General features: G+C 66.7%; 38 protein-coding genes and 1 pseudogene. 21 read left to right on the plus strand and 18 right to left on the minus strand.

Annotated elements, in window-relative coordinates; genetic code table 11:
* Positions 1-56: 56 nt before the first annotated feature.
* Positions 57-845, plus strand: a complete 789-nt coding sequence (gene panC, locus IT540_RS12120; protein WP_291178025.1) for a pantoate--beta-alanine ligase — start codon at positions 57-59, stop codon at positions 843-845.
* 4 nt (positions 846-849) lie between these two features.
* Here the strand turns inward: panC and IT540_RS12125 are convergent, their stop codons facing one another.
* Both IT540_RS12125 and IT540_RS12130 read right to left on the minus strand, forming a co-directional pair.
* Entirely contained in the window at positions 850-1,788 is a 939-nt protein-coding gene (locus IT540_RS12125) for a DMT family transporter (RefSeq protein WP_291177908.1), read from the minus strand.
* A gap of 224 nt (positions 1,789-2,012) precedes the next feature.
* On the minus strand, positions 2,013-3,167 hold the full coding sequence (locus IT540_RS12130; protein WP_291177911.1) for a DUF6569 family protein: 1,155 nt from the start codon (positions 3,165-3,167) through the stop codon (positions 2,013-2,015).
* A gap of 446 nt (positions 3,168-3,613) precedes the next feature.
* Between IT540_RS12130 and parE the strand changes: the two genes are divergently transcribed.
* On the plus strand, positions 3,614-5,584 hold the full coding sequence (gene parE, locus IT540_RS12135; protein WP_291178028.1) for a DNA topoisomerase IV subunit B: 1,971 nt from the start codon (positions 3,614-3,616) through the stop codon (positions 5,582-5,584).
* A 4-nt stretch (positions 5,585-5,588) separates the two neighbouring features.
* Here parE and IT540_RS12140 read toward each other — a convergent pair whose 3' ends face one another.
* Positions 5,589-6,050 carry a cupin domain-containing protein gene (locus IT540_RS12140; RefSeq protein WP_291177913.1) on the minus strand — a complete coding sequence of 154 codons (462 nt, stop codon included), beginning with the start codon at positions 6,048-6,050 and terminating at the stop codon, positions 5,589-5,591.
* Between the two features lie 134 nt (positions 6,051-6,184).
* Between IT540_RS12140 and IT540_RS12145 the strand changes: the two genes are divergently transcribed.
* Entirely contained in the window at positions 6,185-6,667 is a 483-nt protein-coding gene (locus tag IT540_RS12145) for a hypothetical protein (RefSeq protein WP_291177916.1), read from the plus strand.
* Positions 6,668-6,678: 11 nt separating this feature from the next.
* On the opposite strand, the gene IT540_RS12150 is transcribed toward IT540_RS12145, so the two are convergent.
* Both IT540_RS12150 and IT540_RS12155 read right to left on the minus strand, forming a co-directional pair.
* The gene (locus IT540_RS12150; protein WP_291177919.1) at positions 6,679-7,194 is read right to left on the minus strand and encodes a hypothetical protein; all 516 of its coding nucleotides are present in this window, start codon (positions 7,192-7,194) and stop codon (positions 6,679-6,681) included.
* Positions 7,195-7,322: 128 nt separating this feature from the next.
* On the minus strand, positions 7,323-7,556 hold the full coding sequence (locus IT540_RS12155; RefSeq protein WP_291177922.1) for a hypothetical protein: 234 nt from the start codon (positions 7,554-7,556) through the stop codon (positions 7,323-7,325).
* A 378-nt stretch (positions 7,557-7,934) separates the two neighbouring features.
* Here IT540_RS12155 and IT540_RS12160 point away from each other — a divergent pair, with 378 nt between their 5' ends.
* Positions 7,935-9,728, plus strand: a complete 1,794-nt coding sequence (locus tag IT540_RS12160) for a hypothetical protein (RefSeq protein ID WP_291177925.1) — start codon at positions 7,935-7,937, stop codon at positions 9,726-9,728.
* Position 9,729: 1 nt separating this feature from the next.
* On the opposite strand, the gene IT540_RS12165 is transcribed toward IT540_RS12160, so the two are convergent.
* Together IT540_RS12165 and IT540_RS12170 are read right to left on the minus strand one after the other, a co-directional pair.
* The gene (locus IT540_RS12165) at positions 9,730-10,569 is read right to left on the minus strand and encodes an alpha/beta fold hydrolase (RefSeq protein ID WP_291177929.1); all 840 of its coding nucleotides are present in this window, start codon (positions 10,567-10,569) and stop codon (positions 9,730-9,732) included.
* A 119-nt stretch (positions 10,570-10,688) separates the two neighbouring features.
* Positions 10,689-10,904 carry a hypothetical protein gene (locus tag IT540_RS12170; protein ID WP_291177932.1) on the minus strand — a complete coding sequence of 72 codons (216 nt, stop codon included), beginning with the start codon at positions 10,902-10,904 and terminating at the stop codon, positions 10,689-10,691.
* A 253-nt stretch (positions 10,905-11,157) separates the two neighbouring features.
* Here IT540_RS12170 and creD point away from each other — a divergent pair, with 253 nt between their 5' ends.
* The 10 genes from creD to IT540_RS12220 all read left to right on the plus strand — a co-directional run bounded on the left by creD (position 11,158) and on the right by IT540_RS12220 (position 21,403).
* Entirely contained in the window at positions 11,158-12,570 is a 1,413-nt protein-coding gene (gene creD / locus IT540_RS12175; protein WP_291177935.1) for a cell envelope integrity protein CreD, read from the plus strand.
* A gap of 115 nt (positions 12,571-12,685) precedes the next feature.
* Positions 12,686-13,354, plus strand: a complete 669-nt coding sequence (locus tag IT540_RS12180) for an aquaporin (protein ID WP_291177939.1) — start codon at positions 12,686-12,688, stop codon at positions 13,352-13,354.
* Between the two features lie 368 nt (positions 13,355-13,722).
* Positions 13,723-15,285: a DEAD/DEAH box helicase gene (locus IT540_RS12185; RefSeq protein ID WP_291177942.1), complete on the plus strand. Its 1,563-nt coding sequence runs from the start codon at positions 13,723-13,725 to the stop codon at positions 15,283-15,285.
* Between the two features lie 278 nt (positions 15,286-15,563).
* The gene (locus tag IT540_RS12190; protein ID WP_291177946.1) at positions 15,564-15,866 is read left to right on the plus strand and encodes a hypothetical protein; all 303 of its coding nucleotides are present in this window, start codon (positions 15,564-15,566) and stop codon (positions 15,864-15,866) included.
* A 41-nt stretch (positions 15,867-15,907) separates the two neighbouring features.
* Positions 15,908-16,456, plus strand: coding sequence for a GNAT family N-acetyltransferase (locus IT540_RS12195; protein WP_291177950.1), 549 nt, complete (start codon positions 15,908-15,910; stop codon positions 16,454-16,456).
* A gap of 102 nt (positions 16,457-16,558) precedes the next feature.
* A complete protein-coding gene (locus tag IT540_RS12200; RefSeq protein WP_291177954.1) occupies positions 16,559-17,341 on the plus strand; it encodes an amino acid ABC transporter ATP-binding protein in 783 nt (260 codons plus the stop codon).
* 166 nt (positions 17,342-17,507) lie between these two features.
* Positions 17,508-18,530 carry an amino acid ABC transporter substrate-binding protein gene (locus tag IT540_RS12205; RefSeq protein ID WP_291177958.1) on the plus strand — a complete coding sequence of 341 codons (1,023 nt, stop codon included), beginning with the start codon at positions 17,508-17,510 and terminating at the stop codon, positions 18,528-18,530.
* Between the two features lie 8 nt (positions 18,531-18,538).
* Positions 18,539-19,729: an ABC transporter permease subunit gene (locus tag IT540_RS12210; protein ID WP_291177962.1), complete on the plus strand. Its 1,191-nt coding sequence runs from the start codon at positions 18,539-18,541 to the stop codon at positions 19,727-19,729.
* Between the two features lie 13 nt (positions 19,730-19,742).
* On the plus strand, positions 19,743-20,813 hold the full coding sequence (locus IT540_RS12215) for an amino acid ABC transporter permease (protein WP_291177966.1): 1,071 nt from the start codon (positions 19,743-19,745) through the stop codon (positions 20,811-20,813).
* Positions 20,814-20,956: 143 nt separating this feature from the next.
* A complete protein-coding gene (locus tag IT540_RS12220) occupies positions 20,957-21,403 on the plus strand; it encodes a hypothetical protein (RefSeq protein ID WP_291177969.1) in 447 nt (148 codons plus the stop codon).
* 67 nt (positions 21,404-21,470) lie between these two features.
* Here IT540_RS12220 and IT540_RS12225 read toward each other — a convergent pair whose 3' ends face one another.
* On the minus strand, positions 21,471-22,619 hold the full coding sequence (locus IT540_RS12225; protein WP_291177972.1) for an NAD(P)/FAD-dependent oxidoreductase: 1,149 nt from the start codon (positions 22,617-22,619) through the stop codon (positions 21,471-21,473).
* Positions 22,620-22,804: 185 nt separating this feature from the next.
* On the opposite strand from IT540_RS12225, the gene IT540_RS12230 reads away from it, so the two are divergent.
* A complete protein-coding gene (locus tag IT540_RS12230) occupies positions 22,805-23,968 on the plus strand; it encodes a DUF2130 domain-containing protein (RefSeq protein ID WP_291177976.1) in 1,164 nt (387 codons plus the stop codon).
* A gap of 129 nt (positions 23,969-24,097) precedes the next feature.
* Here IT540_RS12230 and IT540_RS12235 read toward each other — a convergent pair whose 3' ends face one another.
* Positions 24,098-24,499: a polymer-forming cytoskeletal protein gene (locus IT540_RS12235; protein ID WP_291177980.1), complete on the minus strand. Its 402-nt coding sequence runs from the start codon at positions 24,497-24,499 to the stop codon at positions 24,098-24,100.
* A gap of 452 nt (positions 24,500-24,951) precedes the next feature.
* Positions 24,952-25,425 carry a peroxiredoxin gene (locus IT540_RS12240; RefSeq protein WP_291177983.1) on the minus strand — a complete coding sequence of 158 codons (474 nt, stop codon included), beginning with the start codon at positions 25,423-25,425 and terminating at the stop codon, positions 24,952-24,954.
* 335 nt (positions 25,426-25,760) lie between these two features.
* Here IT540_RS12240 and IT540_RS12245 point away from each other — a divergent pair, with 335 nt between their 5' ends.
* On the plus strand, positions 25,761-29,477 hold the full coding sequence (locus IT540_RS12245) for an AsmA-like C-terminal region-containing protein (RefSeq protein ID WP_291177987.1): 3,717 nt from the start codon (positions 25,761-25,763) through the stop codon (positions 29,475-29,477).
* A gap of 38 nt (positions 29,478-29,515) precedes the next feature.
* Here IT540_RS12245 and tyrS read toward each other — a convergent pair whose 3' ends face one another.
* Positions 29,516-30,775: a tyrosine--tRNA ligase gene (gene tyrS / locus IT540_RS12250; RefSeq protein ID WP_291177990.1), complete on the minus strand. Its 1,260-nt coding sequence runs from the start codon at positions 30,773-30,775 to the stop codon at positions 29,516-29,518.
* Positions 30,776-30,858: 83 nt separating this feature from the next.
* Here tyrS and IT540_RS12255 point away from each other — a divergent pair, with 83 nt between their 5' ends.
* Together IT540_RS12255 and IT540_RS12260 are read left to right on the plus strand one after the other, a co-directional pair.
* Positions 30,859-31,980, plus strand: coding sequence for an anhydro-N-acetylmuramic acid kinase (locus IT540_RS12255; RefSeq protein WP_366029794.1), 1,122 nt, complete (start codon positions 30,859-30,861; stop codon positions 31,978-31,980).
* A 410-nt stretch (positions 31,981-32,390) separates the two neighbouring features.
* Positions 32,391-33,344 carry a DUF808 domain-containing protein gene (locus IT540_RS12260; RefSeq protein WP_291177995.1) on the plus strand — a complete coding sequence of 318 codons (954 nt, stop codon included), beginning with the start codon at positions 32,391-32,393 and terminating at the stop codon, positions 33,342-33,344.
* A 15-nt stretch (positions 33,345-33,359) separates the two neighbouring features.
* Here IT540_RS12260 and IT540_RS12265 read toward each other — a convergent pair whose 3' ends face one another.
* From IT540_RS12265 to IT540_RS12295, 7 genes are all read right to left on the minus strand, one after another.
* A complete protein-coding gene (locus IT540_RS12265) occupies positions 33,360-33,968 on the minus strand; it encodes a hypothetical protein (protein ID WP_291177998.1) in 609 nt (202 codons plus the stop codon).
* A gap of 110 nt (positions 33,969-34,078) precedes the next feature.
* Positions 34,079-34,846: a rhomboid family intramembrane serine protease gene (locus IT540_RS12270; RefSeq protein ID WP_291178001.1), complete on the minus strand. Its 768-nt coding sequence runs from the start codon at positions 34,844-34,846 to the stop codon at positions 34,079-34,081.
* 85 nt (positions 34,847-34,931) lie between these two features.
* Positions 34,932-35,699 carry an SDR family oxidoreductase gene (locus tag IT540_RS12275; protein WP_291178004.1) on the minus strand — a complete coding sequence of 256 codons (768 nt, stop codon included), beginning with the start codon at positions 35,697-35,699 and terminating at the stop codon, positions 34,932-34,934.
* Positions 35,700-35,861: 162 nt separating this feature from the next.
* On the minus strand, positions 35,862-36,956 hold the full coding sequence (locus tag IT540_RS12280) for a TRAP transporter substrate-binding protein (protein WP_291178007.1): 1,095 nt from the start codon (positions 36,954-36,956) through the stop codon (positions 35,862-35,864).
* Between the two features lie 20 nt (positions 36,957-36,976).
* Entirely contained in the window at positions 36,977-38,302 is a 1,326-nt protein-coding gene (locus tag IT540_RS12285) for a TRAP transporter large permease subunit (RefSeq protein WP_291178011.1), read from the minus strand.
* Positions 38,299-38,808: a TRAP transporter small permease subunit gene (locus IT540_RS12290; RefSeq protein WP_291178013.1), complete on the minus strand. Its 510-nt coding sequence runs from the start codon at positions 38,806-38,808 to the stop codon at positions 38,299-38,301. The genes IT540_RS12285 and IT540_RS12290 overlap by 4 nt, the downstream gene beginning before the upstream one ends.
* A 432-nt stretch (positions 38,809-39,240) precedes the next feature.
* Complete coding sequence (locus IT540_RS12295; protein WP_291178016.1) at positions 39,241-40,011, minus strand: alpha/beta hydrolase; 771 nt, start codon at positions 40,009-40,011, stop codon at positions 39,241-39,243.
* Between the two features lie 303 nt (positions 40,012-40,314).
* Here IT540_RS12295 and IT540_RS12300 point away from each other — a divergent pair, with 303 nt between their 5' ends.
* The 3 genes and pseudogenes from IT540_RS12300 to IT540_RS12310 all read left to right on the plus strand — a co-directional run.
* Complete coding sequence (locus tag IT540_RS12300; protein WP_291178019.1) at positions 40,315-40,806, plus strand: Rrf2 family transcriptional regulator; 492 nt, start codon at positions 40,315-40,317, stop codon at positions 40,804-40,806.
* Entirely contained in the window at positions 40,803-41,918 is a 1,116-nt protein-coding gene (locus IT540_RS12305; protein ID WP_291178022.1) for a cysteine desulfurase family protein, read from the plus strand. Before IT540_RS12300 ends, IT540_RS12305 begins: the two co-directional genes overlap by 4 nt.
* Before the next feature lie 53 nt (positions 41,919-41,971).
* A pseudogene (locus IT540_RS12310) lies at positions 41,972-42,492 on the plus strand (Fe-S cluster assembly protein SufB); the annotation flags it as partial.

Raw genomic sequence — 42,492 nt, forward strand, 5'->3', positions numbered from 1 at the left:
CGGGCACGAAACGGAAAGAAGGCAAACACGTGGAGTTAGTCCGCACAATCAATCACTTGCGGGCCGAGGTCGCGCAGTGGCGCGGGGCCGGGCAATCGATCGCGCTGGTGCCCACCATGGGGGCCCTGCACGCGGGACATATCTCGCTCGTCGGCGCGGGGCTCGCGTCTGCGGACCGGGTGGTGGTGTCGATCTTCGTCAACCCGACGCAGTTCGCGCCGCACGAGGACCTCGCACGCTATCCGCGCGACGAGGCGGGCGACGTGGCCAAGCTCGCGGGGGCGGGCGCGCATCTCGTCTGGGCGCCGGCAGTATCTGAGATCTATCCGGATGGCTTTGCGACGCGGATCGTGCCCGAGGGCGCGGCGCTGCCCCTCGAGGGCGCCTTCCGGCCGCACCATTTCGGCGGCGTGGCGACGGTGGTGTGCAAGCTGCTGCTCTCGGCCATGCCGGACATCGCCCTCTTCGGCGAGAAGGACTACCAGCAGCTCGCGGTGATCCGACAGATGGTGCGCGATCTGGCACTGCCGGTCGCCATCCACGGCGTGCCGACGGTACGTGAGGATGACGGGCTCGCGCTCTCCTCGCGCAACGCGTACCTCTCCGAGAATGACCGCTACATCGCGCCGATGCTACACAAGGCGCTGTCGGAGGTGGCGCGCGGGCGCGATCCGCGGGAGGCGGCGGACGCCCTTCTGGTCGCGGGCTTCACGAAGGTCGATTACCTCGAGGTCCGCGACGCCGAGACGCTGGCGCCGTTCGATCCCGCCGCGGGGCGGCCGGGACGCGTGCTCGGCGCCGCCTGGCTCGGCTCCACGCGGCTGATCGACAACGTGGGGTTCTGAACCCTTAGCCCGACGCCGGCCTGCGGGTGGCGAGCCAGATACCGAGGGCGATCAAGGCGATGCCGGCGAGGTTGTAGGCGTGCAGGCGCTCGCCGAGCAACAGAACGGCGAGGATGGTGCCGAACACCGGCACGAGATGCACGATCAGCCCCGCCGTATTGGCGCCGAGAAGCGCGACGACGCGGTTGAAGGCCAGGTAGGACAGGATCGAGGCGAAGATGGCGACGTAGCCGATGGCGAGGATCGAGACCGTCGAGATGGGCAGCGGGCGCACGAGCAGAGTCTCGCCGATGTAGAACGGCAGCAGCAGGGTGGCGCCGATCGCGAAGGTGGCAAAGGCGAAGCTCAGGCCGTGCACGGCCGGGCGCAGGCGCAAGAGCGCCGTATAGACTGCGTAGGTCACGATGGCCGCCAGCATCCAGAGATCGCCGCGGTTGAAATCGAGGCCGAGCAGGATCGCCGGATCGCCGTGCGAGATGAGCGTTAGCGCACCGGCGAGCGAGAGGGCGATGCCCGCGGCCTGACGGCCCGTCAGCGTCTCGCGGAAGATCAGGAAGGTGGCGATCACGACCACGATCGGCATCGTGGTCTGCAGCATCACGAGGTTGATGGCCGTCGTCGAGTGGGCGCCGATGTAGAGCAGCGTGTTGAAGATGCTGATGCCGAGCGCGCTCAACAGCAGCATGGTCGGCCACTGCCGCACCATGACGGCGGCGTCGCGGCGCAGATGCGGCCAGGCGAGCGGCGCGATCAGGACGGCCGCGACCGTCCAGCGCCAGAAGGCGAGCGCGATCGGCGGAATCTCGTCGGCGATGGAGCGCGCGACGATGGCATTGCCGGCCCAGAACAGGCCGGGCAGCAGCATCAGGAACCGCGGCTCGTCGGCAAGCGCGGCGAACCATGTGGCGCGAGGCGTCGGCGCGCCTTCTTGTTGTTTTTGCATCGCTTGGAAGCGTCCATTCTCGGCGGGAGGTTCCCGGTTTCAGTCAGGCTGATACCAGAGCCGAGCCTCGTGCGGATCACAAAAAAGCAGCTTTGGCGACGTTTCGGCGCACGGAGCTGTGTCGACACAGGGAAAACGGGACTGCGCCGCCCGGCACAATCCCGCATTTGCCTTAGTTTCCATGGATGAGCGGCTCGGGACCGGGGCTTTCCTGGTCCTCGCACTCACTTCTTCAACAGGTTCATGTGCAGCAGCGCGCCGCCCTTCATGCGCGACGCGAACGCCTCGGTCTTCTCGCCGTCGGTGACCTCGAGGCTCAAGGCGTCGTTGAGCGCCTGCTCGTGCTTCTTGCCGGTCTCGGCATCCTTCAGGAAGGCCTCCACATCCGCCTTGGCGGGCTCGGCGGCCTTCGTGTCGTCGCGCCGTGCGATCGCTTCCGTCGCCGCGGCGTTCAGGTGCTTGGTCCAGAACTTCCTGAACAGAGCGTTCGAGGGGTAGATGTCGGCACTCTTCAGCTCGCCGTTGACCGCGATCACGAGGCCAATGACCTCGCCCTCGCTCTCGCCGCGCGGCTTCAGGGCGTCGACGTAGGCCGCCTGCGCCTTGGCGAGCTTCTCGTTCTCGAGCGCAAGCTGCAGGCTTGTCGGCGATGCGGCCGCGGCTACTTCCGAGTCGAGATTGGCGCCGAGTGCGCTCTGCATGCGCGCGACATTGCGCCAGACCTCGCCCTGGGCGTCGGGGGCGACGGGCTGTCCGGCGTGCGGCAGGGTGTTTCCCCTATTGTTCAACCTGTCCGCGTCGAGCGTCTGCACCGGCAGGCTTGCGCTCTGCTCGTCCACGGATCCCGTTACGACCGGCGCACTCGCGGCCGCGACCTCGGTCTTCTGCGCGATGCGCATGGCGCGCTTGCCTTCGAGGGACGGCATGAAGGTTTTCGAGCTGGCAAAGGTCGCCACCTCCTCGTTGCCGCGCGCCGACCAGCGCCCGCGCTCCACGCAGTAGGAGGAGATCGGCACGCGGCCGGACTTCGGCGGCACGAGGATCGTCACCGTCAGGACGCGATCCTGCTGGCCGCCCTTGACGATGTCGCCGGCGTGCACGAGCACCGCCTCCTCGCCGGTGTTCTCGATCTCGAGCTCGCTCACCTGCTGCGTCTCGTGCACCTTGACGCCACCCTTCTCCAGCGCCTCGTCCAGCGTCAGGGGAACGGGGCCGGTCTCCGACCGGCCTTTGATGAAGTAGATCGCGAGATTCTCGTGGGTGATCGGGTCGGCGACCCGGCGTGCCTCGCTTGCCGGGGGAGCGCCGAGCGCAGGGAGGGCGACCAGCAGTGCAAAGATCGAGGCGAGAAAGGGGGCAATCAGAGATCGATCGGTCATGCGTCAAATCTCCTGGATAAAACTTTTGAAACAACGTCGTCTGATAGTCCTTGTCTGCGGCGCCTCTGCGGGCGCGCGGTGACCGAACTCCGGCATTGTGGTGACGGGCCTGCAGCGGGACGGCGGCTCCCCAGTGTCGCACCAAGTCACCGGGCGCCGGGGGGCGGAAATCGTCCTTGCCTGTGGCGGCTTGGCACCCGGGACCATATTTTCGGGGATGAACCGATGCGCTCGGGGCACGCGCATGGCTCCGCCATGACGTGGAAAAATGCTCCGGTCTTGCCAACCCACGGCCGGCCGTGCCACCTCTCGGCCGACACGACAACCCAGAGATTCGGGCCCCGAGTCCGTCTTGCGTTGCGCCGCGGGGCCACGCCTTCCAAGGCACGAGGTGACGACGCATGGCCCACTCGTTCCGTGATCTCTTCTCGAGCCTGACACAGAGCATGAGCGACAAGACCAACCGCGCCCGCAAGATCAGCGATGCGTCCGAAGCCTATACGGCTGCCGACATCGAGGTCCTCGAAGGCCTCGAGCCCGTGCGCCGGCGCCCCGGCATGTATATCGGCGGCACGGACGAGAAGGCGCTGCACCACCTCTTCGCCGAGGTCATCGACAACTCCATGGACGAGGCGGTGGCGGGACACGCCGACTGGATCGACGTGCGCCTCGACGCCGACGGCTACCTGTCGGTGACCGACAACGGACGCGGCATCCCGGTCGATCCGCACCCCAAGTTCAAGAACAAGAGCGCGCTCGAAGTCATCATGTGCACGCTGCACGCCGGCGGCAAGTTCGAGGGCAAGGCGTACAACACCTCCGGCGGCCTGCACGGCGTCGGCGTGTCGGTGGTCAATGCACTCTCCGACGTGTGCGAGGTCGAGGTGGCGCGCGGCCAGCAGCTCTCCCGCATGACGTTCTCGCGCGGCGTGCCGCAGGGGAAGCTCGAGAAGCTCGGGCCGGTCATGAACCGGCGCGGCACGAAAGTTCGCTTCCACCCCGACGAGGCCATCTTCGGCAAGGGGGCGCACTTCAAGCCGGCGCGGCTGTTCAAGATGGCGCGCTCCAAGGCGTATCTGTTCGGCGGCGTCGAGATCCGCTGGAGCTGCGATGCCTCGCTGATCAAGGACGACACGCCGGCCGAGGCCGTGTTTCACTTCCCCGGCGGGCTCAAGGACTACCTGGCCTCGGAGATCACCGGGCAGACGCTGGTCTCGAAGGACATCTTCGCCGGCAACGTCGAGCGCGAGGGCAAGCACGGCTCGGTCGAGTGGGCGGTGGCGTGGGTCGCGGATGCGGACGGCTTCTGCCGCTCCTACTGCAACACGATCCCCACTGCCGAGGGCGGCACGCACGAGAACGGCTTCCGCTCCGCGCTCTCCAAGAGCCTGCGCGAGTTCGGCGAGCGCGTCGGCAACCGCAAGGCGGCGCAGATCACCGCCGAGGACGTGATGGGCACGGCGGCGGCGATGCTGTCCGTCTTCATCCGCGAGCCCGAGTTCCAGGGGCAGACCAAGGACAAGCTCGCCACGCAGGAGGCACAGCGGATCGTCGAATCGGCCGTTAAGGACGCCTTCGACCATTGGCTGACAGACAGCCCACAGCAGGCGACGCGGCTTCTCGAATGGTCGATCGATCAGGCCGAGGAGCGCTTGAAGCGCCGGCGCGAGAAGGAGATCGGCCGCCAGTCCGCAACGCGCAAGCTGCGCCTTCCCGGCAAGCTCGCCGACTGCTCGATCCAGCAGGCGGGCGGCACCGAGATCTTCATCGTCGAGGGCGACTCGGCCGGCGGCTCGGCCAAGAGCGCGCGCGACCGCGAGACGCAAGCCATCCTGCCGCTGCGCGGGAAGATCCTCAACGTCGCCAACGCCTCATCGGCGAAGCTGTCGCAGAACCAGTTGCTCTCGGATCTCATCCAGGCGCTCGGCGTCGGCACGGGCTCGAAGTACCGCGATGACGACCTGCGCTACGAGCGCGTGATCGTCATGACGGACGCAGACGTGGACGGGGCGCACATCGCGTCGCTGCTCATCACCTTCTTCTACCAGGAGATGCCGGAGCTGATCGAGAACGGGCATCTCTTCCTGGCCGTTCCGCCGCTGTACAAACTCACGCACGGCGCCAAGTCCTTCTATGCGACGACGGAGGAGCAGAGGGATGCGCTGCTCAAGAGCGAGTTCGCGCACAATGCCAAGGTCGAGATCAGCCGCTTCAAGGGCCTGGGCGAGATGAACGCCCAGCAGCTCAAGGAGACGACGATGGACCCCAAGCGGCGCACGCTGCTCCGGGTCGAGATCGGCGATGACGACCGGAGCCTCATCGCGGATGCCGTCAACGCGCTGATGGGCTCCAAGCCCGAGGCGCGCTTCCGCTTCATCCAGGAGCGCGCCGCGTTCGCGAAGGATCTCGATATCTGAGGAGCTAGGTCGCGCGCGCCGGAGCCTTTGTCTCGGACATCAAACGGGCGATGGCCTCGTCCGCCAAGGCTTCCAACTCCGGAAGCAGCACCACGCTCTCCTGCTCGTTGGGGTCTGTGCGCGCGATGACGGCGGATACCGGCTTGCCGCTCACGTTGATCGGGAGATGCGGCACGCCGGCGGGGATGTAGACCAGATCGCCCGCCCTGGTGACGGTTTGGTGCTGGAGGCGGTCGCCGTGAAGCGTGATCGCCTCGCCTTCCAGGATGTAGATCGCCGTCTCGTGGCTCTCGTGCAGATGCGCCTTGGCTCGGGCGCCCGGCGGGATGGTGAGCAGGTGCATGCAGATATGCTTCGATCCGACGGTCTCGGCGGCAATGCCGCAGAAGTAGGTCAAGCCCTGCTTGCCGTCGTAGGTGTCGGCTGCGCGTACGACCCGACAGGCCGCCTCCGATGCCGTGCTCATTGAAAGGTCTCCAAGCTCGAACACTTCTTCGAAACGCACCGTATCACGAGGCGCGGCTCTACGGGCCGTCGTCTGATGATGTTATATTGCCCCGCTTGCCGTGCCACCCGAGTGTGCTCAAGCGAGGTCTTCCCGTGCATACGCTTACCACCCTGATCGTCCTTGCAGCGGTCGTCTCAGCCGTGGGCGGCCTGATCGCCCTCATCAATTTCGTTATCGCCCGATATTCCGACGATATGGCCGCGATCGTCGCTGTGTGCGTGATCACTTTCCTCGTCTTGGCGTGGTTCGCACTGACCGAGAGCATCAGCCGCGATCTCGGATGGGGCGGGGTGTCTCAAATGACGTCCTGGTCGCCGCGGCAGACGCTGATGGCCGCCAGTTTGGCCATCGGCATCAGCGGGCTCGTCACCAACTATCTCACACAGCGCCCACCGCCCGGGCCTGGCGAAAGCCCTGCCGACCGCTCGCCGCCGCCCGCAGAGCCGAAAGAGGGCGCCAGCCTTGTCGGAACCGTGGTGCGCACGCTCACGTCTCCCGGTGCCGGCGCGCTGCAATGCGTGATCTCGGTCGTCGGCTTTGTCTGGCCGATCCTGTCCGAGATCCTGCCGCGATGACGGCGTGCGCCTCAGCGTCCGCTGTGGACGTGATTCAGGACGGTCGCGTCGTCGAAGCCGAGCCGGCGTCCCAGCTCAACGGCACGCCTCTCGCTCGCATAGGAGGACCAGCGGATAACCCACAGGGCCGCGAGGCAGGCGAGGATTTGACCGATAGTCGGCCACGCTTCCCTTCCCTCGGTCAGGGATGGGTACTCCCACATCTCCCAGAGGTAGTACCCGTCCCTGAGGATGATAATGATGAGGGCGATGTTGGCCCAGGCATAAAGCAGCGATCGCAGGTTGAAGCCGAGCTTCGCGCTGCGGAAGCTGTTGCCGCCGACCAGGAAATCGATCGACTTCGCGGTGCGGTACCTCAACGGAGCGTCCCGGCGAAGGGCCATGTCGTTCTGATCCTCGACGACAAGGTGCGTCCCCATGGGAATGAGCGGGATGTAGAAGAGGTGAATGAACTGCGTCGCGACGTAGAAGAGGCCGGGAACGCGATCGATCTTGCCGTAAAAATTCTGTCCCCCGAGCATGAACATGACAATCACCCGAAGTTAAATACCTGAAGTATGCAGGCACATTAACTCCGTGTAGGTACGATTGTCCAGGTGGTGGTTCGGCGGGTTCGAGTGGGCACTTATGGCGGCGGCGCGGCGGTGGCGGTCGTCTAGGATGAGCTGCCGGAGAGGACTGCGTCCACGATCGGCACGCAAATCACCTCGGTGTTATGCGCGTCGATCACCCGCAGCTTCCAACCCAACCACTTGTCCTCCCTGGCCAGCTCGCGCGCCATCGCAACGGCGTAGGATTTTACGCCTCCGGCATCCGCGAACTCCCTGCCCCGGTGGTCGAGGTGAATGTTCGTTTCGCTCTCCAAATGAAAATAATAGCGCATGTCCAAGGCCGATCTCGTCCAGTCGCAATGGAATTATTGGGGTTTCCCTCGGGACGCGCCGGCATCGCTCGGAAGGAGCCTTGCGGACGTGCCGAAACAGGGTGTTTGAGGGACGCCTATCGCGCGGTCGCGAAGGGCACGGGGGGACTCGATGGGGGTGTCGCCCACAGTGCCCTTCGCCCGGAACCCCGCTGCGAAGCCGTGCGGGAAGCTAGGCGACAGATCCGACGGCCGATAGTATGACACCGTTACTTACCGTTACATCCAGGCGTCGGCCGTCGGCACCCGCGCGAGAAAAGTGTTCTTTGCCAGACGGTTGATTACCTTCCGCCGAGCTGTTGCACGCCTGCTTCCCCAGGCAGGATTTCGATCGGATCTGGTGACATGGCTCCCGAGCGCGCCGCCATCGAACGTCAGCTCGACGCGATTTTCGCCTCGGATGAGTTCTCCTCGGCGCCTAAAATGCGGGCTCTCCTGCGCTATCTGGTCGATGCGACGCTGGCCGGCGATGCGGACCGCCTCAAGGGCTATGCGATCGGGGTCGACGTGTTCGAGCGCGGGGCCGCGTTCGACCCGGCAACGGACCCCATCGTGCGCGTGCAGGCGGGGCGCCTGCGCAAGCTCCTCGAAACCTACTATCGCACGGCCGGGCAGGACGATCCGATCCGCATCGAGATCCCCAAGGGCGGCTACGCCGTCGCGCTCACGACCGGCCAGGCCGAGCCGGCAGCGGACGGGGACGGGGTGGCCGCGGCCCAGGCACCCAGCGCGCTCCCGATCGAGGCGCAATCCGAAACGCTCGGCCGATGGACCCACGGCAGCCGCGCCCAGCTCGCGCTCGCAATTGCCGCATGCGCGCTCGCGGCGCTCGCCTTCCTTGCGATCCGATCGTTCTCCGATCGCGGCACGCCCGTTCCGCCGGCGCCGATCGCGAGCGGCGCGCCCGCAGCCATGGACGCCATCACGCTCGCGGTGCTGCCCTTCACGAACATGTCGAACGACGCCTCCAAGGCCGGATTCGCCGACGGCCTCACCGACGCGCTCACAACGGCGCTGGCGCGGGTCAAAACCATCTCGCTCGCCTCGCGCACGTCGGCGTTCCAGTATCGCGAAGCCACCGACCTGCGCCTCGTCGGGCGGGAGCTCGGGGTGCGCTATATCCTGGAAGGCGCCCTGCAGCACGACGGCGAGCGCATGCGCATCAACGTGCAGCTCATCGATGCCGCGACGGGCGCACACCTTTGGGCGCAGGACTACGACCGCCCCGCGAAGGACGAGCTTGCCCTGCAGAGCGAGCTCGTCACGACGCTCGCGGCCGAGATCCGCCCGCAGCTCTTCAGCGCCGCCAAGCGGGCGATGGCGGCGTATCCGGCCCAGTCGGCAACGGCGTGGCAGCTCTATATGCAGTCGACCTGGATGCCCGGCGAAGCGCGCAACGACCTCGCCTGGGAGAAGGAGCGCGTCGCGCTCGCGACCCGTGCCCTCGAGATCGATCCGAACCTCGGCCAGGCGCATTCCGTTCTGGCCGACAAGCTGGCCTTTCTCGCCAACGTTGATCCGCCCTCGGATACGGAGGCGGCGCGCCGCCACGCGTTCGAGCACGCGCGCCGGGCCATAGAGCTGGCGCCAGGTGATCCCGACGCGATGTTCAATGTCTCGATCCACCACTGGCACGCGGGGCGCACCCTGGAGTCGCTCGACGCAACGCGGCGCACGCTCGAGCTCGACCCGCACCACGTGCTCGCACGCTTCCTCGTGAAGGGCATTCCCTACACCTGCGCGGAGGTGCCCCAGGCGGTCATCGACGACCTCGCCACCTTCGACGCCGCGATCTCGCCCGACAATCCGGTCCGCTGGGTGACGCTGTACTGGATCAGCCGGGTCTACCTCAACAACAACGACCTCGAGCGAGCACACGATGCGGCGCGGCGCGCGGATCAGGTCTTCCGCTCGCCGGACTCGTTCTACCAGCTTGCCGCCATTCTCGTTCAGCTCGGCGAGCCCGAGGCGGCCGTGGCGCAGATCAACCAGCAGCGCCAGAACTGGCCGAACCTCGATCCTCGCCATTACGCCGAGGTGACTATCGCGCGTCGCTGCGGGGGTGCGCCCAAGGCCGCGTTTCTCCGCCGCATCTACAGCGACCTCGCGGACGCCGTCGAGGCGGCGCGGGGCGGTTGAGCTACGCCTCGGATCGGAAAGCGTGCGTGCCGCGGGTGGCCGCGATGCCGGCTTCGAGCGGGTCGAGCCAGCGGAGAAGTGCGTCCGCTGCCATCCGCCAATCGGGATCGAGCATCACGGTGTGCGAGAGGCCGGGCCGCCATTCCGCCCCCACGCCGTACCAGAGTGCGGTTGCCCATATGTCCTGCCGGCGGATGAACCGGTCCTCCGTCGCGCCCATGACCAGCATCGGCGGCGCCTGCCATGCCAGCGGCGCGAAGGGGCGCAGGCCCTGCAGCTCGAAGCCGATCAGCGCGCTCTCGCCGCCGGCGCGGGCGGCAAAGCGCGCGAACGCCGCGGGGTCGATGCGGTTCGAGAACAGGCCCTCGCGCAGCACCTCGCTATCGGCCTCATGCACGCCAGCAGCCAGCATGGCCGACAGCTCGCGCCAGAGCCGCGGCTGCGACCACATCATGGCGACGTTCGCGGCCATCAGCCCGCCCGGCGGCACGGACATGAGCAACGCGGCTCCTGCAAGGCTCAGGCCCGACCGGATCGCGTTCTGGACCACGGCGCCGCCCATCGAGTGCCCGACGGCCACGACAGGCCGGGGGATGGATGACGCCACCTCCTCGAGGTCGGCGGTGTAGTCGGAAAGGGTGAGGCTGTGCAGCCGGTCGCGTCCGCAGCTTCCTCCGTGGCCGCGCAGGCTCACCGCGTGCACGTTGTAGCCGGCCTCCGCCAGGTACGGCATGACGTGCGGCTCCCACACCCAGGCGCCGACGAAAATGCCGTGAACGAGCAGGATATCCAGGCTTCTGGGCCTGCCGAGGCCCGAAGCACGCAGGACTTCGAGGCTCATGAGGCTCCTCAAGACCGACTGACCGCAGGCAGGCATTACCGACCGGTGTCACGCGTGGTGCAACGGCCAATGCGTCGCATCCGCGGGCGACGCGTTTCGATCCGACGTGGCCCTTGGCTTCAATCACCGCGGCGCTGCTTCCTGGCCCAATAGATGGCGAAGACAGCAATCCAGAATAGGAGCGCGGCCACGTCCATGAGCGTCGAGAGCTCGCGCAGGCTCCGGTTCCACGGCTGGTCCGGCGGGCCGAGCAGGGCGAGCACGCCCGCGATCACGCCGACCGTGAGGCACAGGCCGACGCCCACCCAGGCAATCCTGATCGCGCGCTTCGTCATGACCGTCGCTCTCCGGCCGCTCTCAGCGTGGGGATACCCACTTGCGAGCTGCTCCGTTCAACGTACCACGAGCGGCCATCCGACGGAAGCACCCGCAAGGTGTGCTGGAAACTTCCGCCAAGTTCCGGAATTCGGGTGCCTGACCGAACTTACCGGCCGATGACGCGCCTGCCCGCCGGGATCGTCCGTTCTGCCTCAAATCCGCCCGCAGAGCCTTCGAGAGACGAAGCGCACAGCGGACGAAGGAGCACATATGTCGGACATAGTTCAGTCGGCAGGGCGGGTGGCTCGCAGCCCGGCGTTCAAGTTCTTCCTGATCTCGTTCCTGATCCTGCTCCTGCTCATTCCGCTCTTGATCGTGGCGGCGCTGGTCTCGGAACGCGAAGGGCGCTCGCGCAGCGTGACGAGCGACGTGGCGCGCACCTGGGGCGGCATGCAGGCGCTCACCGGTCCGTTCCTGGTGGTGCCCTACAGCGTGCGCATCGAGACGCAAGAGGGAGACAAGGTGATCCAGCGCATGCAGGAGCGCCGCGCCGTCTTCCTGCCCGAGGAGCTCAACGTCGCCGGCGACGGGAGGTCCGGCGTGCTGCACCGCTCGATCTTCGACGTCAACGTGTACACGGCGACGCTGGCCATCGACGGCAGCTTCGCCGTGCCCGACATCGCGGCGGTGGATCCGAACGCGATCTCGGTGCGCTGGCGCGACGCGACGTTCGTGCTGGCGCTCAGCGACGTGGCGGGGCTCAAGGAGGCGGCAACGGTTCTCATCAACGGACAGGAGACGTTGCCGTTCGCGCCCAGCGTCGGCGTTCCCGGCAGCAACATGAGCGGCATCCATGCCAAGCTTTCGGCCGCGCCTTCCGCCCTTTCAGGCGACAGCCCACCGAGCGCCTTCCGGTTCCATGCCGACCTGCATTTCACGGGCTCCTCGTCGCTCAACTTCGCACCCGCGGCGCGCGAGACACGCGTCGAGCTCACATCCGACTGGCCGCACCCGAGCTTTTCCGGCGCGTTCCTGCCGATCGAGCGCACGATCAAGGCCGACGGCTTCTCGGCCAAGTGGCGCGTGCCCCATCTCGCGCGTAGCGTCCCGCAGGCGTGGAGCCTGGGGGACGGGGGCCTAGACCGCTTCCTCACGTATCAGTTCGGCGTCTCCTTCCATCAGCCGGTCGATTTCTACGATCTCGTCATGCGTGCGGTGAAGTACGGCATCCTGTTCCTCGCCACGGGCTTCATGGGGGTGTTCGTGCTCGAGCTGCTTTCGGACAAGCGCGTGCATCCCGTGCAGTATCTGTTCGTCGGCCTGGCGATGGTGTTCTTCTACGTGCTGCTGCTGTCGCTCGCGGAGCACTTCGGCTTCACGACGGCCTATGTCATCGCGTCCGCGGCGACGGGCGGCATGCTTGCAACCTATGTCGCAAAGGCGCTTGGCAGTGCGCAGCGCGGACTGATCATGGCAGGGCTGTTCGCGCTCCTCTACGGCTTCCTCTATCTCATCCTGCGCCTCGAGGACTACGCGCTGCTGGCCGGCGCCCTGCTCGGATTCGCCGCGCTCACCGTCGTCATGTTCACCACGCTCAAGGTCGACTGGTCAGGGCTCGGCGGCCTCAGCAATGCGGAAAAACCTGAGGCCGGCGAAGGCACCCCTGCGCCCGGCGTGGTATGAAGCGGCGCTGGCACCGCACGATTCGCAACCGAAAGGAGGCGCGGCGACCTACCTGCCATCCAAGAGCGGCATCGGCGTGCTGCCAGCTTGGGGAAGACGCAGGGAGACAAACAAAATGAATATCAAGGCACTCGTTGCCGAGTTCATCGGCACGTTCATGCTGACTGGTGCCGTGCTCGGCGCCGCGTTCTACTCGTTCGGAGCACCGGCAGGCGCGGCCGGCATCATTGGCGTCGCGCTCTCGATCGGCATCACGGTCTTTGCGACCGCGCGGGCGATCGGGCACATCTCGGGGGGCCATTACAATCCGGCCGTGACACTCGGCCTCGTGGCTGCTGGACGCTTCCAGCTCGGCGACGCCGTTCCCTACATCGTGGCCCAGTGCCTCGGCGCCATCGCCGTCACCGCCGTGTTCGCGGCGATCGGCAATGCGCCCGCGACCTACGCCGCGAACGGCTACGGCAGCCTGTCGATGATCAACGCCAGCCTCACGAGCGTGCTCATCATCGAGGTGGTGCTGACGGCGTTCTTCCTGATCGTCATCCTGGGCTCGACGCGCGCCAGCGCACCCGCGGGCTCCGGACCGCTTGCGATCGGCCTCACGCTGACCGCGATCCACCTGATGTCGATCCCGGTCTCGAACACGTCAGTCAACCCGGCGCGGAGCCTCGGGCCAGCCGTGTTCGCGGGCGGAGAGGCGCTGACGCAGCTCTGGGTGTTCATCCTGGCACCCATTGCCGGCGCCGTGGTCGGGGCCTTGATCTACCGTTGGCTCGACGAATAGGCCGTTCGCGGATCACCGCGATCCGCCTCGAAAGGCTTTGAAATTGCGCCCAAATCGGCGGCCGCCTCAACCCGGGCGGCCGTTTCTTTGCGACGTGCGACTTTTACGCCGCTGAAAAGTCCCTGTTTTTTCTTGATTTTTAAGGGGGTGTGTGCGATCTCGGCGTCGGCTCGGGCGCAGGGGCTTCGATCTCAACGATTCCATTTGTCCCTTTTCGAGCCCCCAATTCTGTATTTGCCCGCTTGCGGCAATCGCCATTCCCCTGCGCTCTCGTCGTCTTGAAGCTGCGCCCGGAGACCCTTTTGGGTTCGCCTTCCGGCTGCAAGCGCGCGCAAGACCTAAGAGATCGTTGATGGAGACTTGGTTTTTTGGAAACGAAGACGTTCGCTGAGCTGGGGCTCAGCCAGAAGGTGCAGGCCGCGATCACCGCGGCCGGCTACACGAATCCGACACCCATTCAGGCTGCAGCCATTCCGGTCGCCGTAACAGGCCGCGATGTGCTCGGCATCGCGCAGACCGGAACCGGCAAGACCGCCTCGTTCGTGCTGCCGATGATCACGCGGCTCGAGACGGGACGCGCCAGAGCACGCATGCCGCGCTCGCTGATCCTGGCGCCGACGCGCGAGCTTGCCGCCCAGGTGGCGCAGAGCTTCGAGAAGTACGGCGTCAACCACAAGCTCGACGTGGCGCTGCTCATCGGCGGCGTGTCGATGGACGATCAGGTACGCAAGCTCGACCGCGGCGTCGACGTGCTCATCGCGACACCGGGGCGGCTGCTCGACCACTTCCAACGCGGGCGGCTGATGCTGATGGGCGTCGAGATCCTCGTCATCGACGAGGCGGACCGCATGCTCGACATGGGCTTCATTCCCGACATCGAGAAGATCTGCAACCTCTTGCCGCCGCGCCGGCAGACGCTGTTCTTCTCCGCCACCATGCCGCCCGAGATCACGCGGCTCGTGAACCAGTTCCTGCGCGACCCGGAGCGGGTCGAGGTGGCCCGGCCGGCGACGACGGCCAAGACCATCACGCAGAGCTTCCGCTTCGTGTCCGACGGCGAGGATTGGGTGAAGCGCGAGGTGCTGCGCGACATGATCCGCAGCGACAACGTCAAGAACGCCATCATCTTCTGCAACCGCAAGCGGGACGTGGCGATCCTGCTCAAGTCGCTCCTGAAGCACGGCTTCAACGCCGGGGCCTTGCACGGCGACATGGACCAGAAGAGCCGTATGGAAACGCTCGACAAGTTCCGCAACGGCGACATCACGCTGCTGGCCGCGAGCGATGTGGCGGCGCGCGGACTCGATATCCCGGACGTGTCGCACGTGTTCAACTTCGACCTGCCGTGGCAGTCGGACGACTACGTGCACCGCATCGGTCGCACGGGACGCGCGGGCAAGGAAGGCATCGCGCAGTCGATCGTCACGCCGGACGAGCTGAAATCGCTCAAGGACATCGAGAAGATGCTCGGCGAGCCTGTGGCCTGGATCGGCGAGTCGCCGACCGAGCAGGACTTCGCGGAGTCCGGCAAGCGCCGCAGGGGCCGTGGGCGCGGGGCGCGCCCCGGTGCACAGCGCGAAAGCGGTTCGCGCGGTCGCGGCGAGCGGCCTGCCGCGAGCAGCCGACCGGAGCATGCCGCCGAAGCCCGGCCCGGCAAGGGCGCGCGCGAGGAAGGCCGCGAGCAGCGGCGCTCCGAGGGACGCCGCGAGGGTGCAAGAACGCAGGCTCAGCCGCAGCCGAAAGCACCGAGACCGGAGCCCCAGGCGACCAAGCGCGAGGAGCGGCCCGCAGCAGCAGCATCGCAGGCGCCGCGTCCGCGGCCCCGGCCTGTGGATGCGGAGCCCGCGAAGGCCGCCGTTGGCGCGTTCGCCGGCAATGTGCCGGCGTTTCTGAGGCGGCCGGCGCGGCCGGCCAAGGCGGCCGGCGAATAAGGTCCCGCCCACCTGTTGCATCGATATCTGGTGCACTGCTCCGCAGGCGCGCGGGATTGCGCGCTGCGGAGCATTTTGTCCGTCGTCGCCTCGGGTTGCCGATCAATCCGCGATGCGCACGGCGTGCCGAAGCACAGCGCACGCGACGGCAACGCACAAAAGTGGAAGTCAAGAGAATCTTGCGCCGCAGCATGGGGAAGCTGTGGACAGGCGTAGGCTCTGCCTAATTTCCGAGCGTCGCCGACGCTACTGTCGTCCGTGCATTGGAGGCGACAGCCATGCTTCATCATCGGCCGACCACACCAGTCAGGACAAGCTGCCCGAGCCGCGAGCCCGAGTACACGCCGGCTCACGACCTCATCGAGGGCGCGCAGCTTCGGCGCCTTGCCAGCACCGTGCTCGCAAAGTCCCCGGAGGACCTCGCGGCGCTTGCCGAGACCAATCCCCTGCTGGTCTGGGAGTGGATCGACGCCTTCCGTAAGGAAAGGCTCGCGGCGGAGACCGAGGCGCGGTATTGGTCGGCGGCGGCGGCAGCGCTGGCCACGGCCTCGCCGCAGGCGGTGCGCGCGGCCGCCGAGTAACGCGCGCCATCTTTGTGCGCTCCCCTTCCTGCGACGGTGCCATGCCGGATGTCGAGTTCTGCCGCTGGGACCAGCTCGCGTCGGATCCGGAGCACGAGCGGCTGAGCGCAGAGCTGGATCACGTCTTCTTCTCGTCCTCCGCCCGGCAGTCCTTCGCCAGCACGGAGGAGCGGGCGGCGTTCCGCGAGCGGTGGCTTGGCCGCTATCTCCTGCATTTTCCGGAGTATGCCCTCGTAGCGCTCGACGGCGGGCGTCATGTGATCGGCTATGTGGCGGGCAGCCTCGAGGATCCGGCCCACGATCCGCTGTTCGCCGATCTCGACCATTTCGCGCATTTCGGCGCGCTCACGGCGCGCTATCCGGCGCAGCTTCACGTCAATCTCGATGCGGGCTGGCGGGGACGCGGCATCGGTGCCCGGCTCGTGGACCGATTCGCCGAGATGGCGCGCGAAGCCGGAAAGCCCGGCTTGCATGTCGTGACGGCACGCGGCATGCGCAACGTCGGGTTCTATCTCGCCAACGGCTTCGTGGAGCGCGGCGCCGTCGACATGGGCGAACGCGAGTTGCTGTTCCTCGGCCGCGATCTCTGACATTACCAGTGGGGCAATGGCGCGCAGTTGCCATCGGAGCATTGAGCCGGGCGGCAACTCTCGGGCATAAGACGGAAACCGAGACGCAACGCGCCGAGATCGATGACCGACGCTGCTCCGCAACCCTCCGCAAGGAAATCGACCGACCGAGCACCCGCAGTGGTGCTCGAAGGCGTGCAGAAGTGGTTCGGCGACTTCCATGTGCTGCGCGACATCTCGCTCACCGTCAAAGAGGGCGAGAAGATCGTCATCTGCGGCCCGTCCGGCTCCGGGAAGTCGACGCTGATCCGCTGCCTCAACGGACTCGAGACGCATGACGACGGGCGCATCGTCGTCGACGGCACGGAGCTGACGCGCGATCTCAGAACGCTCGAGACCATCCGCTCCGAGGTCGGCATGGTGTTTCAGAGCTTCAACCTGTTTCCGCATCTCTCGGTGCTCGACAACCTGACGCTGGCGCCGCAATGGGTGCGCGGCGTCAAGCGCGCGGAGGCCGAGCGCGCGGCCATGGCGCTGCTCGAGCGCGTGCGCATCGCCGATCAGGCGCAGAAGTTTCCGGGGCAGCTCTCGGGCGGACAACAGCAGCGCGTCGCCATCGCGCGCGCGCTCGCCATGAACCCGCGCATCATGCTGTTCGACGAGCCGACGAGCGCGCTCGACCCCGAGATGGTGAAGGAGGTGCTCGACGTGATGATCGCACTCGCCAAGCAGGGCATGACCATGCTGGTCGTCACGCACGAGATGGGCTTCGCGCGCGCGGTGGCAGACCGCGTGATCTTCATGGACCGCGGCGAGATCGTCGAGCAGGGGCCGCCGCAGGCGATGTTCGAAGCGCCCAAGCACGAGCGCACGCGCGCGTTCCTCTCCCAGATCCTCGGGCACTGAGATGGGCGCTATGAGACTCATCGGCATCGATCCCCCTCCCCATCTCGCCGAAGGCGAGTCTTCGACTCGACGTGGGGAGGGGTCAGTGGTGGGGGGAAGCCCAACGGCTACCGTTCTGGAATCCCCCCCTCCTAGCCTCCCCCACAAGGGGGGAGGGACTGCGAGCGTGCGCGCGGCCATCGTTTGCGCCATTTCCGCCGTCCTTGCTGTGCTGAGCGTTCTTCCGGCCGCCGCGCAGTCGCCGACGCTCGACAGCGTGAAGAAGCGTGGGCAGCTCGTGTGCGGCGTCAACACCGGGCTCGCAGGCTTCGCGGCGCCGGACGACCGCGGCAACTGGGTCGGCATCGACGTCGATTTCTGCCGCGCGGTGGCCGCCGCCATCTTCCGCGACGGCACCAAGGTCCGCTTCGTGCCGCTCAACGCCAAGGAGCGCTTTACGGCGCTGCAGTCGCGCGAGGTGGACATCCTCTCGCGCAACACGACCTGGACCATGAGCCGCGACACCTCGCTCGGCCTCAACTTCTCCGGCATCCTCTATTTCGACGGGCAGGCGTTCATGGTGCGGCGCGCGCTCGGGCTCAAGTCCGCCAACGAGCTCAAGGGTGCCAGCATCTGCGTGCAGAGCGGCACCACGAACGAGCTCAACCTCGCCGACTTCTTCGCCACGCGCGGGCTCACCTACCGCCCCGTCGTCTACGAACGGCTGGTCGAGGTGCTCGGCGCCTACGCCAGCGGACGGTGCGACGCGTTCACGACCGATAGCTCGCAGCTCATCGCCGAGCGCACGCGGCTGCCCGACCCCGACGCGCATGAGGTGCTGCCGGACCTCATCTCGAAGGAGCCGCTGGGGCCGGCCGTGCGCCAGGGCGATGCCGTCTGGTCCAACATCGTGCGCTGGACGCTGTTCGCGCTGATCAACGCCGAGGAGCTCGGCGTCACGCAGGCGAGCGTCGAGGCCGACCGGGAGTCCTCCAACCCCGAGATCCGCCGGCTGCTCGGCACGGAGGGCGACTACGGAAAGGGCATCGGTCTCGATCGCGACTGGGCGGTCTCGGTGCTGAAGGCCGTCGGCAACTATGGCGAGAGCTTCGAGCGTAACCTCGGGCAGGGCTCGCCACTCAAGATCGCGCGCGGTCGCAACGCGCTGTGGAAGGACGGCGGGCTGATGTACGCCCCGCCGGTGCGGTGAGGCGGCCCATGGGAGACGCGTTCAAGCGCTGGCTCATGCGCAAGCCCTGGATCGATGCGGCCTACGATCCGAACGTGCGCGCCGTCGCCTTTCAATTGCTGCTCGTGCTGGCGCTCGTGCTCGTCGCGGTCGAGATCGTGCTCAACACGGCCGCCAACCTGCAGAAGCAGAACATCGCCTCGGGGTTCGGCTTTCTGGCGCGGACGGCGGGCTTCGACATCTCGCAGTCGCTCGTCCCCTACACGAGCAAGAGCAGCTACGGACAGGCGTTCCTTGTCGGGCTAACGAACACGCTGCTGGTCGCGGTGCTCGGCATCGTGCTGGCGACGGTGCTCGGCTTCACGCTCGGCATCGCGCGCGGCTCGCCAAACTGGCTCGCCTCGCGCCTCGCGCTCGCCTACGTGGAGGTGGTGCGCAACGTGCCGCTGCTGCTGCAGCTTCTCGTCTGGTACGTGGCGGTGCTGCGCGCGCTCCCCGCGCCGCAAGAGGCGCTGGCGCTGCCCGCCGGCGTCTTCGTCGACAAGCGCGGGCTGCACCTGCCGCGCGTCACGCTCGAGAGCGGGGGCACGCTGCTGCTCCTCGCGCTTCTGGTGTCGGTGATCGGCGCGGTCTGGCTCTGGCGGACGGGCAAGCGGACACGGGAGGAGGAGACCGTCGAACGCGATCCGGTGCGGCTCGCCGTCTGGGCGCTCGTCGTGCTGCTGCCGGTGCTTGCGCTGATGATCGCCGGCAAGACGGTAGCCTATCCCGTGCTCGAGCGATTCAACCACGAGGGCGGGCTTTCCATAGAGCCCGAGTTCCTGGCGCTCCTGATCGGGCTTTCGACCTATACAGCCGCGTTCATCGCCGAGATCGTGCGTGCAGGTCTTGCCGGCGTGCCAAAGGGCCAGCGGGAAGCGGCGGCGGCGCTCGGCCTCAGCCGGCGGCATGCGCTGCGCTTCGTCATCCTACCGCAGGCGCTGCGCATCATCATCCCGCCGCTCACCAACCAGTACTTGAACCTCACCAAGAACTCGTCGCTGGCGGTGGCCATCGGCTATCCGGACCTCGTATCGGTATTCTCGGGCACCGTGCTCAACCAGACCGGCCAGGCGGTCGAGGTGATCCTGATCACGATGGCGGTCTATCTCGCCATCAGCCTCGCGACGGCGCTGACCATGAACTGGTTCAACGCCCGCACCGCCTGGGCCGAGCGGTGAGGGCATGGCGCACATGAACCCTGTTGCCGGCGGAGACGAAACGTGGACGCAGCGCACCTTGCAGCGCCTCCGCGATGCGCTCTTCCCGACGCTCGGGCAATCGCTGGTCAGCCTCGTGCTCATCTGGCTCGTGGCGGCCGTCGCTTATGCCTTCATCGATTGGGCATTGCTGCGCGCCGTCTTCACCGGCAGCGACGGGTCGGCCTGCCGCGTTCCCGATGCCGGCGCATGCTGGCCGTTCATCACGCATAAGATGGGGCTCTTCCTCTACGGGCGCTATCCGGAGGCCGAGCTCTGGCGCGTGCACCTCACCTACGCGCTTGCGCTCGCGGGGCTGGTGCCGCTCTTCATGCCGGGCGTGCCGCACAAGCTTGCGCTGCTCGTCTACATGCTCGCCGTATTCCCGCTCATCGCTTTCGTGCTGCTTTATGGCGGCATGCTTGGCCTCGACATCATCGTGACGGATCTGTGGGGCGGGCTGCTCCTGACGCTCGTCATCGCCAGCGTCGGCATCGCCGCCTCGTTCCCGCTCGGCATCCTGCTCGCGCTCGCGCGGCGCTCGGAGCTGCCCTTCGTGCGCTGGAGCGCCACCGTCTACATCGAGCTCGTGCGCGGCGTGCCGCTCGTCACCGTGCTGTTCATGGCGTCCGTCATGCTGCCGCTGTTTCTGCCGCCGGACGTCACCATCGACAAGCTGGTGCGGGCGCTGGTCGGCGTTGCGCTGTTCTCCGCTGCCTACCTCGCCGAGGTGATCCGCGGCGGGCTGCAGGCCATCCCACGCGGGCAGTACGAGGCGGCGGACGCGCTCGGCCTCGGCTACTGGCGCAAGACCGGACTCATCATTCTGCCGCAGGCGATCCGACTGGTGATTCCCGGCATCGTCAACTCATTCATCGCGCTGTTCAAGGACACGAGTCTTGTACTCATCATTGGACTTTTCGACCTGATCGGGATCGTCGAGCAAAGCGTGCAGGCGGACGCCAAATGGTCGTCGCCGCAAACCGCCGCCACCGGATATTTCTTTGCCGGTGCAGTGTTTTGGCTGTTCTGCTTTGCGATGTCGCGGGCCTCGTCCATCCTCTAATCGAAGCTTGAAAATCGCGCACGTTCATAACGTCTTCATGACGGCTGCATTTAGAAACCGGCATGACAAAGGCAGACCCCTGGTATAAGGATTACGCGCCATCAAAAACAGAATCCGGGTGGCGCGAAACTGTGGGAATATCCATGTTTTTACCGACCGAATACGCTTGGCTTGAGCCCGTGCTCATCGCCGCCGGTGTGGTCTTCGTCGTAGGCTTGATCGGCAACGTGCTGTCCTTCTCTAACCGTTTCGTGAACGCTTTGGTCACGGCTATCGTGTTCGCCGTGATCTTCGGCGCGCTCACGTATGTCGCGAGGACCGAGGTTCCTGCGAGCCCTGTGGAGTTCCTGCCCGCAGACTTCGCTTGGCTCCAGCCGGTGTTGATCGCCGCGGCCGTGGTGTTCGTCATCGATCTGATCGGCAACCTGCTGTCGTTCTCGAGCCGCTTCGTCAATGCGCTCGTGACAGCGATCGTGTTCCTGATCATCTTCGGCGGCCTCACCTACGTCGCCAAGGAGCAGGGGCAGCCGATCCCGACCATTACGGTGCCGGCTCCGGAGCCCTCGCCGACCCCGGCGCCGTCGCCCTGATAGCGCTCCGGTTTCCGACATCGAGAGGGTGGCCCCACGGCCACCCTCTTTTCGTTTGGGCGGATCGCTAGCGCGGCAGCAGCGCGGCGACGTGCGCGCCGATGGCAAGCGACGAGGTGAGGCCGGGGCTCTCGATGCCGTACAGCGCGACGAGGCGGGCTATGCCGTGGTCGCGCGCGTCGTGCATGGCGAAATCGCGGGCGGGCTCGCCGCTGGCGTAGATCTTGGGCCGCACGCCCACATAGCCCGGCGACAGCCGGCCTTCAGGCAGCCCCGGCCAGTAGCGGCGGATCTCCCGCTCGAAGCGCGCGCGGCGCGCGCCGTCCTCCTCGTCGAACACTGTGCTCGGCTCCACCTGCCATTCGAGGTCGGGGCCGAACCGGGCACGCCCGGCGATGTCGAGGGTCAGATGGATGCCAAGCCAGGCATCCCGGGGCAGCGGGTAGACGAGGTGGCGGAAGGGTGTCGGGCCGTCGAGCACGTAGTAGTGACCGCGCGCGGGATAGGTCTTCGGCGGTTCGTAGCGGGAGTCCGCTACCAACATCGATCCGAGCCGCGTCGCGCCGAGGCCGGCGGCGATGACAAGGTTGCGAGCCGTGAGGGTCGTCCGCTCGCCGGCGCTGACGGTCGCGATCTCGAACGGCGCGCCGTCGCGTGCCTGGAGATCCGCGACGTCAGCGTTGAGCACGATGCTACCGGCACCCGAGCGGATGTGCCCCTCAAGCGCGACCATCAGCGCATGGCTGTCGATCACGCCCGTCGACGGGGACAGCAGTGCCCCGACGCAGTCGAGATCCGGCTCGCGGGCCTGCACATCGGCGGCGCTCAGTCGGGCGATGTCGGACACGCCGTTGGCGCGCGCCGTCGCGGCCAGGGCGTCCAGACGGGGCAGCTCGGCCTCGGCCGTGGCCACGACAAGCTTGCCGTAGCGGGCATGGGGGATACCGTTCTCGCGCGCGAAGGCATAGAGCATGCGGCGTCCCTCGACGCACAGGCGCGCCTTGAGGCTGCCCGGCGGATAGTAGAGGCCGGCGTGGATGACCTCGCTCGAGCGGCTGCTCGTCTCCTGGCCGATGGCGCCGTGTCGTTCGAGGACGACGACCTCGTGGCCCGCCGCCGCCAGGCTCCGCGCTATGGCTAGGCCGACGACGCCGGCGCCGATCACCACGGTCTCGACGTCGGGCGCGTCACGGACCTGAGCGGCAGGGTTATTCACAATGTTCTCACCTCTGTTCTCTTTTCTAAAATTCCTTTTTATTCAAACTATTAAGTCTACATAGTGCCGAGTTATCCACAGGCTGAAGTTTTCCGCTGTGGACAACAAGAACAAAAATAGAACATCTTTTCCTGCGAATCATCTAGCTTGGTTTGTCCCCGATGAACCACTCCGGAGACTAGGCCATGTCCCTGCTGCAGCGGCACGCGGTTCCCGTGTTCGATAACCCGTCCGAGCCAGCCGACGCTCATCCGCATACGGCCGAGGAACGCTGTCCCTGGTGCGACCAGTCCATCCCGCACGAGAAGTTCTCGGCCATCCGTGATCGGATCGCCCAAAAGGAGCGCGAGCAGCATGCGCTCATGACGGCGCGGCTCAAGGAGGAGTTCGCGCGCGAGAAGGCGGATCTCGCCGCAAAGGTGCAGGAGGAGGCCAAACGCGCGGCGGAAGCGGCGATGGCGGCTCGCCTCGAGGCAGCAGAAGCCGAAGTGACGGCGCGCCTCAAGGCTGCCGACGAGGCGCGGCTCGCCGCGGAGGCGTCGCGGCAGGCCGCCGAGGCCACGCTCAACCAGCAGCGCGAGCTGCTCGAGCAGGAGAAGACCGTGGCCGTGCTCGCCGAGCAGGCGAAGGCCTTCGAGGAGCGCCAGAAGCTCATGGAGAAGCTCGCTCTGCTGCAGAAGCAGATCGAAAACAAGACCGCGCAGGAGATCGGCGAAGGGCCCGAGGCCGACCTGTTCGAGCTTTTGCGCGAGGCGTTCGAGGGCGACCGCATCCGGCGCGTCGCCAAGGGTCTCTCGGGCGCGGACGTCATTCACGAGGTGGTCCGCAACGGGCAGGTGTGCGGCAAGATCGTCTACGACTCGAAGAGCCGCAACGCCTGGAAGAACGATTTCGTCACCAAGCTCAGGGCGGATCAGCTCGCCGAGCGGGCGGAACACGCCATCCTCTCCTGCAACAAGCTTCCGCAAGGCGCGCAGCAGATCCACGTCCAGGACGGCGTCATCGTCGCCCATCCGCAGCGCGTGCTGGTGCTGGCGCAGATCCTCCGGCGCCACGTCATCGAGACGCATGAGCTGCGCGTGGGCAACGATCAGCGCGACGAGAAGACGGCCGAGCTCTATGCGTTCATCACGTCGGACCGATGCAAGCAGCTCCTGGAGCACATCGCGCTGCAGGCGCAGCGCATGCTCGAGCTCGAAGCGTCCGAGGAGCGCGCGCACCGCATGACCTGGGAGAAGCGCGGCAAGCTGATCCGGTCGGTGCAGAAGGTGCACAGCGATCTCTGCTTCGAGATCGAGCGCGTGATCGGTACGGGCGAGGCGAACGAACCCGACGCGGACGAGGGCTAGCGCTTTTCTAGGGCCGCACGGCTTTAGTTTACTTAAATCGGAAGGTGGCCAGTCGCGGAAACGATTGCGCGCCCGATCGTTGGACCGGACGCGCAAAAAATCTTCTGCCTGTCGCCCGAAGGCGCGCGCTCAGGAGAGCGGAGGCGGGGTCGCCGGACTGGTGGTGGCGGCCGGTGCAGGTGCCGCCGCGGCGGACTCCGATGGTGCCGCGGCCCGGGAGAGGCCGGCCAGCGGATCGTCCGTGCGGCGCGACTTGCCCTCGAAGAACGCACCCTGCTCGATGGCCATGGTCTGGTGGTAGACGTCGCCCTCGACGTGCGCCGAGCCCTGCAGCAGCACGCGGCGTCCGCGGACGGTGCCAAGCAAATGGCCGCGGATGACGCATTCCTCAGCGACCACGCCACCGGTGACGCGCGCACGCTCGCCGATCACCACGTGCGTCGCATGGATGTCGCCCTGGACCTCGCCCTCGATCTGGACCTCGCCCTTCGAGGTGAGATTGCCCTGGATCACGAGGTCGACACCGATCACCGAGGGCGCCGACGGGCCACCGGGACGAAACGAGGGACCTGCGGGCCGAGGGCCTAGCGTGGACGGAGACGGAGATGTGGCGATGTTCTGCATGTGGGGCTGGGACCTGATGACGCTATCGTTTTCCGGCTTGCGGAACTGAGGCAGCATCCGTTTGAACCTCCGCGGTTACGCTCTTACCCTGCGCGAAATCTTCCGATTGCCGTTCGGCTTTTTGATGATTGTGGTTCGATGGCCCCCCGAACGGCGTACCGCAAGGCGAGCCGCTCGACATTCCTTCCCCGCAGTCCCTCTACCACGTTTTCCCCACAGGGTCATCCCGTGATCGGCGCACCAAGTTCATGCATTTGCATATGCCGGAGCGTAGTTTTCGTGCATTCGTCCCGAGCGGAGGACGCCGGTCGCGCCTGCATCTTGGTAAAGATCCTTCGCTCCCGGCCGGAACTTCCTCATTACGCTGAGCTATCCCTTTCGGCCAGCTCGGCCAGCACCGCTTCCGCGTGTCCTTTCGGAGCCACCTTGCGCCAGATGCGTTCGATGCGCCCCTTCGGCGAGATCAGGAAGGTTGCCCGCTCGACGCCCATGAACTTGCGCCCGTACATGGTTTTCTCGACCCAGACGCCGTAGGCCTCGGCCACCGCCTTGTCCTCGTCGGAGACTAGGCGCAGATCCAGCTCATGCTTGCACTTGAACTTGTCGTGGCTTTTCGGGCTGTCCGGCGAAATGCCGATGACTTCCGCCCCGGCACGCGCAAAGGCGCCGGCCAGGGCGCTGAACTCCTTGGCCTCGATGGTGCACCCCTCGGTATCGTCCTTGGGGTAGAAGTAGAGGACCACCCAGCGGCCGCGCAGGGCCTTCAAGCCGACCCGATCTCCACCGTCTGACGGCAGGTCGAACAATGGGGCGCGATCTCCCTCTCTCAGCATGGCGCTATGCCTTTCTTTCGTCGCTTTTGGTGAGCCTGATCCGGCCGTTGGATTAGGGGGCACGCGGTCTTCCCCAGCGTCGGTGTCGCAGGCGCTGGACCGGGCCGCGAGGTGCATTAATACGACGTTCAACGATCCGGGGGCCGCCGTCTCGTCACTCTCGGAGGTTAGAGGGTCGTCCCGAGCCTCGGCGCCACCTGCAATCGGGCGTGATCGGGCCGACAAGGAGTTGGCACGGCTTCGAAGGTTCCGGCAGCTTCATGCGGCCTCCAAGCCTGTGACCTCCCCGGCCCGATGACCTGGTTCCTTCACCTCGGCCGGAGAACGTTTTGGGGATGACGACACACCGCTCCGGCAATACGCGGGCACGGCCGGTGCCTCCGAGGTCTCCCGGCGAGCTGCCTTACACGGCCTTGCGCAACCCCGCCCCGCGGCCGCAGCGCCCTGTGCGCCAGCGTCTCCTCAAGGTCGCTCATCTTGCGGCGTTCATTCTCGGGCCGGTGGTGCTGCTGTCGCTCATCGCCGCCGCCATCGTCTACGTCCGCCTGCTGCACGGGCCGGTATCGCTCAAGAGCTTCAGTGAGCGCATCGAGGCCAGCATCAACGCGGAGCTCGACGGGTTCCGCGCCGCCATCGAGGACGCGGTGCTCACGCTCGCGGAGGACTACACGGTCGAGCTGCGCCTCATCAACCTACGCCTCAGCGAGGCGGACGGCGACCTGGTCGCCTCGGCACCGATGGCAGCGGTGGAGCTCAACAGGCGCGCGCTGTGGACGCTCGATGCGCGGCCGGAGCGGGTGTTTCTCATCGAGCCTAGCCTCGCCGTCACCTACAGCGCAGCACAGGGCTTCTCGCTCAGCATCTCGAATGCCGGTGCACCCGAGGGTCCGCCCGGCGAGCAGCCCATCATCCCACCGCGGCCTACGCCGGCGCGACCTCCCGGGGCTGACGCCGGGGCGGCACCCCCATCGTTCCATCGCATCGACGTGGCGCGCATTCTCGCCGAAAGCTCGGCGCGCGCGCGACGCGAGGGCGGCTCCTCCCAGCTCAGGGAGTTCGGCCTGCGCAATGCGACCGTCTCCGTCACCTATGACGGGCAGACCACGCATATCAGCGTGCCGGAGGCGTCCGTCGACCTCGCGCATATGAAGCGGCGGAGCGTGATCTCCGGGACGGCGACGATCGCCTCCGACAAGGGCCCATGGTCGCTCACGTTCCACGCCGACGAGTCCGACCGCGGGAACGTCCTCAAGGTAACGACAACGGTGCGCGACTTCGTGCCGAGCACACTGGCGAAGATCTCGCCGGCGCTCGGCCTGCTCGCTATGCTCGACGCCCCGGTGAGCGGCGAGTTCGCCCTCGACCTCTCGAACGCGGGCGACCTCAAGACCGCCAACCTTGCCGCCGACCTGGGCCGCGGCTTCATGCGCCTGCCTTCGCTCTCCGACACGCCCGTGCTCATCGACAGCGGCCGGTTGTCGATGCTCTACGACGCCGAGACGCGTCGGCTCACGCTCGCGCCCTCGACGCTCGACTGGGGCGGCAGCCGCATCACGCTCGAAGGCGCGGTGACGAGCGATCCCGCGGAGGGCGGCGCGCCGCAGTGGCATTTCGGACTGCAGTCGGTCGACGGCGTGGTCTCCGCGGAGGAGTTCGGCGTAGCGCCCATTGCGATCGACGGCTTCACGGCGACGGGGCGCATCATCCCGAGCGAAGGGCTCGTGCAACTCGCCGGGCTCTCGCTCAAGGCGGGCGGCGGCGAGGTGACCGCCAACGGCGAGGTGATCACCGGCCACGGCACGCCAAGCACGCGCCTCGAAGCCGCGATCTCGCCGATGCCGCTCGCGACCCTCAAAGCCCTCTGGCCGCGTGCGGCGGCGCCCACCGCGCGCGACTGGGTCGGAGCGCAAGTGGAGCAGGCGAGCCTGAAATCGGCTTCCTTCAAGCTCCTCTCGGGCCGCTTCCTCGAGACCGAGCAAGGCATCGACGGCGCGCCTCCCGCCACAGGACCGGAGCGCCTCTCGGGGCGGATAGACGTTGCCGACCTCAGGATGCATCCGCTGCCCAAGAGCCTGCCCATGGAGGCGGCGGAGGCCACGATCCGCCTCGAGAACAGCTCGCTCGAGGTTACGGTGCCCCAAGCGTCCATCATCGCCAGCCCGACTCGCCGGCTTCCGCTCAAGGGCGTGCGCTTCACTGTCGTCGACGTCACGCACGAGGCACCGATCGCAGAGCTGGCGCTCGAGTCACAAACCTCGCTATCGGCCCTGATCGAGACCCTCAACAACAGCGAGCTGCATCTCGCCGGCCAGGGGCCGCTGCCCATCGAGGGCATCGACGGCAAGGTCGATGGCGATATCAAGATCGCGATGCCGCTCATCGGCTCGGCCAGCGTGGTGAAGGCCGAAGGCAAGGCACGCATCACCGACCTCAAGGGCAAGAGCAAGGAGCACCGCATCGACCTGCAAGGCGGGACGATCGAAATCAACGTCTCCGACATCGGCGTGATCGCCAAGGGCGACATGATCGTCAACGGCGTGCTCGCGAAGCTGCAAATGCACCGCATCCTCGATGCGCCGCCCGAGATGCAGCCGCCGATCCGGCTTTCGGCGACGCTCGACAACTCCGACCGCACGCAGCTCGGCCTCGACGTCAATCACCTGGTGCAGGGCGACGTGCCGATCGAGGTGACGGTGACGCCAAAGCCGGACGCGCCGTCGGAGATCCGCGTGCGCGGCGATCTCACCAACGCCGAGCTTCTGTTCCCCAGCCTTGCATGGAGGAAATCCCCGGGCCGCGTCGCATCGGTCGAGTTCGACGTCGACTCCGCGGATCCGGAGAAGATCAAACTTCAGAACTTCCGCCTGGTCGGCGACAACGTCGCCGTCGACGGATGGCTCACGGTCGACGGCCGCCGCGAGGTCAACGAGTTCTCGTTTCCCAACTTCTCGATCAACGTGGTCTCGCGCCTCGCGGTGACCGGCAAGCTTAACGCGGATCGCGTCTGGAAGATCTCGGCCAAGGGCTCGACCTTCGACGCCAAGGACCTGTTCCGGTCGATGCTCTCGCTCGGCAATACCGGGGACACCCAGATCAAGCCGCTGCATCCGGCGGCGGGCGTGGACCTCACGGCCGAGATCGGCACCGTGCTCGGCCATTCGGACGTCTCGCTCCGCGGCTACAAGACGAAAGTCTCGGAGCGCGGCGACGAGCTCGTCGCCGTGGCCGCCGAGGGCATGCTCGACGGCGGCAAGCCGCTCACGGTGCATCTGAGCTCCGACGGCCCGCGCAAGCTCTACGCGGATTCGACGGACGCCGGGCAGGCGCTCAAGCTGGTCGGCTTCTACCCCAACATGCAGGGGGGCCGACTCAGGCTCGAGGTCGACCTCGAGGGACGGGGCGCGGCCGAGAAGAGCGGCACCCTATGGGTCGAGGACTTCCGCGTGCTCGGCGATCCGGTCATCTCGGAAGTGTACTCGAGCGTTGAGAGCAGCTCGGAGAGCGCATCGACCGCTCCCGGCCGCAAGCGCAAGGTCGAGCGCGAGGTGTTCGAGTTCCAGCGCATGAAGGCGCCGTTCTCGGTCGGGCACGGGCAGTTCGTGCTCGACGATTCCTACCTGCGCGGCCCCCTGCTTGGCGCCTCGATCCGCGGCAAGGTGGACTACAATAACCGGCGGCTCAGCCTCGGCGGAACCTACGTGCCGCTGCAGGGCATTAACAGCGCGCTGTGCGAGATCCCGCTGTTCGGGCCGATCGTATCCGGCTTCGACTGCCAGGGCGTGTTCGGAATCACCTATGCCATCCAGGGGCCGATGGCGTCGCCGCAGGTGCTCGTCAATCCGCTGTCGATGTTCACGCCCGGCATCCTGCGCACGATCATGGAGATGACCAGCCCAAATCCGCAGGTCCAGGCGCCGCGCGATTCCCAACGCGCGCCGGCCGAGAAGCGCGTGCGCGCCTCGAGCACATCACGCGAGGACAACTCGCCCATCGGCACCATCGACGGATGGTCCTCGGAGACGACGCCAGCCGGCAAGGGCAAGAAGAAGTAGGAGAGAGGCACTGCGGAGCGACTTCGCCGATGCTGGCCTCACACCGGCTTCAGGAGAACGTGCTTCTTCTTGCCGAGCGACAGCTTGATGACACCCTCGGCCGTCAGGTCGCTTTCCGAGAGCTTGGCCTTCTCGTCGGTCACGAGCTGATCGTTGACCTTGCGACCACCGCCCTTGATCTGACGCCGCGCCTCGCTCGTGGAAGCCACGAGACCAGCCTCGACGAACAGGCTCAGGAGGCCGAGGCCCGATTTGAGGCCGGCGCCGCCGATCTCGACGGTCGGCAGGCCCTCGGCGAGCGCGCCCTGCTCGAACGTCCGCTTCGCCGTCTCGGCTGCCGCCTCGGCCTTCTCGCGGCCGTGCACGAGCGCCGTCGCCTCGGTAGCCAGCACCTTCTTGGCCTCGTTGATCTCGGCGCCCTCGAGCGCGGCGAGCCGCGCCACCTCGTCGAGGGGAAGCGTGGTGAAGAGCTTCAGGAAGCGCGCCACGTCGGCGTCCTCGGTGTTGCGCCAGTATTGCCAGTAGTCGTAGGCGGAGAGCTGGGCCTCGTTGAGCCACACGGCGCCGGAGGCGGTCTTGCCCATCTTGGCGCCGGAGGCGGTGGTCAGCAGCGGGCAGGTGAGCGCGTAGAGCTGGTGCGCGACGCCCATGCGCCGGCCGAGATCGATGCCGGTGACGATGTTGCCCCACTGGTCGGAGCCGCCCATCTGCAGGTTGCAGCCGTAGCGCCGTGCCAACTCCGCGAAGTCGTAGGCCTGCAGCAGCACGTAGTTGAACTCGATGAAAGAGAGCTCCTGGTCGCGTTCGAGGCGCAGCTTGACGGAGTCCATCGACAGCATGCGATTCACCGACATGTGCCGGCCGACGTCGCGCAGGAACTCGATGTAGTTGAGCTTGGCCAGCCACTCGGCGTTGTCGAGCATGAGCGCATCGTGCCCGCCGTCGCCGAAGGCGAGGAACTTCGAGAAGACCGTCTTGATCTGGTTCTTGTTGTCCTCGATCGTCTCGAGGGTCAGGATCCTGCGCGTCTCGTCGCGGCCGGACGGGTCGCCGACCCGGGTGGTGCCGCCGCCCATCAGCGCGATCGGCCTGCCCGCACCCGTTTTCTGCAGCCAGTGCAGCATCATAATCGAGAGCAGATGGCCGATGTGCAGCGAGGGCGCCGTGCAGTCGTAGCCGACGTAGGCCACGACTTTGCCGGCGGCGGCGAGGCCGTCGACGCCTTGCGGGTCGGAGCACTGGTGGATAAAGCCGCGCTCGGTCAGGATCTTGAGAAAGTCGGATCGGAAATTCGTCATGATGGGCTGGAAGGACCTTTCGCTGCGCCGCAGGCTCGGGCGGCGGCGCCGTTTCGGGCAGGAACATGCATGAGGAGGGGCGGGTGAGCAAGCGAGAGGGCGAGGTCTGGCGGGCCCTGGGGTTGATGAGCGGCACCTCGCTCGACGGCATCGATGTGGCGGTCATCGAAACGGACGGGGAGCGCGTGCTGCGGCGGGGCTTTGCCGCCACCTACCCCTACTCGGACGCCTTCCGCGAGAAGCTCGCCGCCGGGCTTCAGGACGCAGCCCAGCTCCGGGACCGCGTCGCGCGGCCGGGCCGGCTCGCGCTCATCGAGCAATATCTGACGGAGCTGCACGCGGAGGCGGTGGGGCACTATCTGCAGGACCACCAAATCGCCCTCGACAGCATCGATCTCGTCGGCTTCCATGGGCAGACCGTGTTGCATCGGCCCGAGGCGGGGCTGACGGTGCAGCTCGGCGACGGGCCGCTGCTCGCGCGCCGTCTCGGCCGGCCGGTGGTCTACGACCTGCGCGCGGCCGACGTCGCGGCAGGAGGGCAAGGCGCGCCGCTGGCGCCGGCCTATCATCGCGCGCTCGCGGCCGAGATCCCCGAGCGTCCGCTCGTGATCCTCAACCTCGGCGGCGTCGCCAACGTGACTTGGATCGACCGCGACGGAACGCTGCTCGCCTTCGACACCGGGCCGGCGTCGGCGATGATCGACGACTGGTGCAAGGCCAAGCTCGGACAGCCTTACGACGCAGGCGGAGAGATCGCAGCCTCCGGAACGGTGCACGAGGACATCGTCACTGACTGGCTCGCGCATCCCTACTTCGCGGCGCCGCCGCCGAAGTCGCTCGATCGCAACGCGTTCGATCTCGGGCCGGTGGCGGGCCTCTCGCCGGAGGACGGCGCGGCGACGCTCACCGCCTTCTCGGCTGCGGCGGTGGCGGCTGCGCGCGCGCATTTCCCGGAAGCGCCGGCGCTCTGGGTCGCGTCCGGCGGGGGAAGACGGAACGCGACGCTGATGGCCATGATCGCAGAGCGGGTCGGCGCGCCGGTGCAGCCGGCCGAGGCGTTCGACATCGACGGCGACAGCGTCGAGGCTGAGGCGTGGGCGTTCCTCGCCGTGCGCGCGCGGCTCGGGCTGCCGATCACGTTTCCGGGCACGACCGGCGTCGCCGAGGCGCTGACCGGCGGCGTGGTCGCAGACGGCAGCTCCTAGCGCCTTTCCGAAATTGGGGACAGCCGCTTGGAGCAGTCGGTCGAAGCCCTTTGACGTCGAGCAAGCGGAAACTTGCGTGGGTCCCGACCTTCGTCGGGATGACGGCTGTTATGTGGATGTCGTCGGCCACCTTATTGACGTCATCCCGGCGAAGGCCGGGATCCACGCCAGCCTTCACAAACGCCACACCGGCAGAATCCTCGTGCCATGGCGCAACTCGCAGGAGGCCACCGCACGACGCGCCTCTAGCAGGGCGCAATGGTTTCCCGGCGGGACGAGATGAAGATCGCGTCGCCACGTCTCCTGCCCGGGCGGGCGCCCTTCAGGCTTCGCAAGCCTTGCGCCGGCGTCGCGGATCAGGCCAATCTGACCTGGTTCAGGACGAAAATTCGCGACGGGGGATCAAGACGATGAGCGGCCTTCTGGCATTGCTGGACGACGTGGTGGCGCTGGCGAAGGTCGCGGCCGCGACGATCGACGACGCGGCGGCGCAGGCGGTCAAGGTCGGCGCCAAGACGGCCGGGGTGGTGGTCGACGACGCGGCCGTGACCCCGCGCTACGTCACGGGGCTGGCGGCTGCGCGCGAGCTTCCCATCGTCGGCCGTATCGCGCTCGGCTCGCTCAAGAACAAGATCCTGTTCCTGCTGCCGGTGGCGCTGCTACTTACCGTCTTCCTGCCCCAGGCGATCACGCCGCTCCTGATGCTCGGCGGCCTCTATCTGGCCTACGAGGGGTTCGAGAAGGTTCTGCATTGGGTGACGCATACGAAACCTGCCACCATCGTGACGGTGGCAGGCGGACTCGATGCGCAGCAGCTCGAGGACCAGCGCGTCGCCGGCGCCATCCGCACGGACTTCATCCTGTCGGCGGAGATCATGGCCATCGCGCTCGCCAACATCACGGCGCCCGACCTCACGACCAAGGCGCTCGTGCTGGCGACCGTTGCCCTGCTCGTCACGGCGGCGGTCTATGGCGCAGTGGCGCTGATCGTGAAGGCCGACGACTTCGGAGTCGCGCTCGCGCAGCGCGGCGGGCCGGTCTCGGGGCCTATCGGCCGGGCGCTGGTCTACGGCATGCCGCCGTTCCTGCAGGTGCTGAGCGTAGTCGGCACGATCGCCATGCTGTGGGTTGGCGGCGGCATCCTCGTGCACGGGCTGGCGGAGTACGGGATCGCCGGGCCTGAGCATTGGATCCACGATGTTTCCGAGGCGGTGCGGAGCGCGGTTCCCGTCGTCAGCGATGCGCTCGCCTGGATCGCCGGCGCGCTCGGGGCGGCCGTGGTCGGCGTCGTTGCCGGCGCCCTCACGGCCTTGCTCGTCAAGGTCGTCACGCTCCCCTTCGCGAGCAATGCAAAGGCGTCGTAGCAGCGAGGCGGCACCTCAATCGCGCGGCGGATGCGCGGGAAACGTGCCGTCCACGAACGCCGAGACGATGACAAGCGCCACGAAGAGAACGTGACCCATGACCTCGAGGTTCTCCTCGAACAGGTCGCGCGTCAGGGTGCCTGTCATGAGGCCATCCCAGAGGTGGCGATCGAAGGTCTTGGAGACGAAGTAGGTCCAGAGCGCCGTCATCAGCAGCGCCACGATCGTTCGGTTGGAGATAAAGGGCTCCAGACGCTCTCGCGCGCGGGAGGCCCACCAGATCAGTATGACCAATGCGATGTAGAAGGCGGTGTTGGTGCCCTGGAAATGCAGCTCGCGCAGGAACAGGCAGAGCAAAAACACGGCCAGCCATTTGAAGTAGATTTGCGGGCGCACGGCCGCCAGCCACGCGCCCACAACGACACCGATGGCCAGGATGACTGGAGAGATGAGCTCGGCGCGCTCCTTGTCGAGGTAGGGTGCGACGGACGGGATCGTGCTCAGCCATAGAATGACAAGCACGGCAGCCGCGGGGACAAATGGCACCCAGGGTGGGGTCAGCCGCAGAACCCGCGTTGCGGTGGTCACATGCCAAGCCGCGGTCACGCCCAGTTGCTCCCGCATGACGGAGTCCCCGCTGTCATATTGTCATTGTAGCGTTGTAATCGCCGCGCAGGGGGACCGGGCCTTACAAGTCCCTTACAAAGCGCGACAGGATTGCGGCCGCGATCCCGCTAGCGTCGCAACCACCACGACAGCCAGCGCATCCAGACGGTCCACGGCCAGAGCGCCGAGCGGGTCGCCGCCGTGGCGTCCTCCAGCGGGTTGGCAGGCGGCGCCGTGCGCGGAAGCAGCAGCCACCCGGCGACGAAGCCGCCGATGTGCGCCCACCAGGCAATGCCGCCCGCGCCCGCCGGAAGCGCGAGGGAGCCGGCCGCCTGCATGAGCTGGGTCAGGAACCAGAGGCCGGCGAAGACCAGCGCGGGCATCATGAAGAATACAGGCACGACGACGATCGGCTGCAGGATGTTGACCCAGGCGTAGGGGAAGCGGCGGGCGTAAGCGGCGATGACGCCGGCGATGGCGCCCGACGCACCGAGCGCCGGCACAGGCGACGAGACGTTGAACACGAAATGCAGGGCCGAGGCGGCCAGGCCCGAGACCAGGTACAGCGCCAGAAAGCGCCCCGGCCCCAGCCGGTCCTCGAGCGCGGGGCCGAAGACCCAGAGCACCCAAAGGTTCGAGAGGATGTGCATCACCCCGCCGTGCAGGAACATGTTGGTGAGGAACGGCGTCAAGTCCCAGCGGCTCAGCCCATGGGCGGCCGCCCAGGCGCCGTCCGTGTATCGCGCGGGGACAAGCGCGTGAGCGGAGAGGAACGTATCGGTCGCCGGCACGGAGAGCGTCATCTGAGAGAGGAACGCGGCCACGCAGAGCGCGATCAGCGTCCCGGTGGCCCAGGGCTTCGCCGTGTAGGGAATCGTGTTGTTGGTCGGGATCACGGGCGCAGCCTCGAACGCATCGGCGGAGGCGATGGTATGCGGAGCCGGCCCCGTCCTTCAACGGGGACCGATGGCGCAGACCGCGTCAGATCGCCGTGAAGCCGTTGTCCACGAACAGGTGCGCGCCGTTGATGAAGCTCGCCTCGTCGCTGGCGAGAAAGAGCGCTGCCTTGGCGACCTCCTCCGGCTCGCCGATGCGGCCCTGCTGGGCGGCGATGGCAGCGTCCGACACGTCGACGCCGGCCGCCTGCAGCTCCGCCACCTCGCGCAGCCCGTGCGGCGTGCGGATAAAGCCCGGGCAGACCGCGTTGCAGCGGATGTTGCGGTCGCGGAACTCGACGGCGATGGCGCGGGCGAACATGTGGCAGGCGCCCTTGGTGGTGTCGTAGAGCACCTCCATGGGGGTCGCGGCGACGGCGGAGATCGATGACGTGCAGACGATGGCACCGCCGCCGTTCGCGATCATCTGCGGCAGCACCGCTCGCGTCATCAGGAACATGGAGCGGACGTTGACGGCGTGCAGCATCTCCCACTCGTCGAGCGTGGTCTCGAGGAACGGTTTGATGACGATGGTGCCGGCGTGATTGAACAGCGTTGTCACGGTGCCGAAGCGTTGAGATACGCCTTTCACGGCCTCCTCGACCTGGCGCTCGTCGGAGACGTCGGCGGCGAAGACGGCAGCCTCGCCGCCCGCCGCGGCGATGGCAGCGGCGGTCTCCTCGGCTGCGGTCTTGTTGCGGTCGACAATGGCGACCTTGGCGCCCTCCGCCGCGAAGAGACGCGAGGCGGCGCCGCCCATGCCGGTCGCACCGCCGGAGATGATCGCAACCTGGCCTTCAAGGCGTCCTGCCATCCGGTCTCTCTCTATCGCGCCTGCGGCCAAGATGGTCTCCCTCCCCCTTGTAGGGAGGGGAAGCCCTCTGGCCAGCGTCTGAACTCCCCTCCCAACCTCCCCCACGTCATGTCGGAGACATGCCTTCGCCATGATGGGGAGGAGTGAGCGAGAGAGAGAACCTTAGGCGGCGGCGTAGATGCCGCCCGCCTTCTTGAGCAGCCCGTTGTATTCCCTGAAGACGTCGATGACCTTTTTCTTCACCTCGCTCTCGGCGGCCACCTCGTCCCAGAACTTGAGAGCGGCGGCCTCGACGGTCGCCCATTCCTCGTTCGGGATGCTGGTCAGCTTCAGCTTGTCGCCCGTGGCGCGCAGCTTGGCCTCGCCGCCCCAGTACCAATAGTTGCGATAGTGGTGGCAGGCGTCCACGGACGCGAGCCAGAGCTGCTGCAGATGCGGAGGCAGCTCCGCCCACTTCTTCTCGTTCACGAACCACGAGCCGATCCAGGCGCCCGACATGTTGTTGGTCAGGAAGTGGTCGGTGACGTCCGCCCAGCCCACGGTGTAGTCCTCGGTGATGCCGGACCAGGCCATGCCGTCGAGCTCGCCAGTCTGCACCGCGACCTGCACGTCCTCGTAGGGGATCGACACGGGCACGACACCGAACTGCGTCAGAAACCGCCCCGCCGTCGGGAAGGTGTAGAGCCGAAGCCCGTCCAGGTCCTTGAGCGTGTTCAGCGCCTTCTTGGTGTTGAAGTGGCAGGCGTCCTGACCGCACGCGGACAGCCAGACGACGCCACCGGCCTTCTTGTATTCCGCGCGCCAGATGTCTCCGAGGCCGTACTGCGCGAAGAGCACGGGCACGTCCATGAGATGCTTGGTCGCGAACGGGAAATAGCCGCCGAAGATCGCGACCTCGACGGGCGCCGCCATCGAGTCGTCGTCGGAATGGACCGCATCGATGGTGCCCGCCTGCAGGGCGCGGAACAGCTCGCCGGTGGGCACGAGCTGATCGGCGTAATAGAGCTCGATCTCGGCCTCGCCCTTGGCGATCTTGTTGAAGTGGTCGACGGCGGGCTTGGTGACGTGGGGGCCGAGCGCGGCGCCGGCGTAGGTCTGCAAGCGCCATTTGATGGGCGTCGACTGCGCCTTGACGTAGGGGGCACCGATGGTCGTCGCGCCCGCGACGCCGGCCGTCATGGCGCCGGCCTTCTTCAGAAACTCGCGCCGGCTGCCGGCCTTCGTGCCCGTCTTCACTTTCGTCTTGTCACCAGTCATCGTCCAAACTCCTCTCTGGATTACTTGGAATAGACGTAGTTCGGAAGCCACGTGGCGATCTCCGGGAACACTCCGATGATCACCAGCGTCACCAGCATGATTCCAACGAACGGAAAGACGGAGCGATAGATGTCCGGCAGCGTGATCTCGGGCGGCGCCATGGCGCGCATGAGGAACAGGTTGTAACCGAACGGCGGTGTCAGATAGGCGATCTGGCAAGTGATCGTGTAGAGCACGCCGTACCAGACGAGATCGAAGCCGAGCGAGCCCGCGAGCGGAATGAAGAGCGGCGCCACGATGACGAGCATGGCCGTGTCGTCGAGGAACATGCCGAGGACGAGGAAGGTCACCTGCATCAGGATCAGTACCTGCCACGGCGTGAGCCCGAGATCGGCGAGGAAGAAGCGCTCGATCGATTTCACGGCGCCAAGGCCGTCGAACACCGCACCGAAGCAGAGCGCCGCCATGATGATCCACATGAACATGGCGCTGATGCCGAGCGTCTTGCGCGTCGTGTCGTGCATCACTTTCCATGTCAGGCGGCCGCGGAGGGCCGCTGCTAGAACGGACGACAGCGCACCGACGGCCGAGCTTTCGACGAGGCTTGTGACGCCGGTCAGGAACAGGCCGGTCATGGAGAAGAAGATGACGAGCGGGAGGATTCCGGCACGCAGCAGGCTGAACTTTTCGCTCCACGTGATCTGGTCGCGCTCCTCCTTCGGAAGCGGCGGGCCGAGGCTCGGCTGCCACCAGCAACGGATGACGATATAGAGAATGAAGAGCGTCGCCATCAGCAGGCCAGGGAAGACACCGGCCATCCAGAGATTGCCGACCGGCTGACGCGCGATCATGCCGTAGAGCACGAGCACGACGGAGGGCGGCAGCAGGATGCCGAGCGTCGATCCTCCTTGGATCACACCGGTGACCATAACCTTGTCGTAGCCGCGACTGAGGAGCGCGGGCAGCGCGATCGTCGCGCCGACGGCGAGGCCGGCAACGCTCAAGCCGTTGATGGCCGAGATGATGACCATCATCAGCATGGTGCCGACGGCAAGCCCGCCGCGCACCGGCCCCATCCAGACGTGGAACATGCGGTAGAGGTCGTCGGCGATGCGCGACTCCGCCAGCATGTAGCCCATGAACACGAACATGGGCAGCGTCAGCATCGGGTACCACTTCATCAGCTTCATGGCCGACGAGAAGGCCATGTTCGACGAGCCGTCGCCCCACAGCATCATGGCGGCCGCGACGCCGACGAAGCCGATGACGGCGAAGATGCGCTGCCCGGTGAGCATCAGCAGCATCATCGTGGAGAACATCATGAGCGCGATCAGATCGTAGCTCATGAAAGGGGCTCTCCCTTGGCCGTCGCCCAGTCCTTGAAGAAGATGGCGATCGCCTGCAGCAGCGTGAGCAGGATGCCGAAGGTCATGACCGCCTTGATCGGCAGCATGTAGGGGCGCCAGGCGGAGTAGCTGCGCTCGCTGTACTCATAGGCATAATACGTGCTCGCGACGCCCCCGAACAGCAGGACGGCGAGGAAGAAGATCAGCGTGAGATCGGTAACGACGTCGACCTTGGCCTTCTTGCGCACCGGCCAAGCGCCATAGAGGAGGTCCATGCGCACATGCTCCTCGGTCTGGAGCGTGTAGGCGCCGCCGAGCAGGTAGTAGGCGACCATGACGAACTGCGCCATCTCCACCGTCCAGTTGGACGGGAGAAAGAACACCTTCATGAAGGAGGCGTAGAGCAGGATGCCGAGAAGGGCGAAGATCAGGTACATGGCGAAGAGGCCCGTGTACCAACTCGCTGCATCCACCCATCTTACGTAGGTCTTTATCGCATTGGGCACGCGGGCACTCCATCGTGCGAGGCTCCGCCACCGCGGCACGCGGCCTCGCTTGGACGCTGCCTTGCCGGGCGCGCCTCCGGCAAACGCGCCTTGCCCTCCGCTCCGGAGGATGCACGGCACCGTCACACCGCGTTTGCGCTATTGCCCTCAATGTCCCTACGGACACCCGTCTACGGCAACATCACCTGCAGTCGTTCCAGAACCTCAACATCGCTGTCAATGAGGAAAAAGATCACCCGTTGATTTGTGATCACAAATTCATCACTCCGCGCGCGCTGCGCCGCGAAATTGATTAACGAGCGCGCATTCTGATGCCGTCGATGCGCGCGACCGAAAAAAGAAGCGGCCGTCCGCTGGCGGACGGCCGCTCATGCATTGGCCTCAAGGCGTTGCTGTCCAGGATCGGCGCTCTCGATGAGCGCCCGGACGGCGCTACTCGTCGTCGCCCTCGTCGACTTCGGCTGCGCCGCTCGCGGCTTCCTCACGCTCACGCTCGCGCTCCCGCTCGCGGGCCGCCTCGCGCTCCTTCTCGCGCTCCTTCTGCGTCTCGCGGTCCTTGACCGCCTTCTCGAGCCGCATGTCGAGGTAGCGGCCGACGACGGCCTCGAGCTCCTGCGTCTTGTCCTCGAAGAAGTGGTTGGCGCCAGGGATGATCTCGTGGTCGATCTTGATGCCGCGCTGCGTCTTGAGCTTGCCGGTCAGCTCGGCGACCGACGCCGACGGCACGACGCGGTCCTTGTCGCCGTTGAGCATCAGACCCGAGGACGGACAGGGCGCGAGGAACGAGAAGTCATAGAGGTTGGACGGCGGGGCGACGCAGATGAAGCCGTCGATCTCCGGACGGCGCATCAGGAGCTGCATGGCGATCCAGGTGCCGAACGAGACGCCGGCGATCCAGCAGTACTTCGCATCCGGCTTCACCATCTGCAGCCAGTCGAGAGCCGAGGCCGCGTCCGCCAGCTCGCCCGGGCCGCCGTCCCAGAAGCCTTGGCTGCGGCCGACGCCGCGGAAGTTGAAACGCAGCACCGAAAAACCCCGCTGCGCGAACGTGTAGTACAGGCTGTAGACGACCTGATTGTTCATCGTGCCCCCAAATTGGGGGTGCGGATGCAGGATAAGCGCTATCGGGCTATCGGCCGCGGGCTCGTGGTGGTAGCGGGCTTCGATGCGGCCCGCAGGCCCATTGATGATCAGCTCGGGCATCTAGGTCCTGTTCGTTCGAATTTCGTGGGAGTGCCGGGCCTGAAGCGGGGGCGCATAGGCCCGTGAACACGCGTCATCCAAAAATCACGGGATCGTGCCTAAGAGAATGCTTGATTTCCCCGCTCGGAATTTTCATATTCGGGTTACAAGTTTAGAACAATTCGAAAGAACGCCACCCCTCGGGCGGTCGACTTTCGGGCTCAGCCCGGCGTGTGAGGCGTCTCTTAGCACACGGGGGGTGGTTCGATGCAAGCGGTAAGCACCCTCGCAGGCCAGGCCTGCGCAACAACGCGGTGACGGTAAATGGAACTCAACACACGCGGCCGCTACGCGGTCATGGCCATGGCCGACCTTGCAAAGCATGGAAACGGCGGCTCGGTTCCGCTGTCGGCGATCGCGCAGCGCCAGCACATCTCGCTCGACTACCTGGAGCAGCTTTTCCTGAAGCTCCGCCGCGCGGGATTGGTCGAAAGCGTGCGGGGCCGGCATGGCGGCTACAAGCTCGGGCGGTCGCCGGGCGAGATTTTCGTGGCCGAGGTGATGACTGCGGTCGAGGAGGGCACGCGCATGACGCGCTGCTTCGGAGACCAGTCGGCCGGCTGCCTCGGCGAGAGCCGGTGTCTCACGCACGATCTTTGGACCGCGCTCGGCGAGCAGATCGAAAGCTTCCTCGGCGGCATCAGCCTCAAGGACGTGATCGAGGGACTCCCCGGCTCGACGCGGGTCGCGGGCGTGGCGCAGCGCGCGCCGTCCGTCATGCCGTCCGTGGCGACCCTGGAGGGGCCGACGCAGTGAACGCGCGCCGCACATACCTCGACTACAACGCGACGGCGCCACTCCGGCCCGAGGCGCGTGCGGCTGTCGTGGCGGCGCTGGACGTGTTCGGCAACCCCTCGTCCGTGCACGCCGAGGGCCGGCGCGCGCGGGCGATCGTGGACGAGGCGCGTGAGGCAATCGCGGCGCTGGTCAACGCCGAGGCGAGCGAGGTGGTGTTCACGAGCGGAGCGACGGAGGCCAACACATGGGCGCTCTCGGCGCCGTGGCAGTGGATCGCCTTCGCGGGCATCGAGCACGATTCCGTTCGCGGCCCGGCCGTCGAGATCGCGGCGGCGCGCGGGGCGGTTGCGGTTGAGCTTCCGGTTGCGCGCGACGGCGCCGTCGACATTCCGCTGGACGGAGACGGCAACGGGCTGCTGGTTGCGCTGCAGATGGCGAACAACGAGACGGGCGTGCTGCAGGACGTAGCGACAGCCGGCCTCAAGGCGCTTGCGTACGGCGCGCGCCTCCACTGCGACGCGGTGCAGGCGCCGGGCCGCATCGCGATCGATTTCAAGACGCTCGGCGCGTCCACGCTCAGTCTGTCCGCCCACAAGATCGGCGGACCGAAGGGTGTCGGCGCACTGGTGGTCGGCAGCGGCGTGCCGCTTCCTCCGCTCTTCACGGGCGGCGGGCAGGAGCAGCGCCGGCGCGCCGGAACCGAGAACGTGGCGGCCATTGCCGGCTTCGGCGCCGCGGCCCGGGCCGCGCTCAAGGACCTCGACGGCGCGCCACGGCTGGCCGCGCTGCGCGACAGGCTCGAGGCAGACGTCAAGCACGTTACTCCGGAGGCCGTGATCGTCGGCGCCGATGCGCCGCGGCTACCCAATACGTCGTCCATCGCGCTGCCCGGCGCGTCGGCCGAGACGCTGGTGATCAAGATGGACCTCGCCGGCATTGCGGTCAGCGCGGGCGCGGCGTGCTCGTCGGGGAAGGTCGGCGAGAGCCACGTGCTCAACGCCATGGGTCTTGCGCCCGAGATCGCGTCAAGCGCGATACGCGTCAGCATCGGGCCGGAGACGACGGAAGACGATATCGCGGCGTTCGTCGCCGCATGGAAACGCATTTGCGGCGCGTCGCTCGCCGCGTGAGCTTCGGTGAAAAGTCGCGGCCTCGGCGGGCCGCACGTCAAAGGTGGATGTGAATGGCTGCAGTTCAGGAGACGATCGACCAGGTCAAGAAGATCGACGTCGATCAATACAAGTACGGCTTCGAGACCAAGATCGAGACGATCAAGGCGCCGAAGGGCCTCAACGAGGACATCGTCCGCTTCATCTCCGAGAAGAAGGGCGAGCCCAAGTGGATGCTCGACTGGCGGCTCGAGGCCTATGCGCGCTGGCGCAACATGGTGGAGCCGACCTGGGCCAAGGTCAGCTATCCGAAGATCGACTTCGAGAACCTCTACTACTACGCGGCGCCGAAGGGTACAGACGGGCCGAAGAGCCTCGACGAGGTCGATCCGGAGCTGCTCGCCACGTACGAGAAGCTCGGCATCCCGCTCAAGGAGCAGGCGGTGCTGGCAGGCGTTCAGGGCGCGCGCGTGGCGGTCGATGCCGTGTTCGACAGCGTGTCGGTCGTGACGACCTTCAAGGATGAGCTGGCCAAGGCCGGCGTCATCTTCTGCTCGATCTCGGAGGCGATCCGCGAGCATCCGGAGCTGGTGAA

Origin of the sequence: Hyphomicrobium sp. (assembly GCF_020852195.1) — a bacterium.
GTDB lineage: Bacteria > Pseudomonadota > Alphaproteobacteria > Rhizobiales > Hyphomicrobiaceae > Hyphomicrobium_C.

Excerpts from the sequence above, each read along its gene's own strand:
- IT540_RS12125 (WP_291177908.1), bottom strand. The coding sequence starts at position 1,788 with ATGCAAAAACAACAAGAAGGCGCGCCGACGCCTCGCGCCACATGGTTC.
- IT540_RS12130 (WP_291177911.1), bottom strand. The coding sequence starts at position 3,167 with ATGACCGATCGATCTCTGATTGCCCCCTTTCTCGCCTCGATCTTTGCA.
- parE (WP_291178028.1), top strand. The coding sequence starts at position 3,614 with ATGAGCGACAAGACCAACCGCGCCCGCAAGATCAGCGATGCGTCCGAA.
- IT540_RS12140 (WP_291177913.1), bottom strand. The coding sequence starts at position 6,050 with ATGAGCACGGCATCGGAGGCGGCCTGTCGGGTCGTACGCGCAGCCGAC.
- IT540_RS12150 (WP_291177919.1), bottom strand. The coding sequence starts at position 7,194 with ATGTTCATGCTCGGGGGACAGAATTTTTACGGCAAGATCGATCGCGTT.
- IT540_RS12160 (WP_291177925.1), top strand. The coding sequence starts at position 7,935 with ATGGCTCCCGAGCGCGCCGCCATCGAACGTCAGCTCGACGCGATTTTC.
- IT540_RS12165 (WP_291177929.1), bottom strand. The coding sequence starts at position 10,569 with ATGAGCCTCGAAGTCCTGCGTGCTTCGGGCCTCGGCAGGCCCAGAAGC.
- IT540_RS12170 (WP_291177932.1), bottom strand. The coding sequence starts at position 10,904 with ATGACGAAGCGCGCGATCAGGATTGCCTGGGTGGGCGTCGGCCTGTGC.
- creD (WP_291177935.1), top strand. The coding sequence starts at position 11,158 with ATGTCGGACATAGTTCAGTCGGCAGGGCGGGTGGCTCGCAGCCCGGCG.
- IT540_RS12180 (WP_291177939.1), top strand. The coding sequence starts at position 12,686 with ATGAATATCAAGGCACTCGTTGCCGAGTTCATCGGCACGTTCATGCTG.
- IT540_RS12190 (WP_291177946.1), top strand. The coding sequence starts at position 15,564 with ATGCTTCATCATCGGCCGACCACACCAGTCAGGACAAGCTGCCCGAGC.
- IT540_RS12195 (WP_291177950.1), top strand. The coding sequence starts at position 15,908 with ATGCCGGATGTCGAGTTCTGCCGCTGGGACCAGCTCGCGTCGGATCCG.
- IT540_RS12200 (WP_291177954.1), top strand. The coding sequence starts at position 16,559 with ATGACCGACGCTGCTCCGCAACCCTCCGCAAGGAAATCGACCGACCGA.
- IT540_RS12210 (WP_291177962.1), top strand. The coding sequence starts at position 18,539 with ATGGGAGACGCGTTCAAGCGCTGGCTCATGCGCAAGCCCTGGATCGAT.
- IT540_RS12215 (WP_291177966.1), top strand. The coding sequence starts at position 19,743 with ATGAACCCTGTTGCCGGCGGAGACGAAACGTGGACGCAGCGCACCTTG.
- IT540_RS12220 (WP_291177969.1), top strand. The coding sequence starts at position 20,957 with ATGTTTTTACCGACCGAATACGCTTGGCTTGAGCCCGTGCTCATCGCC.
- IT540_RS12230 (WP_291177976.1), top strand. The coding sequence starts at position 22,805 with ATGTCCCTGCTGCAGCGGCACGCGGTTCCCGTGTTCGATAACCCGTCC.
- IT540_RS12240 (WP_291177983.1), bottom strand. The coding sequence starts at position 25,425 with ATGCTGAGAGAGGGAGATCGCGCCCCATTGTTCGACCTGCCGTCAGAC.
- IT540_RS12245 (WP_291177987.1), top strand. The coding sequence starts at position 25,761 with ATGACGACACACCGCTCCGGCAATACGCGGGCACGGCCGGTGCCTCCG.
- tyrS (WP_291177990.1), bottom strand. The coding sequence starts at position 30,775 with ATGACGAATTTCCGATCCGACTTTCTCAAGATCCTGACCGAGCGCGGC.
- IT540_RS12260 (WP_291177995.1), top strand. The coding sequence starts at position 32,391 with ATGAGCGGCCTTCTGGCATTGCTGGACGACGTGGTGGCGCTGGCGAAG.
- IT540_RS12265 (WP_291177998.1), bottom strand. The coding sequence starts at position 33,968 with ATGCGGGAGCAACTGGGCGTGACCGCGGCTTGGCATGTGACCACCGCA.
- IT540_RS12275 (WP_291178004.1), bottom strand. The coding sequence starts at position 35,699 with ATGGCAGGACGCCTTGAAGGCCAGGTTGCGATCATCTCCGGCGGTGCG.
- IT540_RS12280 (WP_291178007.1), bottom strand. The coding sequence starts at position 36,956 with ATGACTGGTGACAAGACGAAAGTGAAGACGGGCACGAAGGCCGGCAGC.
- IT540_RS12285 (WP_291178011.1), bottom strand. The coding sequence starts at position 38,302 with ATGAGCTACGATCTGATCGCGCTCATGATGTTCTCCACGATGATGCTG.
- IT540_RS12295 (WP_291178016.1), bottom strand. The coding sequence starts at position 40,011 with ATGCCCGAGCTGATCATCAATGGGCCTGCGGGCCGCATCGAAGCCCGC.
- IT540_RS12300 (WP_291178019.1), top strand. The coding sequence starts at position 40,315 with ATGGAACTCAACACACGCGGCCGCTACGCGGTCATGGCCATGGCCGAC.